At 42.7% G+C, this 43,457-nt stretch carries 36 protein-coding genes and 2 pseudogenes; 21 read left to right on the top strand and 17 right to left on the bottom strand.

From position 1 onward, the window contains the following. Nucleotides 1-188: 188 nt before the first annotated feature. From L2717_RS18255 to L2717_RS15965, 3 genes and pseudogenes are all read right to left on the bottom strand, one after another. Nucleotides 189-323 (bottom strand): annotated as a pseudogene (locus L2717_RS18255) (IS630 family transposase); the annotation flags it as partial. 525 nt (nucleotides 324-848) lie between these two features. Then, on the bottom strand, nucleotides 849-1,016 hold the full coding sequence (locus tag L2717_RS15970) for a hypothetical protein (RefSeq protein WP_248938097.1): 168 nt from the start codon (nucleotides 1,014-1,016) through the stop codon (nucleotides 849-851). Nucleotides 1,017-1,284: 268 nt separating this feature from the next. After that, nucleotides 1,285-2,538 (bottom strand): dicarboxylate/amino acid:cation symporter, encoded by a 1,254-nt coding sequence (locus L2717_RS15965; RefSeq protein ID WP_220775176.1) that lies wholly within the window; start codon nucleotides 2,536-2,538, stop codon nucleotides 1,285-1,287. A gap of 291 nt (nucleotides 2,539-2,829) precedes the next feature. Between L2717_RS15965 and L2717_RS15960 the strand changes: the two genes are divergently transcribed. The 5 genes from L2717_RS15960 (at nucleotide 2,830) to L2717_RS15940 (ending at nucleotide 9,458) form a co-directional block, all read left to right on the top strand. After that, nucleotides 2,830-3,255, top strand: a complete 426-nt coding sequence (locus L2717_RS15960; RefSeq protein WP_220774798.1) for a YqaA family protein — start codon at nucleotides 2,830-2,832, stop codon at nucleotides 3,253-3,255. A gap of 249 nt (nucleotides 3,256-3,504) precedes the next feature. Beyond that, nucleotides 3,505-6,339: a M16 family metallopeptidase gene (locus tag L2717_RS15955; protein ID WP_220774799.1), complete on the top strand. Its 2,835-nt coding sequence runs from the start codon at nucleotides 3,505-3,507 to the stop codon at nucleotides 6,337-6,339. Between the two features lie 212 nt (nucleotides 6,340-6,551). Beyond that, nucleotides 6,552-8,174 carry a glutamate--cysteine ligase gene (gene gshA, locus L2717_RS15950; protein WP_281421756.1) on the top strand — a complete coding sequence of 541 codons (1,623 nt, stop codon included), beginning with the start codon at nucleotides 6,552-6,554 and terminating at the stop codon, nucleotides 8,172-8,174. A 47-nt stretch (nucleotides 8,175-8,221) separates the two neighbouring features. After that, nucleotides 8,222-8,635, top strand: coding sequence for a hypothetical protein (locus tag L2717_RS15945; RefSeq protein WP_220774802.1), 414 nt, complete (start codon nucleotides 8,222-8,224; stop codon nucleotides 8,633-8,635). Nucleotides 8,636-8,840: 205 nt separating this feature from the next. Continuing rightward, complete coding sequence (locus tag L2717_RS15940; protein ID WP_220774801.1) at nucleotides 8,841-9,458, top strand: transglycosylase SLT domain-containing protein; 618 nt, start codon at nucleotides 8,841-8,843, stop codon at nucleotides 9,456-9,458. A 75-nt stretch (nucleotides 9,459-9,533) separates the two neighbouring features. Here the strand turns inward: L2717_RS15940 and L2717_RS15935 are convergent, their stop codons facing one another. The 4 genes from L2717_RS15935 to dauA all read right to left on the bottom strand — a co-directional run bounded on the left by L2717_RS15935 (nucleotide 9,534) and on the right by dauA (nucleotide 14,580). Beyond that, the gene (locus L2717_RS15935) at nucleotides 9,534-10,796 is read right to left on the bottom strand and encodes a sensor domain-containing diguanylate cyclase (RefSeq protein ID WP_248938096.1); all 1,263 of its coding nucleotides are present in this window, start codon (nucleotides 10,794-10,796) and stop codon (nucleotides 9,534-9,536) included. Nucleotides 10,797-10,964: 168 nt separating this feature from the next. Further along, complete coding sequence (gene purK, locus L2717_RS15930) at nucleotides 10,965-12,062, bottom strand: 5-(carboxyamino)imidazole ribonucleotide synthase (protein ID WP_220774635.1); 1,098 nt, start codon at nucleotides 12,060-12,062, stop codon at nucleotides 10,965-10,967. Beyond that, on the bottom strand, nucleotides 12,062-12,553 hold the full coding sequence (purE, locus tag L2717_RS15925; RefSeq protein ID WP_220774636.1) for a 5-(carboxyamino)imidazole ribonucleotide mutase: 492 nt from the start codon (nucleotides 12,551-12,553) through the stop codon (nucleotides 12,062-12,064). The genes purK and purE overlap by 1 nt, the downstream gene beginning before the upstream one ends. 299 nt (nucleotides 12,554-12,852) lie before the next feature. Then, entirely contained in the window at nucleotides 12,853-14,580 is a 1,728-nt protein-coding gene (dauA, locus tag L2717_RS15920; RefSeq protein WP_220774637.1) for a C4-dicarboxylic acid transporter DauA, read from the bottom strand. 231 nt (nucleotides 14,581-14,811) lie between these two features. On the opposite strand from dauA, the gene L2717_RS15915 reads away from it, so the two are divergent. The 4 genes from L2717_RS15915 to L2717_RS15900 all read left to right on the top strand — a co-directional run bounded on the left by L2717_RS15915 (nucleotide 14,812) and on the right by L2717_RS15900 (nucleotide 18,797). Continuing rightward, nucleotides 14,812-16,677: a vWA domain-containing protein gene (locus tag L2717_RS15915; protein ID WP_220774638.1), complete on the top strand. Its 1,866-nt coding sequence runs from the start codon at nucleotides 14,812-14,814 to the stop codon at nucleotides 16,675-16,677. 35 nt (nucleotides 16,678-16,712) lie between these two features. Continuing rightward, the gene (locus L2717_RS15910; protein ID WP_220774639.1) at nucleotides 16,713-17,318 is read left to right on the top strand and encodes a sigma-70 family RNA polymerase sigma factor; all 606 of its coding nucleotides are present in this window, start codon (nucleotides 16,713-16,715) and stop codon (nucleotides 17,316-17,318) included. Continuing rightward, the gene (locus L2717_RS15905; RefSeq protein WP_220774640.1) at nucleotides 17,311-18,042 is read left to right on the top strand and encodes a hypothetical protein; all 732 of its coding nucleotides are present in this window, start codon (nucleotides 17,311-17,313) and stop codon (nucleotides 18,040-18,042) included. Before L2717_RS15910 ends, L2717_RS15905 begins: the two co-directional genes overlap by 8 nt. A gap of 218 nt (nucleotides 18,043-18,260) precedes the next feature. Then, a complete protein-coding gene (locus L2717_RS15900; RefSeq protein WP_220774641.1) occupies nucleotides 18,261-18,797 on the top strand; it encodes a hemerythrin domain-containing protein in 537 nt (178 codons plus the stop codon). A gap of 283 nt (nucleotides 18,798-19,080) precedes the next feature. Here L2717_RS15900 and L2717_RS15895 read toward each other — a convergent pair whose 3' ends face one another. From L2717_RS15895 to nhaD, 4 genes are all read right to left on the bottom strand, one after another. After that, nucleotides 19,081-19,266, bottom strand: coding sequence for a DUF3545 family protein (locus tag L2717_RS15895; protein ID WP_220774716.1), 186 nt, complete (start codon nucleotides 19,264-19,266; stop codon nucleotides 19,081-19,083). Between the two features lie 283 nt (nucleotides 19,267-19,549). Next, entirely contained in the window at nucleotides 19,550-19,837 is a 288-nt protein-coding gene (locus L2717_RS18160; RefSeq protein ID WP_263190219.1) for a hypothetical protein, read from the bottom strand. Nucleotides 19,838-19,854: 17 nt separating this feature from the next. After that, complete coding sequence (locus L2717_RS18155) at nucleotides 19,855-20,160, bottom strand: transposase domain-containing protein (RefSeq protein WP_263190218.1); 306 nt, start codon at nucleotides 20,158-20,160, stop codon at nucleotides 19,855-19,857. Nucleotides 20,161-20,281: 121 nt separating this feature from the next. Continuing rightward, nucleotides 20,282-21,529 carry a sodium:proton antiporter NhaD gene (gene nhaD / locus L2717_RS15885; protein WP_220774717.1) on the bottom strand — a complete coding sequence of 416 codons (1,248 nt, stop codon included), beginning with the start codon at nucleotides 21,527-21,529 and terminating at the stop codon, nucleotides 20,282-20,284. Between the two features lie 608 nt (nucleotides 21,530-22,137). On the opposite strand from nhaD, the pseudogene L2717_RS15880 reads away from it, so the two are divergent. Continuing rightward, nucleotides 22,138-22,495 (top strand): annotated as a pseudogene (locus L2717_RS15880) (IS4 family transposase); the annotation flags it as partial. 37 nt (nucleotides 22,496-22,532) lie between these two features. Here L2717_RS15880 and pgi read toward each other — a convergent pair. The 4 genes from pgi to L2717_RS15860 form a co-directional block, all read right to left on the bottom strand. Further along, the gene (gene pgi / locus L2717_RS15875) at nucleotides 22,533-24,170 is read right to left on the bottom strand and encodes a glucose-6-phosphate isomerase (RefSeq protein ID WP_220774718.1); all 1,638 of its coding nucleotides are present in this window, start codon (nucleotides 24,168-24,170) and stop codon (nucleotides 22,533-22,535) included. 19 nt (nucleotides 24,171-24,189) lie between these two features. Continuing rightward, on the bottom strand, nucleotides 24,190-25,146 hold the full coding sequence (tal, locus tag L2717_RS15870; RefSeq protein WP_220774719.1) for a transaldolase: 957 nt from the start codon (nucleotides 25,144-25,146) through the stop codon (nucleotides 24,190-24,192). A gap of 251 nt (nucleotides 25,147-25,397) precedes the next feature. Then, on the bottom strand, nucleotides 25,398-26,504 hold the full coding sequence (locus L2717_RS15865; protein ID WP_220774720.1) for an OmpA family protein: 1,107 nt from the start codon (nucleotides 26,502-26,504) through the stop codon (nucleotides 25,398-25,400). 238 nt (nucleotides 26,505-26,742) lie between these two features. Beyond that, nucleotides 26,743-29,109, bottom strand: a complete 2,367-nt coding sequence (locus L2717_RS15860; protein ID WP_220774786.1) for a phosphoketolase family protein — start codon at nucleotides 29,107-29,109, stop codon at nucleotides 26,743-26,745. A gap of 428 nt (nucleotides 29,110-29,537) precedes the next feature. Here L2717_RS15860 and L2717_RS15855 point away from each other — a divergent pair, with 428 nt between their 5' ends. Together L2717_RS15855 and yaaA are read left to right on the top strand one after the other, a co-directional pair. Beyond that, complete coding sequence (locus L2717_RS15855; RefSeq protein WP_220774787.1) at nucleotides 29,538-30,980, top strand: alanine/glycine:cation symporter family protein; 1,443 nt, start codon at nucleotides 29,538-29,540, stop codon at nucleotides 30,978-30,980. Nucleotides 30,981-31,116: 136 nt separating this feature from the next. Next, complete coding sequence (gene yaaA, locus L2717_RS15850; protein ID WP_220774788.1) at nucleotides 31,117-31,890, top strand: peroxide stress protein YaaA; 774 nt, start codon at nucleotides 31,117-31,119, stop codon at nucleotides 31,888-31,890. A gap of 63 nt (nucleotides 31,891-31,953) precedes the next feature. On the opposite strand, the gene L2717_RS15845 is transcribed toward yaaA, so the two are convergent. Further along, entirely contained in the window at nucleotides 31,954-33,360 is a 1,407-nt protein-coding gene (locus L2717_RS15845; protein WP_220774789.1) for a M28 family metallopeptidase, read from the bottom strand. A gap of 136 nt (nucleotides 33,361-33,496) precedes the next feature. On the opposite strand from L2717_RS15845, the gene L2717_RS15840 reads away from it, so the two are divergent. Next, entirely contained in the window at nucleotides 33,497-33,793 is a 297-nt protein-coding gene (locus tag L2717_RS15840) for an ArsR/SmtB family transcription factor (RefSeq protein WP_006084975.1), read from the top strand. Between the two features lie 63 nt (nucleotides 33,794-33,856). Here the strand turns inward: L2717_RS15840 and rpsT are convergent, their stop codons facing one another. Further along, complete coding sequence (gene rpsT / locus L2717_RS15835) at nucleotides 33,857-34,123, bottom strand: 30S ribosomal protein S20 (RefSeq protein ID WP_076497041.1); 267 nt, start codon at nucleotides 34,121-34,123, stop codon at nucleotides 33,857-33,859. 252 nt (nucleotides 34,124-34,375) lie between these two features. Here rpsT and murJ point away from each other — a divergent pair, with 252 nt between their 5' ends. The 8 genes from murJ (at nucleotide 34,376) to L2717_RS15795 (ending at nucleotide 43,385) form a co-directional block, all read left to right on the top strand. Next, nucleotides 34,376-35,935, top strand: coding sequence for a murein biosynthesis integral membrane protein MurJ (murJ, locus tag L2717_RS15830; RefSeq protein WP_220774706.1), 1,560 nt, complete (start codon nucleotides 34,376-34,378; stop codon nucleotides 35,933-35,935). Nucleotides 35,936-36,000: 65 nt separating this feature from the next. Next, on the top strand, nucleotides 36,001-36,936 hold the full coding sequence (gene ribF / locus L2717_RS15825) for a bifunctional riboflavin kinase/FAD synthetase (RefSeq protein WP_076497039.1): 936 nt from the start codon (nucleotides 36,001-36,003) through the stop codon (nucleotides 36,934-36,936). Between the two features lie 32 nt (nucleotides 36,937-36,968). After that, nucleotides 36,969-39,791, top strand: a complete 2,823-nt coding sequence (ileS, locus tag L2717_RS15820; RefSeq protein WP_220774707.1) for an isoleucine--tRNA ligase — start codon at nucleotides 36,969-36,971, stop codon at nucleotides 39,789-39,791. Nucleotides 39,792-39,812: 21 nt separating this feature from the next. Next, complete coding sequence (gene lspA, locus L2717_RS15815; RefSeq protein WP_220774708.1) at nucleotides 39,813-40,328, top strand: signal peptidase II; 516 nt, start codon at nucleotides 39,813-39,815, stop codon at nucleotides 40,326-40,328. Continuing rightward, a complete protein-coding gene (gene fkpB, locus L2717_RS15810; RefSeq protein ID WP_076497036.1) occupies nucleotides 40,325-40,747 on the top strand; it encodes an FKBP-type peptidyl-prolyl cis-trans isomerase in 423 nt (140 codons plus the stop codon). Before lspA ends, fkpB begins: the two co-directional genes overlap by 4 nt. A 1-nt stretch (nucleotide 40,748) precedes the next feature. Continuing rightward, nucleotides 40,749-41,705 (top strand): 4-hydroxy-3-methylbut-2-enyl diphosphate reductase, encoded by a 957-nt coding sequence (ispH, locus tag L2717_RS15805; protein WP_220774709.1) that lies wholly within the window; start codon nucleotides 40,749-40,751, stop codon nucleotides 41,703-41,705. Nucleotides 41,706-41,909: 204 nt separating this feature from the next. Further along, nucleotides 41,910-42,503: a type IV pilus modification protein PilV gene (gene pilV, locus L2717_RS15800; RefSeq protein ID WP_248938095.1), complete on the top strand. Its 594-nt coding sequence runs from the start codon at nucleotides 41,910-41,912 to the stop codon at nucleotides 42,501-42,503. Continuing rightward, complete coding sequence (locus tag L2717_RS15795) at nucleotides 42,504-43,385, top strand: PilW family protein (protein ID WP_220775166.1); 882 nt, start codon at nucleotides 42,504-42,506, stop codon at nucleotides 43,383-43,385. The last annotated feature ends 72 nt before the right edge of the window (nucleotides 43,386-43,457 follow it).

Here is a 43,457-nt window from a genome sequence, read left to right as displayed (position 1 = left end):
GTAGGTCATCGCCAAGCGCCTAATTATCTCGATGAGATGTAAAAAAGCCAGCTGAATAAGCTGGCTTTTTTACGTCTGCAATTTGGCAGAAATAACATTTTTTACGCCAACAGTTACGTTTTTATCCTTCCTTGTTCCTCCCATAATGCTCATCATGTGTGTCATATTTTGGCTTATATTAATCCGCATTAGACTCTGCTCATGTTAGCCCAGTCTCGTGTGTAAAAACTTTCTACCCCGTCCTTGCACTGAATATACGTATTCCAAGCATCGCAACACTGCTCAACGATATCGTTATAACCGTCGAAGTACCTATTTGCCAACCAGCACCGTCCATAATGATAACTGCATATCATCCAAAAGATATGCGGTGGAAATTTAGTCGGGGTGTTGATACCGATAATCATTATTGGTAAAAGGAGTCATGATAGCTTTGGTTGCAAGGCAGACCGCGGAAAAGAGATAGATTAATACTGTTAGCCCTAAGTCGTATGCCTCTCGTTGCTCACGGTTTTTGTTGTAACTTATTCATTTGTATAGAAATTATGCTAAATTATGATTGTCTTTACTAAATCGCTTGTGACTGAATAATTGACACTGGTGCTACTAACTTTAAGCGGCAGTACAAGAATGAGCCTCATTGAAATGAAACAAAGTAGGATAATGTATTTTTATGTACGTTTTTCCTGTTGAGCTTATTCAGAAATGTCGTTTACTACTGCGTTGTTGGCGTTCATTAGACTAACAGCGTGAGTTCTTAAGATTGACTGACTGCTGACCGCTCGAAAATAAGGTTAGATTGGATCAACGGGAAGGCGTCTACGAGCGAGACAATACTATTACAGGGGCTAAGCGGTTAGTAACAATAATACCGTGAGGATTAAAATTAGCCCGCCACTGATGCCGATAATGTAAATAAAACCTTGTTTGCCTTGCTTTAGCGTGAGTTTATTCGCTTTTAAAAAAAATACCCAAAACAGACACAAGATCAGCGGGATAAGGAATAGTCTAGTCATTTAAATGCTGCTAATGGATGAGTTGTGATAATTTAGAGTCTAACAGTTTGATCTTATTTGAGTAACTTATTTTAGCAAGTAGAGAGCAGCTGTGATCTGAGATGGTTAGCCAGTAGCGGTATGGATGAATAAGGCTTTTATTTTTGGCTGACTGACAAAGAGATTTTATTCGGCATTAGTGTATTTATTAATAGATTTTTTATTACTGGTTTATAAAAGACCGCCGAAGCGGTCTGTTGTTATGTTAGTGATCTGCCGACCGCTATGATTACGAATTCACAGGTGTTACGTCTTGCGCATCATTTGAATAAAACTGCGCTTCATCCAGTTCATTCTCAGACTTACCGATCACTACTGCAGTCATCATATCACCCGTTACGTTAGTTGCCGTGCGGATCATATCGATAATACGGTCAATTGCGGCGATAAAGGCAATACCTTCAAGTGGCAGACCAATTACGCCCAAGGTTACAGTTAACATCACCATCGCACTTCCTGGCACACCAGCGGTACCAATTGAAGCTACTGTTGCAGTAACGGCAATCATTACATAGTCGAGCGTATCGAGTGGAATATTATAAATTTGCGCGATGAAGATAGCGGCAATCGCAGGGTAAATGCCTCCACAACCGTCCATGTTCATCGTGGCACCTAATGGCATAACAAAAGCGCTATAACGTTTTGATACGCCCATAGTTTCTACTGCGCGAGTGCTAGCAGGTAAAGTTCCGAAACTTGAAGAGGTACTAAAGGCGACTAACTGCGCCGGCATAGCTTTGCGGAAAAATTGCACAGGGCTTAAACCACCAACAAATTTTACTAAACCACCGTAAACGAAGATGATATGGATAAAGGCTGCAATGTAGATTGCGCCAATGAACTTGCCTAAAGGCAGTAAAGTCGATAAACCGTATTCACCTACTACCCATGCCATTAGGCCAAACACTCCGATAGGGGTCAGTTTTAATACCATTCGGGTTAATTGGAACATGACTTCTGCGCCCGCTTCGATAGTACGTTTTAACGGTTCAGCTTTCTCGCCAACTTTATTAATTGCGATACCGACTAAAGCAGCGAATACAATAATTTGTAGTACCTTACCTTCGGCCAGTGATGCGAAAGGATTCACTGGGATCATGTCCAGTAACACTTGTGCAAAGCCAGGTATATTGCGTTCGCGCACCTCTGTCGCCGTGAGTTGCATCGTGCCACCCATGTCGATCATTGAGCCTACAGCTAAGCCAATCAGAGAGGCAATTGTGCCGGTTAGCATGAACATACCTAAGGTTTTAAGGCTGAGACGTTTTAAGCTAGTTTGTGAGCCGAGTGAAATAATGCTGACGACAATGGCACAGAATACCAAAGGTGCGACCAACATTTTAATGGCACCAATAAACAGATCGCCCAATGGCTTTAGTACGATTGCTGCATCACCTAAAATGACGCCAACGAGTGCACCTAAGATAAAACCAGCTAAGACTTTTTGCCAAAACGGAATGCGGCTAATGGTTTGAAGGATCATGCATATTCCAGAAAAATAAATTAAGTGTGAGCCAATAGACCTGTGATGATAGGATTCGTATTCAACGAGTTGAGCTTGTTTTTAACATGCTCTTTATCATGCGCATTGTCATTGACTGCCATAGTTAGCCCATTGTATCGACTGAGCTAGGGTGATAACAAACCGATTTTCTTATAACTTATTGTCATAAGTGAGTTTGTTGTAAAAATATTAATTTAAAAATCTGGTTAATATATTTTAAAAACACTTAAATATGATTTAAAAAGACTTATTTATCATTGAGTAAAGATTATGGCTGAGTTGGGTATCATGTTTTCTGGCGCTTTTTTAGCAGCCACTTTGTTACCGGGAGGATCTGAAGTATTACTCATCGCGCTATTAAGCAATTCCCCCGAAGCATGGGGTGCGCTGGTCATCACGGCGAGCATAGGTAACACTTTAGGCGCGATGACAAGTTTCTATATAGGCCATTTAGCTCGTCTTGCTAAAACACCCGCGGAGTTAAGCTCGGGTAAGCACACTAAGGGTCTTGCCTTAATTGAGCATTACGGCGTATGGGCACTGTTACTTTCATGGGCGCCTGTTATCGGTGATGTGCTCTGTTTATTAGCGGGTTGGTTGAAGTTACCGCTTATCCCATCGATATTGATGATGTTAATCGGTAAAACAATTCGTTACTTGATTATTGCTGCAGCCGTATTGCAATGGCTTACATGATAACGCTATGGTGAGACTCTCAGTCTTTGGCTAAGAGAATTTTTGCTATTTGAGCATAATTTGCTGTATAGATAGGAACTTAGTGCTTATTTTGCCAGTCTTAATTTAAACGCTTAATCACTAAGCTGCACTTTAGAATCAGCCACATTTTGTTAGGTTTAGGCACTCTATTTTAGCCATGGGATGACTTAATGCAGCGCGCTAACCAGTGGGCTGCATTTTTATCTATTGATGTAAGAGGGGAATGTTTTGAAAAAATGGATATTAGCGCTGGCAATTTCTGCCGCGCTCTCGGGTTGCGCATCTGAAACGACAACCGCCAATTTACCTGCAGGCGTCACACTTATTGAAACTGTGCAATTGACTGATTCGCAAGTAGGTATCCCCTACAAAAAGTATCAATTAGCTAACGGCTTAACGGTTATTTTGCATCAAGATGATTCTGATCCATTAGTACATGTTGACGTGACCTATCATGTGGGTTCTGCGCGAGAATTAGCGGGCCGTTCAGGTTTTGCACATTTATTTGAACACATGATGTTTCAAGGCTCACAGCACGTTGCCGATGAGCAACATTTTGAAGTGGTGACCGAGGCCGGTGGCACTTTAAACGGCTCGACAAATACCGACAGAACCAATTATTTTGAGACAGTACCCAGCAATCAACTAGAAAAAATGTTGTGGTTAGAGTCGGACCGTATGGGCTTTTTATTACCCGCATTGACGAGTGAAAAATTTGAAGTGCAGCGCGAGACGGTCAAAAACGAGCGTGCGCAACGTATTGATAACCAGCCCTATAGCCGAATGAGTGAACGTTTTAGTCAAGCTTTATACCCGGTTGGACATCCATATTCTTGGCCTGTTATCGGATGGCCAGATGATCTTGAGCGTGCCAGCGTTGATGATGTAAAACATTTTTTCCAGCGTTGGTATGGCCCTAATAATGCCACGCTTACTATCGGTGGTGATTTTGACGAAATGCAGACCCTAGCCTGGGTTAATCAGTATTTTGGTGAAATCCCCCGTGGCCCTGAAGTCTCTTTAGAGCAAAAAGCGCTGGTTAACTTAGACAAAACGCGCTATATCTCCATGGAAGATCAAGTGCATTTGCCCTTGATTCGTATTGGTTTTCCTACCGTATACGCTAGACACCCCGATGAAGCCGCGCTCGATCTACTCGCGAACATTTTAGGTGGCGGCAAGACCTCGTTGTTATACAAAAACTTAGTTAAGGATGGTTATGCGGTGCAGGCCAATGTCAGCCACCCTTGCCAAGAGCTTGCATGTCAGATGTCGATTTATGCGCTAGCTAATCCTGAAAACGGGGGCAAGTTGGTTGATCTTGAGCAGCGTATTCTTGCCTCTATTAATGAGTTTGAGCAACGCGGCGTCACTGATGCTGATCTACAAAAAGTAAAAGTGCAGTTTGAGGCTGATACCATTTTTAGCCTGCAAAGTGTCTCCGGCAAAGTATCGACCTTAGCGTCAAACCAAATTTTGTCGGGCAATCCCAATATGATTGCCGCAGATTTGAATCGTTATGCCAAGGTCACTAAAGACGATGTGATGCGCGTGTTCAAGCAGTACATCAAAGATAAACCTATGGTAGTCATGAGTGTGGTGCCGCAGGGAATGATGTCACTCATTGCCCATGCCGATAACTTTACACCGACAACTTTACCGATTGCCCAAACGGCGGTTGAGGGAGATTTACCAACGTCTAAATTGGTTTCAAGTTTTGACCGGACTAAAATGCCCGCATCTGGCGTAGCACCTGTGCTCAAAGTTCCTAAGATTTGGACTGAAAAGTTAAAAAATGGCATCGAAGTGATGGGCACTCAAAGTACTGAAACGCCAACGGTTGAGCTGATTGTGTATTTTAATGGTGGCCATCGACTCGTCCCCGTAGAAAAAGCGGGCTTAGCATTATTGACCGCAGAAATGCTCAATGAATCGAGCCAAAAACACAGTAGTGAAGCACTCTCACAAGCCTTAGAAATGTTGGGTAGCACGGTCGATTTCAGTGCATCTGAATACCAAAGCGTGATTAAAATATCGGCTTTGACGGCTCATTTAGATGAGACGTTGGCGATTATGGAAGAAAAGTTGTTTCAGCCAGCATTTACAGATGCAGACTTTGCGCGAGTAAAGCAGCAGCTATTACAGCAGATCCAAAGCATGCAGTCTGAACCGAGTTATCTTGCTGACGCCGCGCTATCTTTCTTGCTATATGGCAAAGATAATGCGTTAGGCATAAGCGATATAGGAACACTTGATTCTGTTGCTGCGCTCACTTTAGCTGATGTTAAAGGGTTTTATACCCTGCAATATCAAGGCGCCAACGCTAAAGTAGTCACAGTCGCCAATTTGCCAGAATCTGTATTACTGCCTAAGTTGGACGGACTCAGTCAGTGGCAAGGAAACGCTGCCGTTGTTCCGCCACTTAACCCTTTTCCGGCATTAAAAGGCGGTACTATTTATTTAATTGATAAACCGGGGGCAGCGCAATCGGTAATCAATATTGCTAAGCGCGCATTGCCCTATGATGCTACTGGAAATTACTTTAAATCTTACCTGATGAACTACCCGTTAGGTGGCGCATTTAACAGTCGTATCAACCTTAATTTACGTGAAAACAAAGGTTATACCTATGGCGCCCGTACCCGTTTTACGGGCGGAGCTGAAGTGGGATACTTTGTAGGAACAAGCAGCGTTCGTAGTGACGTTACAGCTAAAGCTTTGACTGAGTTTGTGAAGGAAATCAGTACTTATCAGCAACAAGGTATGACAGATACTGAACTTACTTTTATGCGTAATTCGATTTCTCAAGGGCAAGCACTCGATTATGAAACGCCATATCAAAAAGCGGGGTTTATACGGATGATCCAACGCTACCAATTGAGTCAGGATTTTACCACTCAACAGGATAAGATCATTAATACGGTCACAAAAGATGAACTCAATGCTCTCGCGGCTTCCGAGCTTAACATCAATGACATGGTGATTCTGGTGGTGGGAGATAAAGCGAAAGTTGAACCGGATTTAGCTACAATGGGTTATCCAATTGAGACCTTAGTATTGTAAATAGCTATTTTGCCCTTATATAGGGTTTAGGCGAGTATGTTGTTAGTGGCGACTTGCCAACTATTCTACTGATATTTACATCGAAAAACGGTGGTAGCATTAGCTACCACCGTCTATTTTTAATCATGCAAAGCGTGAATTTGGCTTGCCACACGGACAGGTTTAGATTTATTTTGAGGCGTATCTTGTAAGATAAGCCTCAAAATAAAGGTCTGACTGTTAACCTTGTCGCGATAGCGAATCACCAATTAGAGAAGCGCAAATTGAAGTCATTCAATGAATTAGTACAACAGTTCTCAGACACCAACGGGCGCACAGCACTCTTAGGTATGTTACGTGGGATAGAGCGTGAGGCATTACGTATTGATGAATCGGGTTATTTAGCCCTAAATCCGCACCCAAAAGTGTTAGGCTCGGCGTTAATGCATTCGCGTATTACCACTGATTACAGTGAAGCCTTGCTCGAGTTTATTACTCCTGTTCATCACGATGTTGAACAACTTTTAAGTGGGTTAACTGAAACCCATGCCTTTAGTGTACGTAATTTAAATGGTCAACGCTTATGGCCAGTGAGTATGCCTTGTTATGTGAAAGATGAGCAGCAGATCCCCGTAGCTCGTTATGGCTCGTCAAATACCGGCATGATGAAAACGTTATATCGTAAAGGCTTAACCTACCGTTATGGCGCCCTGATGCAGATTATCTCTGGGGTGCATTTTAATTTTTCGGTATCGCAAGAATTATGGCAACGTTTGTATGATCTTAGCGATAAGCAGTTAAGTTACGATGATTTTATTTCAGAATCTTATTTTGGTTTGATCCGTAACTACCGACGTTTAGTCTGGGTGCTACCGTATTTTTTTGGTGCTTCACCGGCGTTATGCAGCTCTTTTATCAAAAATCAGAAAACCGATCTCAAGTTTGAAAAGACCGGCAAGGGCACACTATATCTGCCTTATGCCACGTCATTACGTATGAGTGATTTAGGCTACACCAATAAAGAGCAAGAAGATCTCAATATTAGTTATAACTCTTTGCCCGAGTATTTGGCTGGCATAAATGCGGCAATCAAAATGCCATCTGTAAGCTTTGCTAATATCGGCGTTAAAGTTGATGGCGAATACCGCCAACTTAATGCCAACGTATTGCAGATTGAAAACGAGTTTTACTCACCGATTCGCGCTAAGCGCGTAACACGTAGTGGTGAGAAGCCATCTGAAGCCTTAGCGCGTGCTGGGGTGGAATACATTGAAGTTAGGGCTTTGGATGTCAATCCATTTAGCCCTATCGGAATAGAGATGACGCAAGTGCGTTTTCTTGATTTATTCCTGTTGTATTGTTTGTTAACAGAATCACCTAAGTCTGATGCAACTGAAGAGGCAAGGCTCGGAGCGAATCTTAAAGCTGTTGTACTTGAAGGCCGTAAACCAGGGCTTGAGTTATTGACTGCTGAGGGAACTCTGTCACTGAAAACGTGGTTGGAGCAATTGTTCGATTCATTACAAACGTTAGCTGTGTTACTCGATGGTGAAAAAACAGATTATCAAGCGGCTTTAGCCCATTGGCGTAAAGCGATTGAAAATCCTGATTTAACGCTATCGGGACAAGTGCTGCAAAACGTGATCCACCAAGGACAAGATCATGGTCAGTGGGTGATGACATTGGCGCAGCAATACTATCAATACTTTGTTGATTATCCATTATCCAGTGAAACCATTGCACAATACCAAGCTGAAGCGGCTAGCTCGCTAAAGAAACAAGCCGAGCTAGAAGCTGCCCAAAGTACGGTTGCCTTTGATGATTATCTTAAAGCGTATTTTGGTGTGACGTCGTGACAGCGAATTTACGCTCTTACGTGCGTTTGAGCATTACTGCGGCGGTTATGGGGGGAGGCGCTTTCTTATCGGGTTGCGCTTCTTCACCTGAAGACCCTTTAGGCTGTGGTACGGTATCTGGCTATTTGCAACCCGATGCCAGTACGCACTGGTATCGAGTGGTGGTAACGCATTTAAATGGCCAAGCGGTAGTGTCGAAACCTAATTATCAATTAGCACCCGGTGAATATGAGTTTACAGTGGCGGAATTGATTGATGATCCTAACTTGTTTGTTACGCTTGCAGCACGAACCCCCAAGGTGTTTAAGTTCAACGTCCAAAGCCATCAACGTTATCACTTAGGAGCGCTATTCCACACCGATAAGCGTTATATGGGAAAAGATACGAGTTATTGGGAGCCGGGCGTGTGGCAGCAGGAGCAGCATGAATGCCAGTTTGAGCTGAGTCCCGAAACGAAATAGCAACGTCATATCCGTTGCATCTACGTCACCCCATTCTGTTTAGGAATATTGATTCAACTTGTTATCACTGCAGATTATCTTGTTAATACGATAGTTTCGCGATAGCGATTAGGTGATCCAAGCGCTAAAAAAGTTTTTTATACTTGCCTCAAGCTGAGTCTATGACATCATGTAGCCAGCTAACTCTATAAAGAACATGGTATTAATGAATAGGCTTTCCGCTATTTTGCTGTTTGCGTCACTGGGTATCTTGTCTGGTTGCGCGACATCTCCTCCAAAATCTCCTGAAAATTTATGTGAGATATTTCAAGAACACCGTGGTTGGTACGAAGCCGCTAAAGATGCCCGCGACAAATGGGGTGTACCAGTGCATGTGCCATTAGCGATGATGTATCAAGAAAGTTCATTTAAGCATAATGCTGCACCTCCCATGCAATACTTTTTAGGTTTTATCCCGATTGGCCGTGCCAGTGATGCTTATGGCTATGCGCAGGCAAAAACCATGACATGGGATGATTATGTACGTGAGACGGGAAACAGTTGGTCAAGCCGCAGTAACTTTGATGATGCCATTGATTTTATGGGCTGGTTTATCAGTAAAACCCATAAAATAAATGGTATCTCTAAATGGGATGCAAGGACTCAGTATCTTAATTATCACGAAGGTTGGGGCGGTTATCGCCGCGGCAGTTATAAATCAAAAGCTTGGTTAGTGAAGGTGGCGAGTAAAGTGGATGAGAGATCTAAACGCTATGCCGCCCAATATAAAACCTGTCAAAAAGAGTTAGATTCATCTTGGCTATGGCGTTTATTCTTTGGTTGATATTTAGCCTTTTAGGTCAGTGTTAACAGGTTAAACAATAAGGTTTACTGCTAACACTGGATTTAAATATTGAACTCAATTGGATGGTTTAGGTTTAATTGCGAAGGCTTCTAATGCTTTTATGGCTTTTTTCTTTGCACGTTTCTGTTCATACATTGCATTATCTGCAGTTTTAAAAGATTGAGACCAATCGCCTTCAAAAGCGGTAATCCCGTAACTAAAACTGAGGTTAAGCTCGGAGTCTTGGTTTAAGGTTTTACGTATATTATCTAAATCTTGTTCAATTTGAGCTTGTGGACCATGGCATAAAACAACAAACTCATCACCTCCAAAACGGGAAATAATCGCTTTATTTTGCCAATAGCTCATTATGGCATTAGCGGTACGCTGGATGGCAATATCGCCTATTTGGTGTCCATAGACATCGTTGATGGTTTTTAAATTATCCATATCGATAATGACCAGAAAGCTGCCAAGGTGGGATTTCTGTTGCCAATGCTGCAGCTCATCTTCAAAATTTTTTCGGTTATAAAGTCCAGTTAGCGAATCAAAATTAGCGAGTTTAGTGATCTGTTGTGATTTTTGGTAAAGCGCAATGGCATTACTGGCTTCGTGGGTCAGAATAGACACTAGATTACGGTCATAATCGCTAAAGGCACCAACGCAGCTGCTGTCGAGGTTTAGCATGCCATAAAGCTTACCGTCAATACGGATAGGACTAGACAGGGTTGAGCGTATTGGCTGCTTAGACACTGTAAGTAAAATTTGTTGTTCTTCTTTGGATAAGGTGCTGCCCGCATTGATATTTTCGATATTATTAATAACAACTACCTGATCGCATCTGCCTTTTGTGAGTCGATATTCAAAGGTTTGTTCTAAGGTGAAGTCCAGTAATCTGAGCTTTGTTAAGTCGAGTCCAACAACTGATTCAAAATACAGTTTGTTATTGGTTTCATTGACCTTAATGATGCTGCCCATTTCGGCACCATTAATCACATATACGGCTTTGTTGAGTAAGGCATCAAGAAAAGCATGTTCATTTTTATAATGGCTTGAGAGGTGTGCCAGTTCGTAAATAGCATCGTTCATGGTGACGACTTGCTCTAAGTGTTGCCAAAGTCGAGTCAGACGTCCTTGATGCAAGTAGTAAGTTAGGCTATAGGCAAAGATGTAAATGATACAAACAAATAGTAAGGGCAGAATGGTCCAGTTTTCTGTTGGCGCATTAAAAACAAAGAGCAGCACGAATAGACATATCGGTACAATAAGCAGTAGCAGATGATAACGATAATCTAAGCGATCTATTGTTTTACGTTTGAAATTATCCCTTAATTTCACTCGAATATTCCTTTATTTGGGTTATTGCTAGCCTTCATTTAATACGATACGTCAGTAACTTATTTATGCTCCGTTGGTTAAGTATATAACGGAAATTAAAATATAAACTGATATGAAATATTGAATAATTTCATATCAGTGATTTGCCAATTAAATACCAAATTAACGCTATTTTAGTGTGAGTTCGGCCAATATCCACGCTAACGGAGCCTGATATTGCGCAGGCATCCATGCCTGTAAGGCGGTAATACTGTTTTCGAACACTGTCATATTAGGTACCGAGAGGTTTAAGTGTCCAACTTTACGACCAGGGCGCACTTCTTTGTTATACCAATATAACTCAGCATTGGGCAAACTTAACCAGCGTGGGTCATGTTCAATAGCAATAAGATTGACCATAACACATTGAAAGTTTACTTGTGGCTGCGGGATCGTAACCCCACAAAGCGCCCTAAGGTGTAATTGGAATTGATCCATATGAGTACCGGCTTGAGTCCAATGTCCGGAGTTATGTACTCGCGGTGCAAGCTCATTTACCAGCAGTTTGTCGCCAACGCGGAAACACTCCATAGCCATTACGCCAACGTAGTCAAGCTCGTGTATAATTGCGCTAAGCATGGTTTCAGCTTGGGTTTGCAGATGGTTTAAGCGTGTTAGTGGCGCAATGGATGCCATTAAAATGCCGTCTTGATGCAAGTTAAGTGTCAATGGATAAAACACACATTCGCCTGCACGGGTACGTACACCGACTAATGATATTTCTTCATCAAAGTTAATGGCTTGTTCTGCAATGGCGAGGTTACGCCAGTCGTGTGGAATATCACCCGCTTCGGCTTGTTTGAGCCAATGTTGACCTTTACCGTCATAACCACCAGTACGGCGTTTCATTAATACTCTTGGGCCGTAGTCTTGGTACAGCGTTGCAACTTGGGTGGTATCGTCGACTAACACCCAAGGCGCCGTAGGCACATTGAGTTGTTCAAGCAGGCTTTTTTGGCTAAAACGGTCGGCTAAACGGCTAAATACCGGACCATTAACAAAATGGGGGTGAGAACTCAGTTGTAAGCTAAGGGCGGATTCTGGCCATTGCTCGCGCTCGGCGGTAATGATGTCATGGGGCGCTAGCGGTAGAATTTCATCTGTAGGCGTCATAATATTAACGGCGTGAACTTCAATCGCTAATGGCTCACCCGCGTGGGTTAGCATTGCCCCCAACTGACCATTACCTAATACCCAAACCTTAGGTTTTGTGTTTGTCTGAGTCATTAGGCTTCCCTCGGGTCTGGGTTGTCCAGTACCGCACGGGTTTGTTCTTCTCTGAACGCTTCTATGCGTTTTGCGAGTTCAGCATCATTATTAGCTAGTATTTGGCAGGCCAATAATCCTGCGTTAAATGCGCCAGCAGTGCCAATCGCTAAGGTACCAACGGCGATGCCTTTTGGCATTTGCACAATAGACAATAAGCTATCCATGCCTGATAAGGCTTTACTTTGTACCGGCACACCTAATACGGGTAAACGAGTTTTAGAGGCAATCATACCGGGTAAGTGCGCTGCACCACCGGCGCCACCAATGATGATTTTAAAACCACGCTCGGCGGCAGAGGCTGCAAACTCCATGAGTTTATCTGGCGTTCTATGGGCGGAAACCACTTCAACATGATAAGGCACTTGCAGTTTATCCATTATCTCAGCGGCAGCTTCCATGGTGGGCCAATCACTTTTAGAACCCATAACAACAGCAACAAGGGCTTGCATGATAACTCCTTAACTTACTAATTTTAATTATATTTTAGCCTTGTATCAGGCCTGGGTACAGTTGATGCCCATTTAAGCGTTATCGCTAGCAAGCATCATGGGGAAGAATAATACCATGATCCTAATGATTTCTGCCCGTTTTTGCTTGGGGAAAACTGGCCTTTAATGCTGTTGGGTTTATGAGGGAATTAGTGGATAGCAAGACCCATTATGTGCAGGATCCCTCTTTTTAATCCGCAGGGTTAACCCTGCGGATAGCGCTTAACATTATTGATTTAAGAGGCGGTCGTTTCTGTATGTTAGGCGTTTACTAACGCTTCAGTTATGGCCTCACGTAATGTGGGGTAAAACTTCAAAACACCTTCAATCGGCTGAATTTTGGCTCTGGCCAAGGTGCGGATTGGTTGGAATTGGAGATCGGTAATGATGAGCTTAGTTTTATTCACTTTGCATCTTTCAATCAGCTTGCTCAGTGCGGCTAAACCACCGGCATCTAAAATAGAGACGCCATCGAGATAAAGCACAATTACGTGTTTATCTTCAGTAAGGCTGGCAATTTCAGCAAAAATACGGTCGGCCGCAGCGAAAAATAATGGTCCATTAATTTTGAGAACGGCCCAATTGTCGGGTAACTCTTGCTCGACATAACGTTTATTGTTACTGACATCATAAAGCTTTGTCATCTCAGCAATTTCCTTCATAAACAGCAAGGCCGCTAGGATGATTCCGACACTGATGGCGATCACCATGTCGAAGATAACGGTTAATGAAAAACAGCTGAAAAAGACCATGATATCGCTGGTAGGTGCGGTTTTAACTAAATGCACTGCTTTATGGGCTTCGCTCATATTCCAAGCTACAACGAGTAACAGTGCTGCCATAGCCGACATGGGTAAGTAAGCGAGCACACCCGCTAAGGCGACTAAGCCAAAGAGTACCACTATGGCGTGGATCATGGCTGCTATCGGACTTTGTGCACCAGCTTTGACGTTTGCCGCGCTGCGCGCAATTGCTGCCGTTGCCGGTATGCCGCCAAAAAATGGTGTGATGATATTACCTATACCTTGGCCCAGTAACTCACTGTTGGCACTGTGACGTTTACCAGTCATACCATCGAGCACGACAGCGCAGAGTAATGATTCAATCGCACCTAACATGGCAATGGCAAATGCGGCAGGCAATAAGGCTTGAAAAGTGGTGAGATTAAACTGAAAGGCTTGTCCATTTGCACCCGCTTGCAACCAAGGCCATTCGAAACTGGGTAATATTGCAGGGATCCCCATGCCTGTACTGCCATCACTGAGTTGATAGTGGAAGCGGGTGCCGATAGTTTCTATGTCTGCCCCCATCGCATTGAGGACTAAAGCGAGCACAGTACCAAGTATAATAGCCGGAAGATGGGCAGGTACGGGTGTTTTGAGTTTTGGCCACAGCAACATAGTGGCTAACGTGGCAGAGGCTACCAGTAGACTAGGTAAGTGCACTGATGGCAGCGCTTGGGCTAATGCCATTAGTTTAGCCAGATATTGCTCTGGCATATGGGCAATCTCGAGTCCGAAAAAGTCTTTGAGCTGTAAAGTGGCAATCACTACGCCAATGCCCGCGGTAAAACCTAAGGTGACGGATTCGGGAATATATAGAATCAACCGGCCTAAGCGTAGTGTCGCCATGCCGACAAGTATCATTCCTGACATGACTGTTGCGACTAATAATCCGGCTAAACCAAATTGTTGGGCTATAGGATAAAGTAATACTACAAATGCCGCCGTCGGGCCGGAGACGCTGTAACGTGAGCCACCCGACATGGCGATAATAAAACCGCCGATAATCGCGGTATATAAGCCATATTGCGGCGCGACGCCACTGGCAATCGCCAATGCCATTGCTAACGGAATGGCGATAATGCCTACGGTGAGGCCTGCAAGAATATCTTGCCCAAAACGTTTAAACGAATACTTATCCTTCACGCAAGCTTCAGTGAGTGCGTGGGCGATCCTTAAAGAAAACAAATGAGCAGAGTGTGGCACGAGAAATTTCCATTGCGAGGGACAAAGTAACAAGCTCTATTCTAGTGCGCAGACACAGTGTGCAGTGTGATCTTGTTGGCAAAAATGAGGGTAAATACTTTGTGTTATATAAAGAGTGTGCTTGGAGCTGATTTTAAGTTCCGTAATATTTTTTGAAAAAATAGAAAAGTGATAACTCTTTTTACCATTAGCGCCGTTTACAGTCTTAGGTCAACATCAAAGGTATTCAATATGAAAACGTTATATTGCTTAAGGTCGGTTATAAATCCCGTGTCAATCCGCAAAAGTACCGTCGCATTGGCGATTAATAGCGCTGCTTTATTGCTAGTCACTCTGGGTTTAGCGGCCTGTGGCGGTAAAGGTGTCGAGGTTCAACAACAGGCAGAACGGCAGCAAGTAGAGCAAAATCATAAAGAAAACTCGCCGCACCAAACAGAAATGCGTGATGCTGCTAAGGTTGATATGGCTAGAGTCGTAGCGCCGATGTCAATGTCTCGCAATGATGCGGCTATGGGAATCGCCCTCATGCCGCGAGATTATGCCGCGATCCCACTTGATCAAAACAAATTCGAGCGGCAGGTGCAAAATGGCATCATGGTGACCGGAGAAACCCCAGTATCGACCTTTTCTATCGATGTCGATACTGGCAGTTATGCCACTTTAAGGCGAATGCTAAGGGAAGGACGCTTACCCGAGCAGGGCACTGTCAGGGTTGAAGAAATGCTCAATTATTTTACTTACGATTATCCCTTGCCAGCTAAAAATACGGTGCCCTTTAGTGTCACTACTGAGCTTGCGCCTTCACCCTATAACGATGACATGATGTTGCTGCGAATTGGACTTAAAGGTTATGACTTACCTAAGTCTCAGATAGGCGCTAGCAACTTAGTCTTTTTACTCGATGTTTCAGGCTCGATGGCGTCAGCCGATAAACTACCGTTATTGCAAACATCGCTAAAGCTACTGACTACGCAGTTAAGTGCGCAGGATAAAGTTTCGATTGTAGTTTATGCCGGCGCCGCGGGTGCGGTGCTCGATGGCGCGTCGGGTAATGTTACTCAAACCTTAACCTATGTGTTAGAACAGCTGAGTGCAGGTGGGTCAACCAATGGCAGTGAAGGGATTAGGCAAGCCTATCAATTGGCAAAAAAGCATTTTATCCCCAATGGTATTAATCGGGTGATCCTTGCAACCGATGGTGACTTTAACGTCGGCGTGACAAGTTTTGATGATTTGATTGCCTTGGTTGAAAAGGAAAAAGCCAATGGCATTAGCTTAACCACCTTAGGGTTTGGTCTGGGTAATTATAACGATCAACTGATGGAACAATTAGCTGACAAGGGTAATGGTAACTATGCCTATATTGATACGTTAAATGAAGCGCGAAAAGTGCTGGTGGATGAGTTGAGCTCCACCTTATTGACTATTGCCAAAGACGTTAAAGTGCAAGTGGAGTTTAATCCGGCCTTAGTGTCTGAATATCGTCTTATTGGTTATGATAATCGCGCGTTAGCGCGAGAGGATTTTAATAACGACAAGGTGGATGCGGGCGAAATAGGCGCGGGTCATACTGTGACAGCCTTGTATGAGCTAAGGTATGTGGAAGCAGGGAATAGGGCGAATGATAAACTCAGATATGGCGTTGATGCTCAAACGGGGCAAGAAAAATATAGCCGTGAAGAAATCGCTTTTCTTAAACTGAGATATAAATTGCCAGAGCAAACGCAAAGCCAGTTGCTGACTTATCCTATAAGACTAGATCAAGGTGTTAAAGACTTAGAACAAGCGAGTGATGATTTTAGATTTGCCGCTGCGGTTGCAGGTTTTGGGCAATTACTGAACGGTAGTCACTATTTACATCAATTTGATTATACTCAGTTAAGCCAGTTGGCACGTTCGGCATTGGGGAGTGACCCCTATGGTTATCGCCATGAGTTTTTGCAGTTGATACAAACCGCCTCGGCTATGGTGCAATCGGGTCGCATACCGATAAAAAAAGCATTCAATGGCTCAGGTAAACCTTTTCCTCCAGAAGATAAACTCCATAGTGAGTCTGTGAGTGACAAGAGCAATACAAGCCATGAGAGATTACAATAGTCAAAGAGAACACCGCAAACGATGAGGAGTTTCCCGTGGCATTAGCCATACCGCAATTACCAAACCACGAGCACTCAGATGAGCAATTGATGTTGTGCTATGCCAAGGGCGATTCAAAAGCGTTCGAACAGTTATACCTGAAACATAAAGGGGCGCTTTATCGCTATTTTGTTCGTCAATTAGGTGACAAGCAGTTAGCGGAAGATTTGTATCAGGAAACCTGGGGGCGGGTGATCCGCGCTGCGGCTAATTATGAAGCCAGTGCTAAGTTTACGACTTGGTTATATCGTATTGCTCATAACTTGTTGATTGATCATGTTCGTGCGGTTAAGCCCGTTGATTTAATCACCAGTGATGGGGATGAAGCCGGACTCGATACTTTTGTGGCGGGTGAACAAGATAAGCCCGATGTGCAATGGCAAGCAGCGCAAAAGAGTTTATTGCTGAAGACCTGTATCGCATTGTTACCGCAAGTTCAAAAAGAAGCGTTTATTCTGAACATTGAAATGGGTTTTACGGCAGCGATTATTAGCGACATTGCGGGGGTTACGTTAGAAGCAACTAAAAGCCGTATTCGCTACGCCTATCAAAGCTTAAAAGATTGCGTTAGTGCGAAATGGCAGGAGGCGGGTCATGAGTAATACGACTTTTAGTGCCGATGAAGCCGCGCTGCAACAGGAGATACTGACTTGGTATCGCCAACAAGCTTTAGAGGTTCCAGCTGAACAACTCGATCAAGATATTTTACAACTCGCCCAAGCACACTTAGCAGAAATGCATCAAGGAAAAATAACCCCCATCGAGCCTCCAAACTCTGTCTGGCGGCGTCACCCTTGGGCATTATCGAGTGTGGCATCTTTGGTGCTTATTGTGGGTTTACTCATGCTTAATCGGCCGCAAATCGAAGATACGCTTACGCTAAGCCCTATGACGATGAGTGCTCCGGCGCCACAAACTATGACACGGATGGCTGATTCGCAAGCGATACCATCCTCCAATAGGCAAGCAGAAGCGATTGTTGAGCATCAAAAGCAGACTCAAAAGCAACAAGCTAAAGCTGCGTCAGGAGTTATTGAGCCGCAACAGGATGCAATGAGTCCTGCTATGGTTGCAAGCTCTATGGATCCAATGGCATCGGTATCAGAAATTCATAAAACGTCGTTAGCGGAGTCTCTACAGCGATTACAGGCGTTAATCGATGCTAAGGATACTGTACAAGCAATCGTTGTGGAGCAGCAGCTCGTGAAGGATTATCCGCAGCTTGTTGCTGAGGATATCAATCCAGCGCAGCTAAGCCAGCAGCAGCTTGCATTAAGACTTGAGTTTAAAAAACTACAACAGCAATTGCATCAGCTGGCCAAGTAAGCGTGTACCCTTGCAGTTTTAGTCATAAAAGAGTGATGAGATAGGTCTCTCAGTGGTTTTTTATGGGTTAATGCGCGCTGATATTTATAGCGCGTTTACTTTTTGGCAGGTGATTAACTTGATCAACGTCATAAAATGAAGCTGATTTAGCCTGCTATATTGGTATTCGTTGACGACTTGTCTAGTATCAATCGTCTGATCCCGATTTAGGAGGCATTATGCTTAAAAGACTCATGAATGATCATAAACATATAGCAGTCTTGCTTAATGTTTTAAAAAACAAACAGATGAAACTGTCAGAGGGTGAGTCAATTAACTTCACCTTAGTGCGTGATATCGTTGAGTACATGCAAGGATATGCTGAGCGTTACCATCATCCTACCGAAGATATTATCTATGCTTACTATTTAACGCATAAAGCCAGTGACTCCGTTGATAAGTTAAGTGCAGAACATGAGCTAGTGGGTCAAGCATCATCCGCGTTAATGGCAACGCTAAATCTTATTCTCAGTGATATTGTGGTTGCTCGTGAGAAACTGATTATTGATTTCGCCGACTATGTCGCATTACAAGAGCAGCACATGCAAATGGAAGAGCGTGACATATTTCCTTTATTTTCAAAAAACTTAACTGAGCAGGATTGGCAAGCTATCGAGTTGGAGTGTCAGAAAGTGTTTACCGATGATCCTCTATTTCTGGAGCGGGAGCAGAAAGAGTTTGAGAGTTTACGGGCTTATTTAACCACGTCTGACTAGGGCTGTTTTACTCATAAAATCCATACTATTAATATTGCTGTGGAGCAATTTCGCAAAAAGCTGAGTTTTATTTGAGTCTAGCGATGGCAGTGCTTAGGAAAGTACCTTCTTAAAATCAGTGTTTGTGGCTTTAGCCTAGATCATGATTCGAATATTTATCTATTTGCGTACAGAAAAACACATCCTCTTATGCTTTATTGAATTTAAACCATAAATAAAAAAGCGCCTTAGGCGCTTTTTTATTTAGCTTGAAGATAATGATTAAAGTCATATCTACATGAGGTTACAACTGGATAGCATCAATATCGTAGTTAAAGTTATTATCGATTTCTTGGAGTTCTTTGAGCAAACGATACTTATCTTTTAGCGCTTCAATCTCGCGCCATTTACGTTTTTTATTGGAGCCTCGCGAACGATCGGGTCTTTCAACGACTTCATCTAGCGCACAACCATAATCTAAACGATCCATGGCAACCTCCTGTTGTATGTTTTGTCAGCGATTTAATAACATATTTTCAAAACAGGGTGCAAGAGTTATGTTTCATTTATGTTAAGTTAAAATGAAGTTTACATTATTTAGTATGAGGATTCAGTGCAGGTTTGATACAGGGAAGGGAATTAAAAACTTGTTTTTGCTCATTTTAAGCACTCTTGGATAAGCTCTTTCCCGTTTACCATCCAACTTAAATTGCTGTGCATTGCGTTCTATATCCAATACATTTGGGGACATTCCCCGGCGTTTGTGATGGCAGTTATGTTAGTTTGAAGATGATATGACTCGCCGCATCTCGAAAACTCAGTTGATTGGGATGAACTGATGACAAGCTTTTAGTCATCAGTAACATCTTGTATCGGATGAGATTGTAGGCCAGCAACACGCCCCAAAGCTCTTGAGTCACCCGCTCTGGCAGTTGACTGCGTAGCGTAAAACGGCTCTCCAACAGGTGTTGCTTCATCTCTCTGTATCCTATCGATGGGCATAATAAGTCGACAATGTCTTCGCTGGGGTAACGCATCGAGTCAGTCAACGAGGTTAACATGGCGACTAACTTACCTTTCACTGTCTTAGTGAGTAAAAGCCCTTCAAGGGTATCAGGGAGCTGCGTGCAACATAATCAATATTTTGCGGCAAGACAATGTCGAGTTTGTTGATGAGTGACCGAACAGACTCCCCTCGGAACAAGGCTACTTCGATAACCGTCCAAATCATCACATCCATCGGCAATTTACGCCGTCTTAGCATCGCCACGCCTTGATAGTCCAAACAGGATTGAATTAACTTAGGTTCTAACACATCAGCTAAGCTGGTGAATTCAGTTAGGCGGGTAATATGAGTGCGCGCGAGTGCTTCTGAACGTTGCATAAAAAAATCCGATGACAGAGGTCATCGGATTTTGATCTTTTCAGCGAGATGGTCAAGCGATCGGTGTTAACTGATCGGCATTACGTCTAAGGCGCCTTTTTACTCTTATACCGACGTTAACTTAATCAAATAGTTTATGGGCTAAGAACAATGTTATTGCGTAACCGACGCTGTAGCAAAGGAAAAGTGCTGGAACATATTTTAAGTAACTCACAAAAGTCAGTTCCTTCACTTTACTCATGGCCACAATACCTGATGCAGAACCAATGATCAGTAGTGAACCGCCGACGCCGACGCTATAAGTCAAACCAAGCCATTCAGGCGTGCTCAATTCTGGGTTGGCTTTTAACAATGCAGCTGTGAGTGGCACGTTATCGATTAGGGCAGAGCCCATACCCGTAAAGAAGTTAGAAATGTTTGGATTAAACATTGTATAAGCTTCAGTCAACATATCTAAGGTGCCGATTTCTTTAAGCATTCCTACTAACAGTAAAATGCCTAAGAAGAATAATAAGGTGTCATATTCTACTTGGCGAATATACTCAAGAATTTTGAGTTCTTCTTTATTGCTGTGGGTTGTGTGGCCAATCAAAAACATAATTGATAGACCGGTTAAGAAGGTCAGCACTGGCGGAATGCCAAACAATATGTTTAACATCATTGTCATCAAAATAGTGCAGAAAAACACGAGAGCAATGAGCACATCAACCGTTTGATAGGTGTGCTTGATTGGCGTGGTGCTGACCACACCTTCTGCTTTAAGAGAGAACAGGGTTGCGAGTAAAATCACGCTTATCGCCGATGGGATAAACAACATCAGCAGTTCAGACATGTGCACATGACCACCGAGGAAAATCATCAGCGTGGTAACATCGCCCGTAATCAAAGCCACACCGCCTGAGTTCACCGCAAAGATGATCAATACCGCCATTCTACGGCGCATTTGTTTATCAAGTTTAAAGGTCGTTAATAAACCTAAAGAGACTAAAGTCGCAGTGACGTTATCACAAAATGCCGACAGCACCAGTGCAAATAAGGCAACTTGGATCATCAGCATACGTACCGACACTTTCTGCGGGAACAGCTTTTGAACCATAATTTGGATCATGCCCTTCGCGTTCAAGTACGCGACGAAGGTCATGGTCGACATTAGAAATAACCAGAGAGTGGCAATTTCGAGTAAATTTTCATTAAGTTGATGAGCAACTATTTTTTCATTAGCAGGATCTCCTGCAGCCATAAACAGCGCTATCCAAGAGATACAGCCAAAGAATAAGGTGGTTTTTGCTTTATTAAGATGGGTAACTTCTTCGAAAATAATACTGAGCAATGCCAGCAAGGCAAGTATGATGAGAAAGGTATTTAACATAACTGCAATTCCAACTGCTGTTTTAATGTCGTAGGATGACTTGAGTCAACCTAAAGATTGAGCTTATCAAGGCTGAATTAAGCTAGCCGTGTTAGCGCGTGCGGATCAGAACATAATGGGGTGCATAACGCAACTGTTAGCTATGGCCCAATTTATACCCGCTTTGTGATGCCGCTCCCATGTCATTTAGTGTGTTACTGGTTTTATGTCTCGAAAATTTCTATGTGTTCAATTGTTTAAGCTAAATAAATAAGCTTAATTGCGGTGTTAAAAGTGAGTTCTACGATTAAAGTCTAAGCAATCAGTTTGCAGATCCTTCTATTAATTTTTATTCAGGGAGATTCTTGAATCGCCATGTCGATATAGGCTTTTTTTAGGTTAAACACTTTTACCTTAGCGAATATTTAAGTGAGTTCTATTGTCGTAAAAATATCCAAGCGAGCATGCCGATATGTAAATGATGTATTTTTCAGCATAAAAAAAGGGACGCACTGGCGTAATGCCGATTGAGTTAAGACAGATCACTTGACCATCTCGCTGAAAAGATCAAAACCCGATGATCTCTGTCATCGGATTTTTTTATGCCACTCTCGCTCGCATTAAATGAACTATTGCAGAGCCATTTTACGCTACGCAGTCAAGTGCCAGAGCGAGTGACTCAAGAGCTTTTGGGCGTGTTGCTGGCCTACAATCTCATCCGATACAAGATGTTACTGATAACTAAAAGCTTGTCATCAGTTCATCCCAATCAACTGAGTTTTCTGGATGCTGCGAGTCATATCATCTTCAAGCTGACACAACTGCCATCACAAACGCCGGGGAATGTCCCCACATGTATTGGATATAGAACGCAATGCACGGCAATTTAAGTTGGATGGTAAACGGGAAAGGGCTTATCCAAGAGTGCTTAAAATGAGCAAAAACAAGTTTCCGGTTAAAGCAAATAAAAATGCCGCTCACTCTTAAGTAAACGGCATTAAGCAGATGCAGGCTTTTTATTTGATTAAATTTTACCTTGGCGATAAAGGTTAATCAGTGCGTTACTGGAGGCATCTAAAGCATCGGAATCTTGCTCAGCACCAATACGTGCTAATACATCGTTACCTAGATTTTTACCGAGTTCCACGCCCCATTGATCGAAGGAGTTTATATCCCAGATAGCACCTTGAACAAAGGTTCTATGCTCATATAGGGCAATTAAAGCGCCTAAGGTGCTTGGCGTGAGCTTATCCATAAGTAAGGTGTTGCTCGGCTTATTACCTGGCATCACCTTATGTTTAGCGATCAGCTGTTTCTCTGACTCAGATAGTGTGCTATTAGCGAGTTCGGCTAAGGCTTCATCAAACGTGCGACCTTGCATTAAGGCTTGTGTCTGACCAAAGCAGTTAGAAGCTAATTGGTCATGGTGCTCACCTATAGGATTATGACTTTGCAGTGGCATAATAAAATCGGCGGGGATCAGCGCAGTGCCTTGATGCAGCAGCTGGTGGTAGGCATGTTGGCCATTCGTACCTTCGCCACCCCAAATGACTGGGCCTGTACTGTAGTCAACATTAGTGCCATTTAATGTGACAGACTTTCCGTTACTTTCCATGTCGAGTTGTTGGAAGTACGCCGGTAGGCCGCGCAGGTAATGATCGTATGTCAGCACAACATGGGACTGTGCATTAAAGAAATTACCGTACCATAGGGATAATAAGCCCATGATCACTGGCATATTTTCTGTCAATGGCGCATTGGCGAAATGCTCATCCATTTGGTGCGCACCTGAAAGTAAGGCTCTGAAGTTATCCATGCCTATCAAGAGCGCAATCGGTAAACCAATGGCTGACCAGAGTGAGTAACGACCGCCAACCCAATCCCACATTGGGAAAATGTTGTCTGCATCAATACCAAAATCGGTCGCTTTTGCCACGTTTGAAGTCACTGCAACAAAATGTTTTGCCACATCAGACTGCAAACCGCCTTTTGCTAAAAACCAGTCCCTTGCTGTAAGAGTGTTGGTTAAGGTTTCCTGTGTTCCAAAAGATTTGGACGACATAATAAATAAGGTCGTTTCTGGATCCAGTAACTTCAGTTTCTCACTGATAGAGGTGCCATCTACGTTTGCCACAAAGTGACATTTCAACTCTGGGTTCCAATACGGGCGTAGCGCTTGCGAAACAATCTTTGGGCCAAGAAAAGAGCCACCAATACCAATACCGACGATATCGGTTATCGCTTTACCGGTATAACCTTTCCAGTTGCCTGATGTTACTGAATTCACAAACCCTTGCATTTTATCTAGAGTTTGTTGGACTTCAGGAATGATGTCTTGACCCTCGGCAATAATCGATTGTTCAGCAGTGCTACGAAGCGCTGTGTGCAGCACAGCACGCTTTTCGGTGGTGTTAATAATCTCACCAGCAAACATCGCTTTAATTTTTGCTTCAAGCTGGCTATTGCTTGCCAACGCAAATAACAGGTCGAGCGTTTCCGCAGTGGCTCTGTTTTTAGAATAATCGAGTAATAAACCACAGCTTGATAGCGACATCTTATTGAAGCGTGCCGCATCAGTTGCAAATAATTCGCGCATATGCGGAATATTTTTACTGTGTGTTGATAAAGCTTGCCATATTGAGCTTTGGGTCAAGAGTGTCATTTAACCGTCTCCAGAATGCTTAGTTTGCCAGCTTAGCTGTGAGCATGACTTCAAGTTTGCTTTGGTCAATCGCAAAATTACGAATACCTTCTGCAAGCTTATCAACTGCCATTGGATCTTGATTAAAGTCCCAACGGAATTGCGCTTCTGTCAATGGCGTTTCAGCCATCGCAGTGCTTGTTGCTGCAACGAGTTTAGGTGTGATGTCTATTTGTGAATTAGCTAATTCTTCTAACAAAGAAGGGCCAATTGTGAGGCGATCGCAACCCGCTAGCTCAATAATTTCGCCGATATTACGGAAACTTGCGCCCATAACAACAGTGCTAAAACCGTGCTGCTTGTAATAGTTGTAAATCTCAGTGACTGAAATAACCCCTGGGTCATTCACGGCATCATAATCTTTGCCAGTATCTTTTTTGTACCAATCAAGAATACGGCCAACAAAAGGCGAAATTAGGTAGGCACCCGCTTCGGCGCAAGCACGTGCTTGGGCAAAGCTAAATAGTAGGGTTAAGTTACAGTTAATACCTTCTTTTTCTAGCTCCTTAGCGGCACATATGCCTTCCCAAGTTGAAGCTAGTTTGATCAGAATGCGCGATTTATCAATACCCGCTTCTTTATAGAGGCGAACTAGCTTATGGGCTTTAGCGATCGATTTCTCTTTATCAAATGATAAACGAGCATCAACCTCAGTAGAGATACGACCCGGAACCAGTTTTAGGATCTCAACGCCAATGTTGACTGCTAGCTTGTCGCTGGCATCATCAAGTTGTTGTGCCAGAACGGTACTTTGTGATTTGGCCCAATCAATCGCATTATCAATGAGGGATCCATATTCAGGAATTTGAGCCGCTTTTAAGATGAGTGATGGATTAGTTGTCGCATCTTCAGGCTGGTAGCGCTTGATTGCTTCGATATCGCCTGTATCAGCGACGATAGTGGTATATAACTTGAGTTGCTCTAATGTATTGGCCATGAAAAACATCCTTCTCAGGTAGCAGTTTTAACTCGGAATTCACTGATGACTATTAGAAGCGATTTTGCCAACTTTTCCAACCTTGAATGTAAAAAAATTACAAAAATGACAAGATTTAATCTATTTAGGCCTAATGCAAGTGATTTGTTATCTTCTTGGCACTAACACAGAGTTATCGCTTGCCTTAGTGTATACCCCATAAAAACAAAAAGTCGCTGCAAGCAGCGACTTTTTTATTTCAGTAATTAATATTACTTCAGAACAGGTTGCTTAGTCGTCGTCGTTACGATTGCTTCGATACGACGGTTAGCAGCGTGAGCTTCTTTAGAGTCACCAGCAACTAGTGGCTGATTAACACCATAGCCTTTGGCTGTTACACGGCTCTGGCTGATGCCATATTTATTAACAAGAATGTCAGCAACGGCGTTAGCACGCTTATGAGACAGCTCCATGTTGTAGTCTGGCTTACCTACGTTTGAGGCATGACCAGCGATTTCAACAGTAAACTCTGGGTTCTTGTTCATGTAGTTTGCTAGTCTTTCGATATCTTTGTAGTAAACATTTTTCACTACAGCAGAATCGTTAGCAAACTGGATTGAACCTACGTCTTCTTTGTTCTTCACGTTTTCATAGATAGTACAGCCAACAGAGTCAACTTTGTGAGTTGCTGGTGTTGCTGGACACTGATCTTTGTCGTCGTAAACGCCATCGTTGTCAGAATCAACTGGTGCTGCTACAACTGGTGCGGCAACTGGTGCAGCTGCAACTGTGTTACCAAAACGGTAGCTCAGTTCTAGACCCCAGTAGTTACTATCAGCTTCAACAATATTGTAATCGTCATTTAAGTTTTCATAACGACGGTATTTAGCTTGTAACTTCAAGTTGTCAGTGAAGTTATAGCCAACGCCTGCGCCGAAGTATGGTGCAAAGTCATCTGTGCTGTATGTGCTTGAGATGAGGCCATTGTTTTGGCTGTTCTCAAGCGTGTAGTACATAGCACCGGCTTCAGCTGATAAGCTCCAACGGTTAGCTAGAGGCCATAAGCCGACTAAACCAAGAGTTGTACCTTTAACGTCTGCATCATTGCTGATACCAGCAGCGGTCCAATCAGCATTGCCTAAATCACGGAAACCGATTTCGGCACCGAAGTAATCATTAAACATGTAACCAGCAAAGATATCCCATGCGAATGAATCATCTGAGCCATTTTGGGTCGCTACGTGTTCGTAGTTATTAACGCCTAAACCTGCGCCGACATACCAAGGGGTTAGCTCCTGAGATGCACTGGCTGCAAATGGAAGCATTGATGTAAGTAAAACTATCTTTAATGTGTTCTTCATCATTTTATTTAAGTCCATTGATTATGATTCTCCACCAATATGTTTTGTATCATTGTGCAAAACATCGCTAGCACTTAGTGTGGGGATCCTTTAGAGATTGTAGCCAGCTGTTTGATTATCACTTGGTTTGTTAAATTTTTCCAGCATTAAGATTTTCCTTTTTAAGGGGAATCATTCGGTAAGTCATCTTTAAATGTAAAAAAGGCACTATTATGAGTGCCTTTTAATATACTTAATTGTCAAATTAACACGTGTTTTAGCGTGTCCATATCCAGTTTTCAATCTCTATTGGGTCGACCCCATTTGCTTTAATATAGTTGCGATGATCAACTAGTTTTTGCAGCATATTTGTGGTGATAGAGACGTGCACCGTTTCATCAATAACGCCCTGTTGGAAAAGCTTGTAGGCCATATCAATAACTAAGTGATAGCGTGAAGTGCCATTACGTACACCCATATCAAATGGTGTAGTTGTTGAGCCTTCTTCTTCATAACCTTTGATTCTAAATCGGCGGCTGCCTTTGTAATCAAAAACTAATTTTTTGATAGTATTTGGGTATCCATGATAGTTAAATACCACGCCTTTATCTTGAGTAAATATTTCGTCCATTAACCAAGGTTTTTCTTTAAACTTGCGGCTACCTAAGCCATCACTGCTTAATTCGGTGACGCTTACGAAGCGAATTCTTACTCTAGGTAGCAATTCTCTAATGGCTACTAAAGCTGCCATACATTCTTGAGTGACATAATCACCACAGCCTGCTAGTACAATATCTGGATTTTCATCTGATGCAAAATCCCACACCATCACACCATCTTTTGCTTGTTTACGGGCTTCTTCTAAGCTCAACCATTGTGGTAGTTCTTTTTTACCAGCAACTAAAATGTTGAGTTTGTCGCGATCAGCATAAGCACGTTCAGTATAAACCAGTGTACTGTTGGCATCAGCAGGCAAGTATGCTGAAATGATCTTAGGATGCTTCTCTAGCATAGCGCCTAAGAACGATGGGTTTTGATGTGAATAACCATTGTGATCTTGACGTTCTAGGAGCGAAGACAATACGACGTTGCATGCTGGCAATGGTTTACGGAAATGTACACCTTGGCTTGCATAGACGTATTTACAGTATTGATCAGCCATCGATGAAATCACTTGCGAGAAGGCTTCGTAAGTTGGCAGCATACCGTGACGACCTGTCACTGTGTAGCCGTGAAGCATACCAAACAGTAAGTTTTCAGAAAGGAGTTCAATTACTCGTCCTTCGCGAGACATATCTTCATCCCAGCTCTCAATCGGCCATTGCCATGCACGATCGGTTTCTTCAAATACAGCTTGAAGTTGATTTGAATAGGTTTCGTCAGGGCTGAAAATACGTAAGTTACGTTGATCACGGTTTAATTTAAATGCGTCACGCATCCATTCGCCCATTTTCAACATTGAGTATCCACGATGACCACGTGGTACTTCGGGGCCATAACAGAGTTTTTCGAGATCTGGGTTGTTTAAGGCTCTAACGACTTCACCACCATAGGTCAAATGTTGACGACCACAGGCAAGTTGTTTTGGTGGAATGAGTGAACAAATATCGGCATCAAAAATCAATTCGCCTTTGTCATTCATTTGATAAAGTTCTTGGAAGTTATAACTAGCCAACCAATTATCTAACGCTTCTAAATGACCTTTATCGGTGGCACATTTATTAACGATCACTTGGTGTGATTCGCAGTTACCTTCTAGCTTTTTACCACTATATTCACTTACGCCCGTCCAACCTTTGGCCGTGCGCATTAAAATGACGGGCCATTTAGGCTTAACAACATCTTCACCGCTGCGTGCGCGGCGTTGGATATCATTGATCATGGTATAAGCGGTATCCATGGCATTAGTCATCTGCACATAAATATCTTCAGCTAATTCGTTATCCACTATGATGGGAAAGTAGCCAAGACCACGGAACTCCATATCCAATTCTTCATGGCTCATACGACCCATGCGCGTTGGTCCAGAAATTTTATAACCATTAATATGTACAATCGGTAAAACTGCACCACTTGTCGCAGGAGAAACTAAGCGGTTTGCATACCAAGATGCGGCTAATGGGCCAGTTTCAGCCTCACCGTCACCAATTAAAACGGTTGCGATTAAATCTGGATTATCTAATACAGCACCCCAACCAACAGAGAGTGAATAACCGAGTTCACCCCCTTCGAGGATTTGTCCTGGGGCTTCAGGGTTTGCATGTGAAGGGTAACCATAAGCGGCGGAGAACTTCTTACAAATATCTTCGATACCGGTTTCATTGTAAGGGATCGTTTCTGGATAGAAGTGGCTTAATGAGCCTTCTATAAATAAGTTTGCTTGTACTGCAGGAAAACCATGACCAGGACCAACTAAATAAATGAATGAGCGATTATGCTTTACGATCAGTCTATTAATGTTAGCGTAAACAAAGTTAATCCCAGGGCAAGTTCCCCAATGTCCCAATAAACGCGGCTTAATATCGGTGTGGGCAAGTGGACGCTTATGCAGGACGTTTTGTTTGAGATAAATTTGCGAGGTCGCAAGAAAGTTAGTCGCTCTGACGTATTTTTTCAGAGCATTGATTTCGTGTACTTGTGTCATATTAAGCCTCACTAAAACAAACAAGAGATAATTGAAGTTTCTATGGGATTACTATATTTGTAATTTTATTACAAAAATGTGCCCAACATCCAAGTTTTGAAAGTTGTTTTTACTGTTAAAATAAATGATGTATCTAGATAGTTTTGTTAGTGTTGATTTAACAGTAGCTTATCTTGAGCTGTACTTAGTAATATCCAGGTTGTTTGAAACTACAAGTGTGAGCTTGATCACATGGTTGATTTCGAATATTGTGCTATTTTGCTGCGTTGAATTCGGTAGCTGTGATGTTGTAAAGTCACAGATGGATAATTTAAACAATTAAATCTGCCGAAATTCTTACCTTTAATCTTGTAAAGATTCATTCACCATTGATGTTGTGCCTTTAATTATGATTAGGGGGCATTTGCTACGGGAATAAGTAAAATAATATGTTAGAAACCATAGTTAATTTTTTGAATGCGCTACTTTGGGGCAAATTATTAGTGTACGGGTTAGTAGGAGCGGGTCTCTACTTTACGGTAAGGCTTGGCTTTATCCAATTAACCTACTTTAAACACTCCATCAAAGTCATGACCATAAGCCGCCAGGGTTGCGATAGCGGTCTGTCTTCATTTCAAGTCTTTTGTACCAGTATGGCCGCCCGTGTCGGTGCAGGTAATATGGCCGGTGTTGCTGTTGCTATTGGTGCTGCAGGCCCTGGCGCAGTATTTTGGATGTGGGTAATTGCTGTTTTGGGTATGGCGACCGCTATGGTTGAATCAACCTTAGCGCAAGTTTATAAAGTAAGAGATAACGATGGCCAGTTTCGCGGTGGTCCTTCTTACTACATGGAGAAAGGATTAGGGCAACGCTGGATGGGCGTATTGTTTGCTTTCTTCCTGATTATCGCATTTGGTTTAGTATTTAATGCCGTACAGGCTAATACCATTACCGGTGCTATGGAGCGTGTATTTGGTCTAGATCCCACTTATGTCGGTATTGGATTAGTTATCGCCAGTGGTTTTGTAATTATTGGTGGTTTACGTAAAGTTGCCCGAGTGTCTGAGTTTATCGTGCCTATTATGGCGCTTGCCTACATTCTTGTTGCATTTATTATTGTTATTTTCAATATAGAACAATTGCCTGCAATTATTAGTTTAATTGTGAAGAGTGCTTTTGGTTGGCAAGAAGCCGCTGCTGGTGGTGTGGCTTATACTGTGGCACAGGCGATGCAAGCTGGTATTGCTCGTGGTTTGTTCTCGAATGAGGCTGGTATGGGTAGCGCGGCTAACGTTGCAGCAAGTGCATCACCTAATCCGAATCATCCAGCATCCCAAGGCTTTGTACAAATGATGGGCGTATTTGTTGATACTATCGTTATTTGTACGGCAACGGCTGCGATCATTCTACTTTCTGGTGATATTGGCTCAAGTGATGATGGTATTCGTCTCACTATTAATGCGATGTCATCCCATGTTGGTGATTGGGGGGGAGCATTTATTGCGGTGGCGATCTTCTTATTCTGTTTTACATCTATCATAGCCAACTACTCGTACGCTGAGACAAATGTGATGTTTTTAACCGGAAATAGTACTAAAGCGTTACCTTTGTTCCGCTTGTGTGTTCTCGGTATGGTCATGTTTGGCGCGGTTGCTAAGATAAGCTTGGTGTGGGATCTTGCTGACGTTTCAATGGGGTTAATGGCTATCGTTAACATTGTGGCCCTATTGCTATTATCGAGCTTGGCGATTCGTGTAATTAATGATTATCGCGACCAAATTAAAGCCGGTAAAACACCCGAGTTTGACCGTAGTAAATTTCCAGAGTTATTAGATCAGCTTGACGATGATATTTGGCAAGATACCACCATGGCACCTGCTAAAAAGTCTTAAGCATTGTTTGATTTAATTATTAACGAGATATAAAACGGATAGCTATAATCGAAAAAACCACGCTGTTAAAGCGTGGTTTTTTTATTTTCGTTCAGTATCATAGTGACTTATTATTGTTTTATGTTAGGAGTTTTTAATGTTGATATTAGTTTCACCTGCGAAAACCCTAGATTTTGAACAGCCAGCTTTAACCAAAGAGCACTCACAATCTGACTTTTTAACGTCTAGTCAGGAGTTGATCCAAGTCTGCCAACAATTGACGCCTGCAGATATAGCCTCTTTAATGAAAGTAAGCGACAAAATTGCGGGTTTAAACGCGGCGCGTTTTGGGCAATGGCAGCCAAACCTGAATTTAGATAATGCTAAGCAAGCTATTTTTGCTTTTAGAGGGGATGTGTACACGGGGTTTGATGCCGATACTTTATCTGAAACTGAGATAACTCAAACTCAGTCACAGTTACGTATTTTATCGGGTCTTTATGGCTTATTAAGACCACTCGATTTAATTTTACCTTACCGCTTAGAAATGGGTACATCGTTAGCAAATCCTAAAGGTAAAAACCTCTATGAGTTTTGGGGCGACACATTAACTGAAGCTGTGAATAAAGCACTCGTAGAACACGAGAACGACATTATTATTAATCTTGCTTCTAATGAATATTTTAAGGCGATAAAAGTTAAAAAACTTCAAGGGCAATTAATTACGCCTGCCTTTAAAGATTGTAAAAAGGGCCAATATAAAGTCATCAGTTTTTTTGCTAAACGTGCTCGCGGTATGATGGCGAGATATCTTATTCAGAACCAAGTTAATAGTTTAGCCGGACTAAAAGCATTTGATGTTGCAGGTTATTATTATAGTGAAGAACAAAGTTCTCCAGCGACACCTACATTTTTACGCGATGAACAATAGCAGAATATTAAGATGACTTTTATGAGTAGAGAACCGCTAATCCTGTCCTCTACTCATATAGCGCTACTCTTTAGATGAACGGGTAAAAGGTGTTAGTACTATGGTTGAGTTTGCCATGATATAAGCAAATTGTGCATAAGCAGCAACGTTTTGAGCTAACGCTGCGGGATCTATTTTATCTAAAGTATCATTTGGTGTGTGATGGTAATCGAAGTAATCGTGACCATCTTGTCTCAGTGAGGCAACCGGTACACCTAAAGCGGGCAGCATAGACACATCAGGCCCACCAGAAGCTTGGTTATTACCCAATATAACACTATTGAATGACATTGGGCTCAGTGCCTTTTGTACCGCTGTAAATGCGCTCTCGTTAACCTTGGTATCGATTTGATAGATTCGGCCTGCCCCAAAATCAGATTCTGCGGCAATATAGTGCAATGGCAGTTCGGCTTTATGTGCTTCTGCATAAGCTTTTCCGCCCATAAGCCCAATCTCTTCAGCAGCATATAACACGACTCTCACAGTGCGTGCGGGTTTTATGGGTAAATCTTGAATATGCTTAGCTGCCGCCGTTACAATTGCCACTCCCGCGCCATCATCAATAGCACCCGTACCTTCATCCCACGAATCTAAGTGCGCGCCAATAAGGACGATTTCATTGGGTTTACTGCTGCCTGTTACTTCTGCAATCACATTGTAAGAAGTATTAAAGCCTAAGTCTTTGGGTGACATATATAATTCAAGTATTGCATTGGGATCGCGCTTGAGTAGTGCATTGACTAAATCGGCATCAGGATTTGACATGGCAGCAGCAGGGATCTGGGGAACGCCATCTTGATAGCGCATAATGCCAGTATGAGCCATGCGGTCATGGTCTGTGCCTATGGAGCGAATTACGATAGCAACAGCCCCTTTTTGTGCTGCTACGACAGCCCCTTTTGAACGTCCGCCGACACTTTTACCATACCCTTCACCGGTTATATGACGTTCTGTTTTTTGATCAATAAAGGCAATCTTACCTTCGACCGCTTCAGGCTTAGCTTGCTGAAGTGCTTCTAAACTATCAAAACGTACTATTTGAGCCTGTATTCCACTGCTCGGTGTTGCAATACTTCCCCCTAGCGCTGTGATGACAAGAGGCTGCTCTACTGGAGAAAGGATTCTGGCGTTAGCTTCGCCTCGTTCCCAAATAGGAACTTGTACCGGTTCTTTATAAACACGATCAAATCCAAGACTTGTTAGCTTATTCATTGCCCAATTTACCGCGATAATATCTTTTGGGCTTCCAGCGAGTCTTGGGCCAACCTCAACGGTAAGAGATTCGACTAAATCGTAGCCTAATTGGGAGGATAGTGCCGCTTGCTGTAATTTAACGACTTCAGTCGTAGGAGCTATTTTAACTTGGGTTTGACAGGCACTTACACTGGCGATTATAAGACTTGAGAGCAGAGTTTTTTGATAGGGCTTCATTAGATTTCCTTTGTTTTTATTAAGCATGTCCCATTTTTAAAAACAATCTAGCAAAAAGTGTGCTTTATGTCCCGACTATATCCGTAAGGCAACGCTATATTAGCGTAGGGGTTAGTTTTAGGAGATAAAGTGCGTAATGAATATTGAATTAATGCAGGAGCGAGCCGACCACGCTGTAGTACTTTTAAAGGCTCTGGCAAATGAACGCCGTTTATTTATTCTTTGTTATTTATTAAATGAAGGAGAAATGTGCGTTGGCGAAATGAATAAGAAATTAGGCTTAAGTCAATCAGCACTATCACAACATCTTGCTTGGTTACGCAAAGATAATTTGGTCACCACACGCAAAGAAGCACAAACAGTATTTTATTCGCTTAAAAGCGATGAAGTGCGGGAGATGATTCACTTACTAAATAATATTTATTGTCACTAAATTATATTTTTTAGATATAAAAAAACCGGCAATTGCCGGTTTTTTTCATTTGCTATTAATAGATTAAGCAGCGATTGCTTTGATCTTAGCATTCAAACGAGCCTTCTGACGGCCAGCTTTATTCTTATGAATAAGGCCTTTAGTCGCCATACGGTCAACGATTGGTTGTGCAACAGCAAAAGCTTCTGTTGCTGCTTTGTGATCGCCTGCTTTAATTGCAGCGATTACTTTTTTAACGTATGTACGTAACATTGAGCGACGGCTGGCGTTATGCTGACGACGCTTTTCAGACTGAAGCGCGCGCTTCTTTGCAGACTTGCTATTAGCCAAGGTGCAACTCCTAAAAACTGGATTTGATACTTTTAAAGGCCGAGGAATATGCCTGCATTTAGTCACTTTGTCAATGACTATGATTGAATATTCATCATAAAGATAAATTAATCCAACCTGCCTTGGCTATCTTCAACCCAACTCGTGTAATATGTGGCGCAATTCTAGCAGCTATTACCGCAGTGTGACAGAGCCTGAATCGATTTTTTGAGATGTATCACCTAATCAATTCGATATGGGTCTGGGGGACGTTTGAGTAGAAAATTATTAAGATCGGGTATGATCGTTAGCGCTATGACATTGATATCGCGCGTTTTAGGCCTTGTAAGAGATGTCGTTGTTGCTAATTTAATGGGTGCAGGGACCAGTGCAGACGTGTTTTTCTTTGCCAATAAAATTCCTAACTTTTTACGCCGTTTGTTTGCTGAAGGTGCTTTTGCACAAGCATTTGTGCCTGTTTTAACCGAGTATCAAGAAAAACACACCGCCGAAGAAACCCGTGACTTACTCAGTAAGGTCGCTGGAACATTAGGCCTACTTGTTACAATAGTGACTCTTGTGGGTGTTATTGCCTCACCGGTATTATCGGCTTTGTTTGGTGGTGGCTGGTTTATTGCTTGGCTTAACAATGAGCCTGATGGCGCTAAATTTGAGCTGGCTACCGTTGTACTTAAAATTACTTTTCCTTATTTGTGGTTTATTACTTTTACAGCATTGGCGGGGTCTATTTTAAATACTCGTGGACGTTTTGCTGTTTCAGCATTTACCCCCGTATTTCTCAATGTGGCGATAATTACTGCGGCTATCGTCTATGCGCCAACGTCGACACAACCAGAAATTACACTGGCTTGGGGCGTTTTTTGTGGCGGGTTAATTCAGTTTTTATTTCAAATTCCTTTTTTGTTGCGTGAAAAAGTACTCGTAAAACCGTCTTGGGGATGGCATCACCCCGGAGTGGTTAAAATAAGAACCTTGATGATCCCCGCTTTATTTGGTGTATCTGTTTCACAGATAAATTTATTATTTGATACCTTCATCGCCAGCTTTTTGATGACAGGGTCAATTAGTTGGCTCTACTACGCCGATCGCTTATTAGAGTTCCCGTTGGGGTTATTTGGTATTGCGATAGGCACAGTTATTTTACCTGCACTGTCACGAAATCATATCAATGCTGAGGGTGAAGGTTTTGGCAAAACGATGGATTGGGGAGTGAAGGCGATTTTGTTATTAGGTTTGCCTGCGATGATGGGCTTAATTGTGCTCGCAAAACCTATGTTAATGGTGTTATTTATGCGCGGCGCTTTTTCGATACATGATGTAGAAATGGCTTCTTATAGTTTGATGGCTTATGGCAGTGGTTTACTCAGTTTTATGCTGATAAAGGTACTGGCTCCTGGTTACTACTCCCGTCAAGATACTAAAACGCCTGTGCGTTACGGCATTATCGCTATGGTCACTAACATGGGCTTTAATTTATTGTTTGCTATTCCTTTTGGTTATGTTGGGCTGGCTATTGCGACTTCGATGTCAGCATTGCTTAATGCCACCTTACTTTACCGTGGATTGCATTTAGCCGGTGTTTATCGCGTTTCTAAGCCGACAATGGTGTTTTTTGCTAAAGCCGTGGTTTCTACTGCCTTGATGGTGATAGTCTTATATTACTTTTTGCCTTCGCAACAAATTTGGTTGAACTGGCATTTGCTTGAGCGGGCAAAAGCCTTGATTGGCTTGATTTCAGTGGGGGCTTTGAGTTACTTACTGGGGTTGCTTTTACTCGGAATTCGTCCTTGGTCCATTAAACGGGGAGTTTGATTGCTGATTCTCATCGCTAGCTGTTATATAATCAGCCGATTTGCGCTTAGCAGTTGTCTAAAGTTATGGAATTAATCCGCGGTACACATAACATTTTGTCATCTCATCACGGTTGCGTGTTGACGATAGGTAATTTTGACGGCGTTCACCGTGGTCATGCGCAAGTCATCGCTAACTTAGTGCGTAAAGCAAGACAATTAGGATTACCTTCTACTTTAATGACCTTTGAGCCACAGCCACAAGAGTTATTTTGCGGCAATAATGCGCCCGCTCGCCTGAGTCTATTGCGTGACAAAGTCATGCTGCTTGCGGAATTGGGTGTTGAGCGGTTAGTGTGTATTAACTTTAACCGTGCTTTTGCGAGTCAACCAGCAGAGCATTTTATTGAAGAATTGTTGGTGCGTAAGCTAGGTGTAAAATACCTCGTTGTGGGCGATGATTTTTGCTTTGGTCAAGGCCGTAAAGGTAATTTTGACATGCTTGTGCAGGCAGGTATTCAATATGGCTTTACCGTGGTCAGCACTCAAAGCTTTATGCTGGGCTCGCTAAGAGTAAGCTCTACCGCTGTGCGTGAACAATTGGCAAAGGGTAATCTTGAGCAGGCTAGGCGCTTACTCGGTCATCCTTTTACCTTGAGTGGTCGTGTGGCACATGGGCAAAAAATTGGCCGCACTATAGGTTTTCCCACTGCCAATATCGCTTTAAAGCGTAATGTTGTGCCTGTGCGCGGTGTGTTTGCGGTCAAATGTTATTGGGATAACAGCGATATTTATGAGGGCGTAGCCAATATTGGCTTTCGTCCTACAGTCAACGGTCAAGTGTGTCAGCTGGAAGTGCATCTTTTTGATTTTGAAGGTGACATTTATGGCAAACATGTTGAAGTCGAGTTAGTAGCTAAACTCCGTGATGAACAACTTTTTGACTCATTGGATGCGCTTAAACAACAGATTTTGAATGATGCAAATGAAGCCCGAGCTTTATTTGGTAATGATGCAGGCTAAAATTTATCAGTTTAATTAACGGTATAGGATCAATGAGCGACTATAAATTTACTTTGAATTTGCCGGAAACAGAGTTTCCGATGCGTGGTAATTTGGCAAATCGTGAGCCAGAGATGTTAGAGCGCTGGACAAAAGACGGTTTGTATCAGCAGATCCGCGATAGCCGAATTGGTCGTACTCCTTTCATTTTGCATGACGGCCCACCGTATGCCAATGGCAGTATTCATATTGGTCACTCAGTGAATAAGATCCTCAAGGACATTATTGTTAAGTCAAAAACTATGTCTGGTTTTGACGCGCCTTATGTACCAGGTTGGGATTGTCACGGCTTACCTATTGAACTAAAAGTTGAGCAAAAAGTTGGTAAGCCGGGTCAAAAAATTACCGCAGCAGAATTCCGTGAAGAATGCCGCAAATATGCGGCAGAGCAAGTCAACGGTCAACGCGAAGATTTTATCCGTTTGGGCGTATTGGGTGATTGGCAAAACCCGTATCTAACAATGGATTTTTCAACTGAAGCCAATATCGTTCGTTCTTTATCTAAAGTCATTGAAAGCGGTCATTTGCATAAAGGCGTGAAGCCAGTGCATTGGTGTACTGATTGTGGTTCTGCATTAGCTGAAGCCGAAGTAGAATACGAAGACAAAACATCACCGGCTATTGATGTGGCATTTGTTGCCGTAGATAGCAAAGCTGTTGCGGCTAAGTTTGGGGTAAGCAATTACTCACATCCTGTTTCTATGGTGATTTGGACAACCACACCCTGGACTTTACCTGCGAACCGCGCCTTGTCTTTAAGCGCTAATCTGGATTACAGCTTAGTCGAGTTTGAAAAAGACGGCGTAACACAAGCGCTTATTTTAGCAGAAGTGTTAGCTGAATCTTGCCTGACTCGTTATAACGTTGAACAGCATATTGTACTAGGCTCAGCCAAAGGCGAAGAGTTTGATCTTATTCGCTTTAAACACCCATTCTTAGATTTTGATGTGCCTGCTATTTTAGGTGACCACGTTACTACTGATGCGGGTACCGGTATTGTTCATACCGCGCCAGGCCATGGTCAAGACGATTTTGTGGTTGGGCAAAAGTACGGTTTAGAAGTAGCAAACCCTGTTGGTGACAACGGTGTATACAAGCCTGATACCGAGTTTTTTGCAGGTCAGCATGTATTTAAAGCTAACGATAACGTGGTTGCTTTACTGAGAGAAAAGAGCGCCTTGCTGAATCACGTGGCTTACCGTCATAGCTATCCACATTGCTGGCGCCACAAAACACCGATCATCTTCCGTGCGACGCCGCAGTGGTTTATCTCTATGGATAACCATGGCCTGCGTACGCAAGCATTGAAAGAAATCGAACAGACCCAATGGATCCCTGATTGGGGCCAAAGTCGAATTGAAAAAATGGTTGAAAACCGTCCTGACTGGTGTATCTCACGCCAACGCACTTGGGGAGTGCCTATCACGCTGTTTGTGAATCGTGAAACCGAAGAGTTGCACCCAGATAGCGTGTCACTAATGGAACGTGTTGCTAATCGCATTGAACAGCAAGGCATTCAGGCTTGGTGGGATCTCGATACTGCCGAGTTACTCGGCGATGAAGCGGATCAATACCGTAAAGTAACTGATACCTTAGATGTGTGGTTTGACTCAGGGTCTACTTTCTCGTCAGTGGTAGCCGCGCGTCCTGAATTTAAAGGACATGGCGTTGACTTGTATCTAGAAGGGAGCGACCAACATCGCGGCTGGTTTATGTCATCTTTGATGATTTCAACTGCAATGAATGGCAAGGCGCCGTACAAGCAAGTACTTACCCACGGTTTTACTGTCGATGGCAAAGGCCGCAAGATGTCAAAATCTATCGGTAACGTGATTGCACCACAAACGGTAACTAATAAATTAGGCGCCGATATTCTGCGTTTATGGGTTGCGGCAACAGACTATAGCGGCGAGATGACGGTTTCTGACGAAATCTTAAATCGCAGCGCCGATGCCTATCGTCGTATTCGTAATACTGCACGTTTCCTATTAGCCAACTTAAACGGTTTCGATCCTACTAAAGACTTAGTCGCCGTTGAAGATATGGTGGCGTTAGATCGCTGGGTTGTGCGCCGTGCTGCTGCGCTGCAGCAGGAAATTATTGAAGCCTATGAGCAATATAACTTCCATATCGTAACGCAAAAACTGATGCAGTTCTGTTCAGTTGAATTAGGCAGTTTCTATCTAGACATTATCAAAGATCGTCAATACACGGCTAAGCAAGAAGGCCATGCACGTCGCAGCTGTCAATCGGCGTTGTATTTGATTTCTGAGGCCATGGTACGTTGGATTGCGCCAATTCTAAGTTTTACTGCCGATGAAGTATGGCAACTATTGCCTGGCGAGCGTGAAGCCTATGTCTTTACTCAAGAATGGTATCAAGGTTTGAAATCAGTCACTTTAGCGACGGACTTAAGCGACGATTATTGGCAGCAACTGCTAACCGTGCGTAACGAAGTCAATAAAGTGATTGAACAAGCTCGCCGTGATAAACGTATCGGTGGTTCATTAGAAGCGGAAGTGACTTTGTTTGCCGATGCAGCTTTGACTGAGCAATTAACCCATATCGGCGATGAGCTAAGATTTGTGTTATTGACCTCTGAAGCCAAAGTCTTGCCTTTAGCGAATGCGACATCGGAAGCGGTTGAAACTGAGCTGGCATCATTGAAATTAGTTGTTGCTTCAAGCACAGCAGAGAAGTGTGAGCGTTGTTGGCACCACAGAGAAGAGGTCGGCACCATTGAAGCCCACCCAACACTCTGTACTCGCTGCGTAACAAACATTGAAGGCGACGGCGAAGTTCGTCAGTTTGCGTAACGGCTTAGGTAAAGGAAAGTTATGCCATTAACTTGGAAGGACAGTGGCTTACGTTGGTATTGGGTGGCTGTATTGGTGTTTTTAGCCGATCAGCTATCTAAACAATGGGTCTTAGCTAATTTTGATTTGTATGAATCAGTTAAATTATTGCCATTTTTTAATTTCACTTATGTGCGTAACTACGGTGCCGCATTTAGTTTTTTAAGTGAGGCTGGCGGTTGGCAGCGTTGGTTATTTACGATTGTCGCAGTTGGATTTAGCACTTTACTGACAGTGTGGTTGCGTAAGCAATCTGCTTCGTTGTGGAAACTAAATCTGGCCTACACCTTAGTGATTGGCGGTGCATTAGGTAATTTGGTCGACAGATTAATGCATGGCTTTGTGATTGATTTTATCGATTTTTACTGGAATAAAAGCCATTACCCCGCGTTCAATATCGCTGATGCTGCTATTTGTATTGGTGCCGTATTGATTATTTGGGATGCATTTTTAAGTGGTAAGTCTGAAACGGCTAGCGACAAAGGGGTTGAAAAGTGACTGTAACACGTTCTTTATTATGCCATATGAATATTGTGCTTTCTGATGGTTCAACCGCTGATAGCACTAAAGCTTCAGGTAAGCCTGCTCGATTAAATGTGGGTGACGGTACGCTGAGCCCTGCATTTGAAGCGCAATTGGTAACGCTTGCTGAAGGTGACAAGCACAGTTTTACGCTTGAAGCGATTGATGCCTTTGGTGAATCGAATCCTGATGCTATTCATTATCTAGATAGAAGCCGTTTTCCGGCAGACATGAGTTTAGAAGCGGGCGTGATTGTTAGCTTTGCTGGTCCTGGTGGCAGTGAAATCCCTGGTATTGTGCGCGATGTCGCGGGTGATTCCATTACTGTTGATCTGAATCATCCTCTGGCTGGGCATAAAATCACATTTGAACTGGACGTTGTAAAGGTACTTTAAGATGAAACTCGATCCTACTAGCCCAAGTTTAAATATTATGCTTGCCAATCCGCGTGGTTTTTGTGCGGGTGTCGATCGTGCTATCAGTATTGTTGAGCGGGCGTTGGAATTGTTTTCACCGCCTATTTATGTGCGTCATGAAGTCGTACATAACCGTTATGTCGTACAAAATCTGAAGGATCGAGGGGCGATTTTTGTTGAAGAGTTAGATCAGGTGCCAGACAACAACATTGTTATTTTCAGTGCTCATGGTGTATCTCAAGCGGTGAGACAAGAAGCTAAAGCCCGTGGTTTAAGAGTGTTTGACGCAACGTGTCCTTTAGTCACTAAAGTCCACCTTCAAGTCACCCGCGCCAGTCGTAAAGGTATTGAATGTATCTTGATTGGCCACGAAGGCCATCCTGAAGTCGAAGGGACTATGGGGCAGTACGATAACCCCAATGGAGGTGTTTATCTTATTGAATCTCCAGCAGACGTAGAGACACTTGTTGTTCGTGACCCGAATAATCTATGTTTTGTCACACAAACGACTCTGTCAGTAGATGACACCCTCGATATTATTGCCGCGTTACTGAAACGCTTTCCGTCTATCGAAGGCCCGCGTAAAGATGATATCTGCTATGCCACGCAGAATCGTCAAGATGCAGTGCGTAATCTCTCAGCGGATGTTGATTTATTGATTGTCGTTGGTTCAAAAAATAGCTCTAACTCTAATCGTTTACGCGAGTTAGCATTAAAGACAGGGACACAATCTTATTTAGTGGATACCGCTGATGATGTTGAATCAAACTGGTTTGAGAACGTGAATCGTGTAGCGGTAACAGCAGGCGCCTCAGCCCCTGAGGTTTTGGTCCAGCAAGTTGTTCAGGCTATTGCTAAGTTAGCACCTAGCGTGGTGACTGAAGTTGAAGGCCGTAAAGAAGACACAGTGTTTGCGGTACCCGCCGAATTGCGCTAAAACGATGGAGATTAATCATTAATAACAAAGAGGCGAAAGCCTCTTTTTTATTATCTTAAATTCGTTCAAAGCATAATGATGTCAATGCTTATATACTAATGTTACTGGCTACTTACATTTTACTCATATATCATTAACTGTTATTAATTTATTATCGTAAGACTAAGATTTTTAAAGATAAACACTCGGACATTTGTTAACGATATGAAAAACACCAAATGCTTTACTCAAAAAATATTTCAGCGAGGCTTCTCATTAATCGAAGTGCTTGTCGCATTGGTGATTTTAGTCATTGGCTTAATTGGAATTTTTAATCTACATATCGTAGCAAAACGTGGCAGTTTCGAGTCATTTCAACAAACTCAAGCCTCTTATTATGCAAATGACATGATAAACAGAATTAAATTAAATCGCACTGAAATGAGTAAGTATCATGATACATATTCTAGTGTCACATCCTCACCAAGCCCTATTTGTCAAGGTGCTAATTTATGTACGCCTAGTCAACTAGTATTAGCTGATAAATACGAGTGGAAACAAGCTATCTTTGGAGAAACCGAGAAAGTTGCAGGAAAGGCTGTCGGTGGATTAGACACTCCTACTGGGTGCGTTAAGATTTGGAGGGAGAAGGTGATAAACCCTGCTACTGGAAAATATGAAGAAATTGGTGAGCTTACAAGGGAAGTAACTGTAACTATATCATGGCAAGGTATCAGCAGTACATCGGATGCGGGTGGCGATTGTGGTACGGCAAGCACTCGGCGACGAGTTTATTCAATCCAAACAGTGATTATGTAAATGACACAATCAGTTCTTAAGTTAAAGCGCTTTCAATTTGGTATGTCACTTGTTGAGCTTATGGTGGCTATGGTCATTGGGCTATTTTTAACTGCTGGCGTATTCACCATGTTCAATATGTCTTCATCTAATGTGACAACAACAAGCCAATTTAATCAGTTACAAGAAAATGGTCGAATTGCATTATCGATTATGGAACGAGATATCACTCAACTCGGTTTTATGGGGGATATGACGGGGACGGATTTTATTCTTGGTAGCAATACGACTGTAGATGCTGAAATTTCTAAGAAAGATTGTATTGGCGCTGGATTAAATAACGCTACTTTACCTAACAATCAACCTGCACATTTTAGATTGTTATGGGGTGATACAAGTACAAAAGATGGAGCTACTTCACTAGCATGCCTGTCTGGTGTTAAATCTGACACCGATGTACTTCAGTTAAAAAGGTTAATTGGTCCAACTGCAGTTGCCAATTCAACAGGGTATTACGTTGCTGCAACATCGAGTCAAGCCATATTTTTTAATTCAGGAGCCCCTTCTGTAGCCCTTCCAAATGCTCGAGTCTGGGAGTATCAGCATCATGTTTATTATATCGATGAAGCCAATAACACGCCTATGTTAAATCGAAAAACGCTGACTAATTTAGGCATGAATAATGATGAGCAACTGGTGGAGGGTATTGAAAATATTCGTTTTTTGTATGGTTTTGATGACAATGGTGACGGAACGCCAGACAGTTTTATGCCTGCATCAAGTGTCACATCATTAATGTGGGATAACGAAGGCTTTCAGCGATTAGTTGCCATTAAAGTGTATGTGCTGGTTCGAGCAATTAAAGCCGACAGCACTTTTACCAATCGGTGTTTTTCAAGATAGTTGTCACTCTTTGTTTAAATATTAAGCTGCATTTATTACGCCTTCTTCTGGTGCCTTATCTGGGTTGAGTGT

This window comes from Shewanella glacialipiscicola (assembly GCF_023283485.1).
In the GTDB taxonomy this organism is placed as follows: domain Bacteria; phylum Pseudomonadota; class Gammaproteobacteria; order Enterobacterales; family Shewanellaceae; genus Shewanella; species Shewanella glacialipiscicola.
Note: the sequence above shows the minus strand (reverse complement) of the source record. Positions and strands in the feature narration are given on the sequence as shown.

Coding starts and splice junctions, on each gene's coding strand:
- L2717_RS15970 (WP_248938097.1), bottom strand. CDS start 1,016: ATGACTAGACTATTCCTTATCCCGCTGATCTTGTGTCTGTTTTGGGTA.
- L2717_RS15965 (WP_220775176.1), bottom strand. CDS start 2,538: ATGATCCTTCAAACCATTAGCCGCATTCCGTTTTGGCAAAAAGTCTTA.
- L2717_RS15960 (WP_220774798.1), top strand. CDS start 2,830: ATGGCTGAGTTGGGTATCATGTTTTCTGGCGCTTTTTTAGCAGCCACT.
- L2717_RS15945 (WP_220774802.1), top strand. CDS start 8,222: ATGGGGGGAGGCGCTTTCTTATCGGGTTGCGCTTCTTCACCTGAAGAC.
- L2717_RS15940 (WP_220774801.1), top strand. CDS start 8,841: ATGAATAGGCTTTCCGCTATTTTGCTGTTTGCGTCACTGGGTATCTTG.
- purK (WP_220774635.1), bottom strand. CDS start 12,062: ATGACTCAGACAAACACAAAACCTAAGGTTTGGGTATTAGGTAATGGT.
- purE (WP_220774636.1), bottom strand. CDS start 12,553: ATGCAAGCCCTTGTTGCTGTTGTTATGGGTTCTAAAAGTGATTGGCCC.
- L2717_RS15915 (WP_220774638.1), top strand. CDS start 14,812: ATGAAAACGTTATATTGCTTAAGGTCGGTTATAAATCCCGTGTCAATC.
- L2717_RS15905 (WP_220774640.1), top strand. CDS start 17,311: ATGAGTAATACGACTTTTAGTGCCGATGAAGCCGCGCTGCAACAGGAG.
- L2717_RS15900 (WP_220774641.1), top strand. CDS start 18,261: ATGCTTAAAAGACTCATGAATGATCATAAACATATAGCAGTCTTGCTT.
- L2717_RS15895 (WP_220774716.1), bottom strand. CDS start 19,266: ATGGATCGTTTAGATTATGGTTGTGCGCTAGATGAAGTCGTTGAAAGA.
- L2717_RS18160 (WP_263190219.1), bottom strand. CDS start 19,837: ATGTTAACCTCGTTGACTGACTCGATGCGTTACCCCAGCGAAGACATT.
- L2717_RS18155 (WP_263190218.1), bottom strand. CDS start 20,160: ATGCAACGTTCAGAAGCACTCGCGCGCACTCATATTACCCGCCTAACT.
- nhaD (WP_220774717.1), bottom strand. CDS start 21,529: ATGTTAAATACCTTTCTCATCATACTTGCCTTGCTGGCATTGCTCAGT.
- pgi (WP_220774718.1), bottom strand. CDS start 24,170: ATGACACTCTTGACCCAAAGCTCAATATGGCAAGCTTTATCAACACAC.
- tal (WP_220774719.1), bottom strand. CDS start 25,146: ATGGCCAATACATTAGAGCAACTCAAGTTATATACCACTATCGTCGCT.
- L2717_RS15865 (WP_220774720.1), bottom strand. CDS start 26,504: ATGGACTTAAATAAAATGATGAAGAACACATTAAAGATAGTTTTACTT.
- L2717_RS15860 (WP_220774786.1), bottom strand. CDS start 29,109: ATGACACAAGTACACGAAATCAATGCTCTGAAAAAATACGTCAGAGCG.
- L2717_RS15855 (WP_220774787.1), top strand. CDS start 29,538: ATGTTAGAAACCATAGTTAATTTTTTGAATGCGCTACTTTGGGGCAAA.
- yaaA (WP_220774788.1), top strand. CDS start 31,117: ATGTTGATATTAGTTTCACCTGCGAAAACCCTAGATTTTGAACAGCCA.
- L2717_RS15845 (WP_220774789.1), bottom strand. CDS start 33,360: ATGAAGCCCTATCAAAAAACTCTGCTCTCAAGTCTTATAATCGCCAGT.
- L2717_RS15840 (WP_006084975.1), top strand. CDS start 33,497: ATGAATATTGAATTAATGCAGGAGCGAGCCGACCACGCTGTAGTACTT.
- ribF (WP_076497039.1), top strand. CDS start 36,001: ATGGAATTAATCCGCGGTACACATAACATTTTGTCATCTCATCACGGT.
- ileS (WP_220774707.1), top strand. CDS start 36,969: ATGAGCGACTATAAATTTACTTTGAATTTGCCGGAAACAGAGTTTCCG.
- lspA (WP_220774708.1), top strand. CDS start 39,813: ATGCCATTAACTTGGAAGGACAGTGGCTTACGTTGGTATTGGGTGGCT.
- ispH (WP_220774709.1), top strand. CDS start 40,749: ATGAAACTCGATCCTACTAGCCCAAGTTTAAATATTATGCTTGCCAAT.
- pilV (WP_248938095.1), top strand. CDS start 41,910: ATGAAAAACACCAAATGCTTTACTCAAAAAATATTTCAGCGAGGCTTC.
- L2717_RS15795 (WP_220775166.1), top strand. CDS start 42,504: ATGACACAATCAGTTCTTAAGTTAAAGCGCTTTCAATTTGGTATGTCA.